Raw genomic sequence first — 56134 nt, forward strand, 5'->3', positions numbered from 1 at the left:
CCCCCCCCCCCCCCCCCCCCCCCCCCCCCCCCCCCCCCCCCCCCCCCCCCCCCACACCCCCCCCCCCCCCCCCCCCCCCCCCCCCCCCCCCCCCGGGCGGGCCCCCCCCCCCGCCCCCGGGCGGCGCCGCCGGCCGGCCGGGAAACCCGGTCCGACCGTCGGCGCTTGCCCGAATCAGTATTTCGCCCCTACAGTTCGTGGTTGTCATCCTCTCGTCGCTCGGAAGCCCCTATGTCCAATGCCTATAAACGCGTCCTCCTCAAACTCTCCGGCGAAGCGCTGATGGGCGACGATGCCTTCGGCATCAATCGCGCGACGATCGAACGGATGGTGGCCGATATCGCCGAAGTCGTGCGTCTCGGTACGCAGCTCGCGGTCGTGATCGGCGGCGGTAACATTTTCCGCGGTGTCGCGGGCGGTGCGGCCGGCATGGACCGCGCGACGGCCGACTACATGGGGATGCTGGCGACGATGATGAACGCGCTGGCGCTGCAGGATGCGATGCGCCACGCCGGCATCGTCGCGCGCGTGCAGTCCGCGCTGCGCATGGACCAGGTCGTCGAGCCGTACATCCGGCCCCGCGCGATCCGCCAGCTCGAGGAAGGCAAGGTCGTGATCTTCGCGGCCGGCACGGGCAACCCGTTCTTCACGACGGACACGGCCGCCGCGCTGCGCGGTTCGGAAGTGGGCGCCGAGGTCGTGCTGAAGGCGACCAAGGTCGATGGCGTATATTCTGCCGATCCGAAGAAGGATCCGTCGGCCACGCGCTACACGACGATCAGCTTCGACGAGGCGATCAGCCGCAATCTGCAGGTGATGGACGCGACGGCCTTCGCGCTGTGCCGCGACCAGAAGCTGCCGATTCGCGTGTTTTCGATCAACAAGCCGGGCGCGCTCAAGCGTATCGTGCTGGGCGAGGACGAAGGTACGCTCGTCCACGTGTAAACTCCCGCGGATGCGGGCAAGCGGCGTGGGTCGTCGGCCGCGGCGCGTGGCGCGCCGGGCGGGGCCCGCGTTCTTTGAAGGTTTGAAGGTTCGGAGGTTGAAATGAGTGTCGCTGATGTCAAGAAGGGCGTAGAGCAGAAGATGCAGCGCTCGATCGAAGCGTTCAAGAACGATCTGGCGAAGATCCGCACGGGCCGTGCGCATACCGGTCTGCTCGATCACGTGCAGGTCGACTACTACGGCTCGATGGTGCCGATCTCGCAGGTTGCGAACCTGACGCTCGTCGACGCACGCACGATCGGCGTGCAGCCGTGGGAAAAGAACATGGTCGCGAAGGTCGAGAAGGCCATCCGCGAAGCCGATCTCGGCCTGAACCCGGCAACGGCCGGCGACCTGATCCGCGTGCCGATGCCGGCGCTGACGGAAGAGCGCCGCCGCGAGCTGACCAAGGTGGTCAAGAGCGAAGGCGAAACGGCCAAGGTCGCGATCCGCAACCTGCGCCGCGACGCGAACGAAGCGCTGAAGAAGCTCGTGAAGGACAAGGAAATCTCGGAAGACGACGAGCGCCGTGCGAGCGACGAGGTGCAGAAGCTGACGGACAAGCACGTTGCCGAGGTCGACAAGCTCGTGCAGAGCAAGGAAGCCGAGATCATGACGGTCTGACGACCGTCCTCGCGCGCCGCCTTCTTCCCGCATTACTGTCTCAACGGCCATGACCTATACCAGCTCTACCGTTCGCGTGCCTGACGTCGGCGCCGTGCCGCGTCATATCGCGATCATCATGGACGGCAACGGCCGTTGGGCGACCGAACGCCGCTTGCCGCGCGTCGCGGGGCACACCCGCGGCGTGGATGCCGTGCGGGCAGTGGTCGAAGGTTGCGCGCGCGCCGGCGTCGAATACCTGACGCTGTTCGCGTTCAGTTCGGAAAACTGGCGCCGGCCGAACGACGAAGTGTCGTTCCTGATGCGGCTGTTCATCACCGCGCTCGAGCGCGAGATCGGCAAGCTGCATGCGAACGGAATCCGCCTGCGGGTGATCGGCGATCTCGAGCGCTTCGAGCCGCGCATCCGCGAACTGATCCGCCGCGCCGAAACCAAGACGGCGCGCAACACCCGCCTGACCCTGACGATCGCCGCGAACTACGGCGGCCGCTGGGACATCCTGCAGGCGACGAAGAAACTCGTCGAGCAGGCCGTGCGCGAGGGCCGCGAGGTCGACGTGACCGAAGACGCGTTCGCGCCGCACCTGGCGATGGCCTACGCGCCGGAGCCCGATCTGTTCATCCGCACCGGCGGCGAGCAGCGCGTCAGCAATTTCCTGCTGTGGCAGCTCGCGTACGCCGAATTCTATTTCACCGACAAATACTGGCCGGACTTCGACGGCGCGGCGCTGGCCGACGCGATCGCATCGTATACCGAGCGCGAGCGCCGTTTCGGGCGCACCAGCGCGCAGCTCGAGCCTCAATCGCAGAACGTCGATTCCCTTTCATGCTGAAGACCCGTGTGATCACGGCGGTCGCGATGCTGGCAGTGTTGCTGCCGGTGACGCTGTTCGCGCCGCTTGGCGGCTTCGGCGCGCTGATCGGCGTCGTGCTCGTGTTCGCCGCATGGGAATGGGCGCGCCTGCTGAAGCTCGGCACGGCCGGCTCCGTCGTCTATGCAATCGTCGCAGCGCTGGCGCTCGCGGCGACCGCGCCGCTCGGCATCGACGCAACTTCATCCCGCCCCCTTTTCATGGCGGCCGGCGTGTTCTGGCTGCTGGTCGGCCCGTTTTCGCTGCAGCGCAAGCCGGAACTCGCGGGCGGCGTATGGCGGCCGTTCCTGCTCGCGGCCGGGCTGGTGGTGTTCGCGGCCTGCTGGCACGCGGTCGTCGCGGCGCGTGCGCAGGGTGTTCCGTTCGTGCTGTCGCTGCTTCTGGTCGTCTGGCTGGCCGATATCGGCGCATACTTCGCGGGCAAGGCCTTCGGAAAGCGTAAACTGGCCATTACGATCAGCCCCGGCAAGAGCTGGGAAGGCGCGATCGGCGGCTGGCTCGCGGTGATGGCGGTCGCGGGTGTCGCGATGGCCGCGCACTGGTTCGAGCCGACCCTGTTTTCCGCATTCGCGACCCGCTACGGGATGCCCGGCGCGTGGGCCGCGCTGACGCTGCTGGTGGCCTACAGCGTGATCGGCGACCTGTTCGAGTCGCTGCTCAAGCGTCAGGCGGGCGTGAAGGATTCCAGCGGCCTGCTGCCCGGTCACGGTGGCGTGCTCGACCGCGTCGACGCGCTGCTGCCCGTGCTGCCGCTCGCAATGCTGCTGCTTGGTTAAACCACTATTTCTGTTATGCAAAAACGTCTGACACTGCTCGGTTCCACGGGCTCGATCGGAGACAGCACGCTCGACGTGGTCGCCCGCCATCCCGAGCGTTTCTCGGTCTACGCGTTGACCGCGCACCGCAACGGCGACAAGCTCGTCGAGCAGTGCCTGCGCTTCGCACCCGAAGTCGCGGTGGTCGGCGATGCGAACACGGCTGCACACGTCGAGGCCAAGCTGCGCGCGGCGGGCAGCAAGACCACGGTGCTGTACGGGCCGCAGGCGCTCGTCGACGTGTCGAAGAGCGACGGCTGCGACACGGTCGTCGCGGCGATCGTCGGCGCGGCCGGCCTCGCGCCGAGCCTCGCGGCCGCGCGCGCCGGCAAGCGCATCCTGCTCGCGAACAAGGAATCGCTCGTGATGTCGGGCGCGATCTTCATGGACGCCGTGCGCGACCATGGCGCGATCCTGCTGCCGGTCGACAGCGAACACAACGCGATCTTCCAGTGCATGCCGCGCGACGCGAACGAGCACGGCGGGATCTCGAAGATCATCCTGACCGCGTCGGGCGGCCCGTTCCGCACGCGCGAGCCGGCCACGCTCGTCGACGTGACGCCGGACGAGGCCTGCAAGCACCCGAACTGGGTGATGGGCCGCAAGATTTCCGTCGATTCCGCGACGATGATGAACAAGGGCCTCGAGGTGATCGAGGCGCACTGGATCTTCGGCTTGGCCGGCGACCGGATCGATGTGCTGATCCACCCGCAGAGCGTGATTCATTCGCTCGTGTCGTATCGCGATGGCTCGGTGCTCGCGCAGCTCGGCAACCCGGACATGCGCACGCCGATCGCGCACGCGCTGGCGTTCCCGGAGCGCGTCGACGCGGGTGTCGACCCGCTCGACCTCGCGCAGATCGCGCAGCTGTCGTTCGAGAAACCCGATTACACGCGTTTCCCGTGCCTCGCGCTCGCGCTGAAGGCGCTTGAAGAGGGCGGCATCGCGAGTGCGGCGTTGAACGCGGCGAACGAAATCGCGGTCGAAGCGTTTCTCGAGCGCCGGATCGGCTTCATGGCGATCGCGGCGACGGTCGATGCGGTGCTCAACGCACTGCCGAACCGCAACCCGAACGGGCTCGACGACGTCCTTGCGGCGGACGCCGAGGCACGCCGCCTCGCCGCCGAGATCATTGCGAAAGCGCCTGCGCCACGCGTGGAGCGCATTGTCTGAATGAGGTGCTCATGAACGTGCTGGTCGAACTGGTCGCGTTTGCGGTGGCGATCGGGGTGCTGGTCGTCGTGCATGAGTACGGACATTATCGCGTCGCGCGCTGGTGCGGCGTGAAGGTGCTGCGTTTCTCGATCGGCTTCGGCCAGCCCGTCGCACGCTGGGTCAGCCGCAGGACCGGCACCGAATGGACGCTCTCCGCGCTGCCGCTCGGCGGTTACGTGAAGATGCTCGACGAGCGCGAGCCGGGGCCGGGCGTGAAGCCCGAGGAGCTCGGCCAGGCGTTCAACCGGCAATCGGTGTTCAAGCGCATCGCGATCGTCGCCGCCGGCCCGATCGCGAACTTCCTGTTGGCAATCGTCCTGTTTTCCGCCGTATTCGCAACCGGCGTGACCGAACCGGTCGCGGTGCTCGCGCCGCCCGCCGCCGGCACGGTGGCGGCGCGCGCGGGCTTCGACGGCAGCGAGACGATCGTATCGATCCGCGACGTGCGCGCAGGCGATGATGCCGAGGGCGGCGAGGCCGTGCCGGTGCGCTCGTGGTCGGACCTGCGCTGGAAGCTGCTGTCCGCCGCGTTCGATCATCGCGAGGTCGTGCTCGGCGCGCGCGACGGCGGCGCGTCGACGTTCGACTTCCGCGTCGACCTGCGCAACGTGCCCGAAAGCGAGCTCGACGACGATTTCATGACGCGCCTGGGCTTCGAGACCGGCGGCGGCACGCTGTCGGTGGCGTCGGTGCAACCCGGCAGCGCGGCCGAGCAGGCCGGCCTGAAGGCCGGCGACAAGCTGCTCGCGCTCGACGGCAAGCCCATCGGCGGCGCATCGCGCTTCATCGACGCAGTGAAGCACCACGCAGGCCAGGCGCTCGATCTGCGGGTCGAGCGCGGTGGCGCCACGCAGACGGTGTCGATCGTGCCGCAGGCGCAGCGCGACGACGAAACGGGGCAGCAGGTCGGCCGTATCGGTGCGGCGCTGTCGATGCATACGCCGTCGGTCGACGTGCGCTACGGGCCGATCGAGAGCCTGCAGCTCGGTGCGCACCGCACATGGGACATCGCCGTGTATTCGCTGAGGATGTTCGGGCGGATGATCACGGGCAACGCGTCGCTGAAGAACCTGTCCGGCCCGGTGACGATCGCCGACTATGCGGGCAAGAGCGCGCGGCTTGGTCCGTCGGCCTTCCTGTCGTTCCTCGCCCTTGTCAGCATTAGCCTCGGGGTGCTGAACTTGCTGCCGATTCCCGTTTTGGACGGGGGGCATCTGTTATATTATCTGGTTGAAGCCGCGACCGGGAAAGCCGTCTCGGAGCGCTGGCAGCTGATTCTGCAAAGAGCCGGGTTGATCTGCATCGTCGCATTGTCGGCGATCGCGCTGTTCAACGACCTGGCTCGGTTAATCCATTTCTGAAGCGTCAGGCGGCGGCCAGTCGGCCGCCGCCTGATTTGATGCAGCTAAATATTGGGGATGCACGTTGTTCAAACCTCATCGCTTTGTACCTAAGACAGTTGCAGCGGCCGCGCTCGCCGCGCACGGCCTCGCGGCGCATGCAGCGGCACCGTTCGTGGTGCAAGACATCAAGATCGAGGGGTTGCAGCGCGTCGAAGCGGGTTCGGTGTTCGCCTACCTGCCGATCAAGCAGGGCGATACCTTCACCGACGACAAGGCATCCGAAGCAATCCGCGCGCTGTACGCGACGGGCTTCTTCAACGACGTGCGCATCGCCACCCAGGGCAACGTCGTGATCGTGCAGGTGCAGGAGCGTCCGGCCATCGCGTCGATCGACTTCACCGGCACGAAGGAATTCGACAAGGACAACCTGACGAAGGCGCTGCGCGCGGTCGGTCTGGCCGACGGCCGCTACTACGACAAGGCGCTCGTCGACAAGGCGGAGCAGGAGCTCAAGCGCCAGTACCTGACGCGCGGCTTCTACGCGGCCGAGGTCAAGACGACGATCACGCCGGTCGACGCGAACCGCGTGTCGATCCTGTTCGCGGTCGCCGAAGGCCCGAGCGCGAAGATCCGCCAGATCAACTTCATCGGCAACAAGGCGTTCAGCACCAGCACGCTGCGCGACGAGATGCAGCTGTCGACGCCGAACTGGTTCTCCTGGTACACGAAGAACGACCTGTACTCGAAGGAAAAGCTGACGGGCGACCTCGAGGCCGTGCGCTCGTACTACCTGAACCGCGGCTACCTCGAGTTCAACATCGAGTCGACCCAGGTGTCGATCTCGCCGGACAAGAAGGACATGTACCTGACGGTCACGCTGCACGAAGGCGAGCCGTACACGGTGTCGGGCATCAAGCTGTCGGGCAACCTGCTCGATCGCGAAGCCGAACTGAACAAGCTGATCAAGATCAAGCCGGGCGATCGCTTCTCGGCCGAAAAGCTGCAGCAAACGACCAAGTCGATCGTCGACAAGCTCGGCGAATACGGCTACGCATTCGCGACCGTCAACGCGCAGCCGGACATCGACCAGGCGAACCACAAGGTGAACCTGAACCTCGTCGTCGATCCGAGCCGCCGTGTGTACGTGCGCCGCATCAACGTGGTCGGCAACACGCGTACGCGCGACGAAGTCGTGCGCCGCGAAATGCGCCAGCTCGAAAGCTCGTGGTTCGATTCGAACCGCCTCGCGCTGTCGAAGGACCGCGTGAACCGTCTCGGCTACTTCACCAACGTCGACGTGACGACGGTGCCGGTCGAGGGCACGAACGACCAGGTCGACGTGAACGTGAAGGTCGACGAAAAGCCGACCGGCGCGATCACGCTGGGCGCGGGCTTCTCGTCGACGGACAAGGTGGTGCTGTCGGCCGGCGTGTCGCAGGACAACGTGTTCGGCTCGGGCACGAGCCTGTCGGTGAACGTCAACACCGCGAAGAGCTACCGCACGCTGACCGTCACGCAGGTCGACCCGTACTTCACGGTCGACGGCATCAAGCGGATCACGGACGTCTACTACCGCACGTACCAGCCGCTCTACTATTCGACGAGCTCGAGCTTCCGGATCATCAGCGCGGGCGGCAACCTGAAATTCGGCATTCCGTTCTCGGAAGTCGACACCGTCTACTTCGGCGCGGGCTTCGAGCAGAACCGTCTCGACGTCGACTCGAACACGCCGCAGAGCTACCAGGATTACGTGAACGAGTTCGGCCGCGTGTCGAACACGGTGCCGCTGACCGTCGCGTGGTCGCGCGACGCGCGTGACAGCGCGCTGATCCCGAGCCGCGGCTACTTCACGCAGGCGAACGTCGAATACGGCGTGCCGGTCGGCAAGATCCAGTACTACAAGGCCGACCTGCAGGCGCAGTACTACTATTCGTTCTCGCGCGGCTTCATCCTGGGCCTGAACCTGCAAGGCGGCTACGGTAACGGCATCGGCAACCCGTACCCGATCTTCAAGAACTACTACGCGGGCGGTATCGGCTCCGTGCGTGGCTACGAGCCGAGCTCGCTGGGCCCGCGCGACACGAAGACGAACGACCCGATCGGCGGTTCGAAGATGTTGGTCGGCAACATCGAGCTGACGTTCCCGCTGCCGGGTACCGGTTACGACCGCACGCTGCGCGTGTTCACCTTCCTCGACGGCGGTAACGTATGGGGCAACGCGCCGGGCGGCACGAGTACCGGCGCGAACGGCCTGCGTTACGGCTACGGTGTGGGTCTCGCGTGGATCTCGCCGATCGGCCCGCTGAAGCTGAGCCTCGGCTTCCCGCTGCAGAAGCATGAAGGCGACCAGTACCAGAAATTCCAGTTCCAGATCGGGACGGCGTTCTGACCGAACGCATGACAACAGCAACGAGAGGGTAATTTTGCTAACCGGTAAGTTTTCGAAACGAGTGATGTGTGCGCTGACCGTTGCGCTGGCCTTGGGCGCGGCGACGGCACATGCTCAGGACGTCGCCCGCATCGCGGCGGTCAATTCGGATCGGATCCTGCGCGAGTCGGCGCCTGCCAAGGTGGCGCAGACGAAGCTCGAAGCCGAGTTCGCGAAGCGCGACAAGGATCTGCAGGACCTCGCGGCGCGCCTGAAGTCGATGTCCGATTCGCTGGACAAGAACGGTGCGTCGCTGTCGGCGGCCGACCGCGCGCAGAAGCAGCGCGATCTCGCGCAGCTCGATACCGACTTCCAGCGCAAGCAGCGCGAGTTTCGCGAAGACCTGAACCAGCGCCGCAACGAGGAGCTCGCGGCAGTGCTGGAGCGTGCGAACAAGGTCATCAAGCAGATCGCCGAGCAGCAGAATTACGACCTGATCGTGCAGGAAGCCGTGTACGTCAGCCCGCGCATCGACATCACCGACAAGGTGCTCAAGGCGCTCGCGTCCGGCTCGACGAACTGAACGGAGCAGACGACGAATGGCATTGACGCTCGAGGCACTCGTAAAGCGGTTCGGCGGCGAGATCGCCGGCGACGCCCAGTGCAAGGTGAGCGGCCTCGCGCCGCTCGACCAGGCAGGCCCTCAGCAACTCGCGTTTCTCGCGAATCCGAAGTACCTGTCGCAGGTCGAGACGACCCGCGCCGGCGCGGTGCTGATCGCGCCGAAGGATCTCGAAAAGCTGGGCGCGGCCGCTAGTGGCCGGATGGCCGGCCCCCGCAACTTCATCGTGACGCCGAATCCGTACGCGTATTTCGCGCGCGTCGCGCAGATGTTCATCGATCTCGCCACGCCGCCGCGCGCGGCGGGCGTCCATCCGAGCGCGACGATCGATCCGGCCGCGCAGGTCGCCGCGAGCGCGGTGATCGGTCCGCACGTGACGGTCGAAGCCGGCGCGGTGATCGAGGACGGCGTGCAGCTCGACGCGAACGTGTTCGTCGGCCGCGGCACGACCATTGGCGCGGGTTCGCACCTGTATCCGAACGCATCGGTGTACCACGGCTGCAAGATCGGCCCGCGCGCGATCATCCACTCGGGCGCCGTGATCGGCTCCGACGGGTTCGGCTTCGCGCCGGATTTCGTCGGCGACGGCGATGCGCGCACCGGCAGCTGGGTCAAGATTCCGCAGGTCGGCGGCGTATCGGTCGGCCCGGACGTCGAGATCGGCGCGAACACGACGATCGATCGCGGCGCGATGGCGGACACCGTCATCGAGGAATGCGTGAAGATCGACAACCAGGTCCAGATCGGCCACAACTGCCGGATCGGCGCCTATACGGTGATCGCCGGCAGCGCGGGCATCGCGGGCAGCACGACGATCGGCCGCCACTGCATGATCGGCGGCGCGGCGGGCATCGCCGGCCACGTGACGCTCGGCGACTATGTCATCATCACCGCGAAGTCGGGCGTGTCGAAGTCGCTGCCGAAGGCCGGCATCTACACGAGTGCGTTCCCGGCCGTCGACCACGGCGAATGGAACCGGAGCGCCGCGCTCGTGCGCAACCTCGACAAGCTGCGCGACCGCATCAAGGCGCTCGAAACCGCGCTGGCCGCCCAGGGCGGCACGGACGCCTGACCGACACCATGCGAGACCACGAACCGGGCACGGCCAGCGCATCCGGCCCGGTTTGCCAGACTGGGCCGCGCGGCGGCCCGCTTCAGCCTTTGCATCACCACCGCGCAGCCTCTGCGTGAGACGAACCATCATGAGCACTGAAAAAATCAATCTCGACATCCACAAGATCCTCACGCTGCTGCCGCATCGCTACCCGATTCTGCTCGTCGATCGCGTGCTCGAACTCGAGCCCCACAAGGGAATCAAAGCGCTGAAGAACGTGTCGATCAACGAGCCGTTCTTCCAGGGGCACTTCCCGAAGCGGCCGGTGATGCCGGGCGTGCTGATCCTCGAGGCGCTCGCTCAGGCGGCCGCGCTGCTGACGTTCGCGGAAGAGCAGCCGAAGGATCCGGAAAACACGCTGTACTACTTCGTCGGGATCGACGGCGCGCGCTTCAAGCGCGTGGTCGAACCGGGCGACCAGCTGATTCTGAACGTGACGTTCGAACGCTACATCCGCGGCATCTGGAAGTTCAAGGCGGTGGCGGAAGTGGACGGCAAGGTGGCGGCGGAAGCCGAACTGATGTGCACGGTCAAGACGGCCGACGCGGCGCCCTGAGCGACGCGGCACGCATGGGTAACGTAACGCGAGCAACGCGACACATCACATCGAGAGGCAACGGCGCATGACCAGGATTCATCCTACCGCGATCGTCGAACCGGGCGCGCAGATCGACGAGTCCGTCGAGATCGGGCCGTACGCGATCGTCGGGCCGCACGTCACGATCGGCGCGCGTACGACGATCGGCTCGCACAGCGTGATCGAAGGTCACACGACGCTCGGCGAGGACAACCGCATCGGCCATTACGCGTCGGTCGGCGGTCGTCCGCAGGACATGAAGTACAAGGACGAGCCGACCCGGCTCGTGATCGGCAACCGCAATACGATCCGCGAATTCACGACGATCCACACCGGCACCGTGCAGGATGTCGGCGTGACGACGCTCGGCGACGACAACTGGATCATGGCCTATGTGCACATCGGTCATGACTGCCGTATCGGCAACAACGTGGTCCTGTCGAGCAACGCGCAGATGGCCGGTCACGTCGAGATCGGCGACTGGGCGATCGTCGGCGGGATGTCGGGCGTGCACCAGTTCGTGCGCATCGGCGCGCACTCGATGCTGGGCGGCGCCTCGGCACTCGTGCAGGACGTGCCGCCGTTCGTGATCGCGGCCGGCAACAAGGCCGAGCCGCACGGCATCAACGTCGAAGGCATGCGCCGGCGCGGTTTTTCACCCGACGCGATCTCGGCGCTGCGCAGCGCGTACCGCCTGCTGTACAAGAACGGCCTGTCGCTCGAGGAAGCGAAGGTGCAGTTGCGCGAGCTGGCGGCCGCGGGCGGTGAAGGCGACGCGGCGGTTACCGCGCTCGTCGAGTTCATCGACGCGTCCCAACGCGGCATCATCCGCTAAGCGATGTCGCTCCCGACCAATCAGCTCCGGCTCGCGATGGTGGCCGGCGAGCCGTCGGGCGATCTGCTCGCGGCGTCGCTGCTCGGCGGGCTTCAAGAGCGGTTGCCCGCGTCGACCCGGTATTACGGGATCGGCGGGCAGCGGATGCTCGCGCACGGCTTCGACTCGCACTGGCAGATGGACAAGCTGACGGTGCGCGGCTACGTCGAGGCGCTGGGCCAGATCCCCGAGATCCTGCGGATTCGCGGCGAGTTGAAGCGGCAGCTGCTCGCGGAGCGGCCCGACGCGTTCATCGGCGTCGACGCGCCCGATTTCAATTTCAACGTGGAGCAGGCCGCGCGCGACGCGGGCATCCCGTCGATCCACTTCGTGTGCCCGTCGATCTGGGCGTGGCGCGGCGGGCGGATCAAGAAGATCGCGAAGTCCGTCGACCACATGCTGTGCCTGTTCCCGTTCGAACCGGCGATCCTCGACAAGGCGGGCGTCGCGTCGACGTATGTCGGCCATCCGCTGGCCGACGAGATTCCGCTCGAGCCCGACACGCACGGCGCGCGCATCGCGCTCGGCCTGCCGGCAGACGGCCCGGTGATCGCGGTGCTGCCGGGCAGCCGGCGCTCGGAGATCGGGCTGATCGGCCCAACGTTCTTCGCGGCGATGGCGCTGATGCAGCAGCGCGAGCCCGGCGTGCGGTTCGTGATGCCGGCGGCGACGCCTGCGCTGCGCGAACTGCTGCGGCCGCTCGTCGAAGCGCATCCGCAACTGGCGCTGACGATCACCGACGGCCGCTCGCAGGTCGCGATGACGGCCGCCGACGCGATCCTCGTGAAGAGCGGCACCGTCACGCTGGAAGCCGCGCTGCTGAAGAAGCCGATGGTGATCTCGTACAAGGTGCCCTGGCTGACCGGGCAGATCATGCGCCGGCAGGGCTATCTGCCGTACGTCGGCTTGCCGAACATCCTGGCGGGGCGCTTCGTCGTGCCCGAGCTGCTGCAGCATTTCGCGACGCCCGAGGCGCTCGCCGATGCGACGCTCACGCAACTGCGCGACGACGCGAACCGCCGCACGCTGACCGAAGTCTTTACCGAAATGCATCTTTCGCTGCGGCAGAACACGGCCGCGAAGGCCGCCGAAGCGGTCGTGCGCGTACTCGAACAACGCAAGGGGCGCGCATGACGGCAGCCCGTGCACCACGCCGCCGCGCGTCGACCGACGTGCAGGACGGTTTCGACTTCAGCCGGCCCGACGAGATCGTCTGCGGCGTCGACGAAGCGGGCCGCGGCCCGCTCGCGGGGCCGGTCGTGGCAGCCGCGGTGATCCTCGATCCCGCGCAGCCGATCGACGGGCTCGACGATTCGAAGGTGCTGTCCGCGAAAAAGCGCGATGCGCTGTACGACCTGATCGTCGCGCGTTCGCGCGCGTATTGCGTCGCGTCGGCGAGCGTCGACGAGATCGACACGCTCAACATCCTGCACGCGACGATGCTCGCGATGAAGCGGGCCGTCGAAGGCCTGTCGGTGCTGCCGACGCTGGCGCAGATCGACGGCAACCGCTGTCCGAAACTGATGGTGCGTGCCGAGGCGATCGTCAGCGGCGACGCGCTCGTGCCGAGCATCTCGGCCGCGTCGATTCTCGCGAAGGTCACGCGCGACCGCATGCTGGTCGACCTGCATGAACGCTTCCCGGTGTACGGCTTCAACGTGCACGCGGGCTACGGCACCGCGAAACATCTTGCCGCGCTGCGCGAGCACGGCCCGTGCGAAGCGCATCGGCGCTCGTTTGCCCCCGTGCGCGCGGCGCTCGACCTGAGGGCCTGTTCCCGCTAATAACGGGCTTGCGCTGGCCGCCAGAAGGGCCGAGCGCAAGGAATGGGCCGCGGCGAATACCTGGCGTATTCGCAAGGAGCATGACGCCGCGATCGGCCCTTCTGGCGACCAGCCCCTGGAAAGGGATTTTTTAGTTTCGGGAACGTGTCTTGCCGGCCGCATTGCGGCGTCGCGCGTCACTTGTTTGGCTCGGCCAAACGGCGCTCCTTGCTTCTTGCACTGCGACCGGCAAGGCACGTTCGCAAGCCCGTTATTAGCGGGAACAGGCCCTTTGATGAAAAGCATTACTTCCCGCGACAACCCGCTGTACAAGCGCCTGAAGGCGCTCGCGGGCTCGACGTCCCAGCAGCGCCGCGGCGGCCAGGCGCTGCTCGAAGGTTTCCATCTCGCCAGCGCGTATCTCGATACGGGTGCGGTGCCCGAGCTGTGCGTCGCGACCGAAGGCGCGCTCGCGCATGCCGAAGCGCAGGCGATCATCACGCGCGTCGATTCGCAGCGGGTCGTCACGCTGCCCGACGCGCTGTTCGGGCAACTGTCGAACGTGGTCAGCGGCGTCGGTTTCCTGCTGCTCGTCGACCGTCCGGCGCAGCCGCTGCCCGAGCGCGTCACGCATACGTCGGTCGTGCTCGACGGCGTGCAGGACGCCGGCAACGTCGGCTCGATCCTGCGCAGCGCGGCGGCGGCCGGCGTGCGGCACGTGTTCTGCGCGCCGGGCACCGCCTATGCGTGGTCGTCGAAGGTGCTGCGTTCGGGGATGGGTGCGCATTTCCTGCTGGCGATTCACGAGGACGTTGACGCCGCCACGCTCGCCGAACGCCTCGACGTGCCGGTCGCGCTGACCGATTCGCACGGCGCGCAGGCGATCTACGACTGCGACCTGGCCGGGCCCGTCGCATGGGTGTTCGGCAACGAGGGCGCCGGCGTGTCGGCGTTCTGGCGCGACGCGGCCACGCATCGCGTGACGATCCCGCAGCCGGGTGGCATGGAGTCGCTGAACGTCGCGGCAGCGGCGGCGGTGTGTCTGTTCGAGCAGGTGCGGCAGCAGCGGCGCGCGTGACAGACTACGTGACGCACGGCGTCGACCGCGCGTCGTATCCCGCACCATGAAAAAAGGCCGCGTTCGACGCGGCCTTTTTGCTTCTGGCGGCGGCTTGGCGGCCGGCCCGGCGGGCAAATCGTCAGTACGACTGCCGGTCGAGTCGGATTTCCTGCAGGATCGTCGTCGCGATTTCCTCGATCGACTTGTGCGTCGACGACAGCCACTTGATCCCTTCGCGGCGCATCATCGCCTCGGCCTCGTTGATCTCGTAGCGGCAGTTCTCCGGCGCCGCGTACTTGCTGCCCGGGCGGCGCTCGTTGCGGATCTCCGACAGGCGCTGCGGGTCGATCGACAGCCCGAACAGCTTGTCGCGATGCGGCGACAGCGCCGACGGCAGCTTGCCGCGCTCGAAATCTTCCGGAATCAGCGGATAGTTGGCCGCCTTCACGCCGTACTGCATCGCGAGATACAGGCTCGTCGGCGTCTTGCCGCTGCGCGACACGCCGACCAGGATCACGTCGGCTTCCGACAGGTTGCGGTTGGACTGGCCGTCGTCGTGCGCGAGCGAGAAGTTGATCGCCTCGATCCGCGTCTTGTATTCCTCGGTATCGGCGTTCTGGTGGCCGCGGCCCATCGCATGGCTCGACTTCAGCTCCAGTTCCTGCTCGAGCGGCTCGACGAAGCGCTGGAACATGTCCAGCACGAGCGCGTTCGAGCGCTTGACGATGTCGTTCGACTCGCTGTCGACGAGCGTCGTGAACACGATCGCGCGGCGGCCGTCGTGCACCGCGGCCTCGTTGATTTTCTCGACGGTCGCAAAGGCCTTGTCGAGCGAGTCGACGAACGGCAGGCGCACGAGGCGGAACTTCTGGTCGAACTGGGAGAGGATCGAGTGCGCGAAGGTTTCGGCAGTGATCCCGGTGCCGTCGGAGACGATGAAAACGGTAGGCAGCATGAATCTGGGCGTCGAGCGTGAAGGGCGGTTGCGCGGGCGGCTGGAGGTTCGCCTCCAGACGCAGTGACAAGGTCGCGCCACATCCGGCAGCCGGCACGGTAGAATAGCGGCAACCTGTTGGATAAGCAATTGCGGGGGCAGGGGTGCGAACGGCATCCCGGGCTTGGCCGTTCGATCGAAAATTCCCGGCAAGTTCGGCGATTCGTCTGAATATATCGCCCTTCTGCCGGGATTTTTGCAAGTCGGGTCGGAAGATTTTCCGCCGCTGCGATTGTTTTTCCAACAGGTTGCGCAAGACGCGCCGCGCCTTTTTGCAAGCGCCCGCGTCCGAGCCCACTTGCGCAATCGAGCATTTTTTTCACACTTAGGGGCTTGTATGACTAACGCAGCAAACGTCGCAAAGGACCAGGCGTATGTAATCCCGTTCGAGCAGTTGCGGATGACCGATGTGGAGATCGTGGGCGGCAAGAATGCGTCGCTCGGCGAGATGATCAGCCAGCTTTCCGAAGCAGGCGTTCGCGTACCCACCGGTTTCGCCACGACCGCGCTCGCTTTCCGCGATTTCCTCAAGCACAACGATCTGACCGATCGCATCGCCAAGCGTCTCGAGTCGCTCGACATCGACGACGTGAAGGCGCTCGCCGAAGCCGGTGCCGAAATCCGCAAGTGGATCGTCGACGCGCCGATGCAGGCACGTCTCGAGGAGGAAATCCGTGCACAGTTCGAAATCCTGAAGAACGGCTCGCCGGGCGAACTGTCGTTCGCCGTGCGCTCGTCCGCGACCGCGGAAGACTTGCCCGATGCTTCGTTCGCCGGCCAGCAGGAGTCGTATCTGAACGTCGTCGGCATCGACGACGTGCTCGACCGCATGAAGCACGTGTTCGCGTCGCTGTACAACGACCGCGCGATCTCGTACCGCGTGCACAAGGGCTTCACGCACGCCGAGGTCGCGCTGTCGGCCGGCGTGCAGCGCATGGTCCGCTCGGACGTCGGCGCGGCCGGCGTGATGTTCACGATCGACACCGAATCGGGCTTCAAGGACGCCGTGTTCATCACGTCGAGCTACGGCCTGGGCGAAACCGTCGTGCAGGGCGCCGTGAACCCGGACGAGTTCTACGTGTTCAAGACGACGCTCGCGCAGGACAAGTACCCGATCATCCGCCGCTCGATCGGCTCGAAGCTGATCAAGATGGAATTCACGCAGCCGGGCGAGCCGGGCCGCGTGAAGACGGTCGACGTGCCGCACGAGCAGCGCAACCGCTACTCGATCACCGACGAAGACGTGATCGAGCTCGCGAAGTACGCGGTCATTATCGAGAAGCACTACCAGCGTCCGATGGACATCGAGTGGGGCAAGGACGGCCGCGACGGCAAGATCTTCATCCTGCAGGCACGTCCGGAAACGGTGAAGAGCCAGGCGAACGGCAAGGCCGAGCAGCGCTTCAAGCTGAAGGGCCAGTCGCAGGTGCTGGCGACGGGCCGTGCGATCGGCCAGAAGATCGGCGCGGGCCCCGTGCGCGTGATCCAGGATCCGTCGGAAATGGAACGCGTGCAGCCGGGCGACGTGCTGGTGGCGGACATGACCGACCCGAACTGGGAGCCGGTGATGAAGCGTGCGGCGGCGATCGTCACGAACCGTGGCGGCCGGACCTGCCACGCGGCGATCATCGCGCGTGAGCTCGGCGTGCCGGCAGTCGTCGGCTGCGGCGACGCGACCGACGTGCTGAAGGACGGCGCGCTCGTCACCGTGTCGTGCGCGGAAGGCGACGAAGGCAAGATCTACGACGGGCTGCTCGAGACGGAAGTCACGGAAGTGCAGCGCGGCGAGCTGCCGGAAATCCCGGTCAAGATCATGATGAACGTCGGCAACCCGCAGCTCGCGTTCGACTTCTCGCAACTGCCGAACGGCGGTGTTGGCCTCGCGCGTCTCGAGTTCATCATCAACAACAACATCGGCGTGCACCCGAAGGCGATCCTCGAGTACCCGAACATCGACCAGGACCTGAAGAAGGCGGTCGAGAGCGTCGCGCGCGGCCACGCGTCGCCGCGCCAGTTCTACGTCGACAAGCTGACGGAAGGCGTCGCGACGATCGCCGCGGCGTTCTATCCGAAGCCCGTGATCGTGCGCCTGTCCGACTTCAAGTCGAACGAGTACAAGAAGCTGATCGGCGGTTCGCGCTACGAGCCGGACGAGGAAAACCCGATGCTGGGCTTCCGCGGCGCGTCGCGCTACATCGCCGAAGACTTCGCGCAGGCGTTCGAGATGGAATGCCGCGCACTGAAGCGCGTGCGCGACGAGATGGGCCTGACCAACGTCGAGATCATGGTGCCGTTCGTGCGGACCGTGAAGCAGGCGGCGCGTGTCGTCGGCCTGCTCGAGAAGTTCGGCCTGAAGCGCGGCGAGAACGGCCTGCGCCTCGTGATGATGTGTGAAGTTCCGACCAACGCGATCCTGGCCGAAGAGTTCCTCGAGCACTTCGACGGTTTCTCGATCGGTTCGAACGACCTCACGCAGCTCACGCTCGGCCTCGACCGCGACTCGGGCATGGAACTGCTGGCCGTCGACTTCGACGAACGCGACCCGGCCGTCAAGTTCCTGCTCAAGCGCGCGATCGACACCTGCTGCAAGATGGGCAAGTATGTCGGCATCTGCGGCCAGGGCCCGTCCGATCACCCGGATTTCGCGCAATGGCTGGCCGACGAAGGCATCGTGTCGATCTCGCTGAACCCCGACACGATCATCGATACGTGGCAGGCGCTCGCCAACCGGAAGTAACGGCCGGTAATGCAACTTTGACGAAAGGGCGGCCCGCCGCTCTTTCGCTGAAGGCAAAATGCAAGGTTCATGCTATAAACACCCCGGTAGGCACCGGGGTGTTTTTGTTTGCAGGAGACCACAATGATGTCGGGGCATCTGTTCTGGTGGGTCGGGGTTGGCGTGCTGGTCGTGGCCGAATTGCTGACCGGCACGTTCTATCTGCTGATGATCGCGCTCGGCTTTCTCGCGGGCGCGCTGCTGCAGCTCGCGGGCTTTGCGCCGCACGTGCAGATCGGCGCGGCCGCCGCGGTCGCGATCACGGCGATGATCGTGCTGCGGCGCTCGGGGCTCGGGCGCAAGCAGAAGCGCGACACGTCGACGAATCCGGACGTCAATCTCGATATCGGCGCGACCGTCACGGTCGACGCGTGGCATGACGGCCGCGCACGCGTGCAGTATCGCGGCGCCGACTGGGACGTCGAGCTCGCGGCCGGCGAGCGCGACGATGCGCGCGTGTATCAGGTGAGAGCCGTGCGCGGCAACTGTCTGGTCGTCGTGGCGAAACCCGCTGGCTGATCGTCCACCGATAAAACAAGGAGGGAATACTTCATGGATTCGCTGATCATCTGGGTCGTCCTGCTCGTCATCGCCATCGTGATCGTATCGAAGACGGTGAAGATCGTGCCGCAGCAGCATGCGTGGGTGCTCGAGCGCTTCGGGCGCTATCACGCGACGCTGTCGCCCGGTCTCAATATCGTGCTGCCGTTCGTCGACCGGATCGCCTACCGGCACGTGCTGAAGGAAATTCCGCTCGACGTGCCGAGCCAGGTCTGCATCACGCGCGACAACACGCAGCTGCAGGTCGACGGCGTGCTGTACTTCCAGGTGACCGACCCGATGAAGGCGTCGTACGGGGCGAGCAACTTCGTGCTCGCGATCACGCAGCTTGCGCAGACGACGCTGCGCTCGGTGGTCGGCAAGCTCGAACTCGACAAGACCTTCGAGGAGCGCGACTTCATCAACCACAACATCGTGTCGGCGCTCGACCAGGCCGCCGCGAACTGGGGCGTGAAAGTGCTGCGTTACGAGATCAAGGACCTGACGCCGCCGAAGGAGATCCTGCATGCGATGCAGGCGCAGATCACCGCCGAGCGGGAAAAGCGCGCGCTGATCGCCGCGTCGGAAGGCCGCAAGCAGGAGCAGATCAACCTCGCGTCGGGCGCGCGCGAGGCCGCGATCCAGAAGTCCGAAGGCGAGCGGCAGGCCGCGATCAACCAGGCGCAGGGCGAGGCGGCCGCGATTCTCGCCGTGGCCGAAGCGAACGCGCAGGCGATCCAGAAGATCGCGAACGCGATCCAGTCGCAGGGCGGGATGGATGCCGTGAACCTGAAGGTCGCCGAACAGTATGTCGGCGCGTTCTCGAACCTCGCGAAACAGGGCAATACGCTGATCGTGCCGGCGAATCTGTCGGATCTCGGCACCGCGATTGCGTCGGCGCTGACGATCGTCAAGAACGCGGCGCCGGCCGCGGGCGGGAAGGGCTGAGCGAACGCGCGGTTGGCCGCGTCGGCGGCCGTTGCGTGCGCCCGGCATGCGGCGAATCGTCGCGCCACGGAATCGCGCCCCGTTTGCATCGCGACGGGCGGCGCAGGGTTTCATCCGGGACAGTGAGCGGCTGCTCGATCGGCGCTCGCGCAAATCAAGCTGTTTAAAGCGACACGGCCCGCTTCGAGCGGGCCGTGTCGTTTGCGATGCGGGGCGTGCGTGTCAGGTGCCGGCGCGCATGATGCGGGCCTTTTCGCGTTCCCAGTCGCGCTTCTTCTCGGTTTCACGCTTGTCGTGCAGCTTCTTGCCCTTCGCGAGCGCGATGTCGCATTTCACGCGACCGCCCTTGTAGTGGAAGTTCAGCGGCACGAGCGTGTAGCCGCGCTGCTCGACCTTGCCGATCAGTTTCTTGATTTCCTCGCGGTGCAGCAGCAGCTTGCGCGTGCGGACCGGATCGGGCTTGATGTGCGTCGAGGCTTCGGGCAGCGGGCTGATGTGGGTGCCGATCAGGAAGATCTCGGCGTTCTTGACCACGACATAGCCTTCCTTGATCTGGCCGCGCCCGGCGCGCAGCGCCTTGACTTCCCAGCCCTCAAGCACGAGCCCCGCCTCGTAGCGTTCCTCGATGTGATAATCGAAGTGCGCTTTCCTGTTGTCGATGATGCTCATGAAAGGATTGGGCCAACTCGTTTAAAATCACGATTTTAGCAAAGCGGGGCGGGAATCGCCCGGCTTGCGTTCTCACCTCGAGCGATGCCGCGCGATTTATGGCAGATGTCCAGAAAACCGTATTGATCCGTCATTCGGCGGAACAGATGTTCGACCTCGTCACCGACGTGGCCGACTACCCCAATTTCCTGCCCTGGTGCGGCGGCGTCGAGATTCGCCGTCAGGACGACAGCGGGATGGAAGCGCGCATCGACATCAACTTCAAGGGCATCAAGCAGCATTTCGCGACGCGCAACACGCAGCAGCGCCCGACGCGGATCGACATGGAGTTCGCGGACGGCCCGTTCAGGAAGTTCACGGGCTCGTGGCGCTTCATTGCGCTGCGCGCCGATGCGTGCAAGATCGAATTCGCGCTGCACTACGAGTTCTCGAGCATCCTGCTCGAGAAGATCATCGGGCCGGTGTTCAGCCATATCGCGAACACGTTCGTCGATTCGTTCGTCAAGCGCGCCGACCAGCGCTACGGGAAGGGGTGACGCCATGCTGTCGATCGAAGTCTGCTACGCGCTGCCGGATCGCCAGACGCTGATTCCGGTGTCGCTGCCCGAAGGCGCGACCGTGCGCTCGGCCATCGACGCGAGCGGCGTGCTTGCGCTGCACCCGGAGATCGATCTCGCGCAGGCGAAAACCGGGGTGTTCGGCAAGCTCGCGCCGCTCGACGCGGTGCTCGCCGATCACGACCGTGTCGAGATCTATCGTCCGTTGATCGTCGATCCGAAGCTCGCGCGCCAGCGGCGCGTCGACAAGACTCGCCGCGAAGGCTCCATCGAGGGCCGCAAGTGGATGCACAAGGACGCGCGCTGACGCGTCGCTCCAGCGCTTCCGGCCCGATTCGTCGGACCAGGCACAGCCGCGTTCAGTGAGTCGTGACGTTCGCGCTCGCGGCCGCGCTGCCGGGGGTATCGCCGCCCGCGTGCGTGTCGCCGTGCCGGCGCACCGCCCCGTAGACGCCCGCCAGCAGCAGCGCGAGCGCCGCGATCTCGAGCACGCGCGGCATCCGGTGGTCGTAGACGAACGCGTAGAGCATCGCGAACACGGTTTCGAACACGATCAGCTGGCCCGACAGCGTGAGCGGCAGCCGCTTCGACGCCGCATTCCACAGTCCGTTGCCGAGCCACGACGCGCCGATCGCGAGCACGAGGTTCAGCAGCCAGAACAGCTGCCAGCGCGATGCCGGGAGGGCCGCCTGCACCGTGCCGGCCGGCAGTGCGAGGATCGCGAGCCAGCAGAGCCCGCCGATTAGCCCCGTCACGACACCCCACAGCACCGACCACTCGTTGCCGCCGAAATGGTGGTGGCGCTGCAGGTAGCGCGCGTTCGCGACCGCGTACCAGGTCCAGTTGGCGAGCGCGCCGCTTGCGCAGGCGATGCCGGCCAGCTTCTGGCCGAGCGTCGTCGCATGCGCGGCTTCCGACGTGAAGAGGTCGACGTTGATGCAGACGATGCCGGCGATCACCAGTGCGAGCGGGGCGGCGAGGCGCCGCAGCGGCACTGCGCCGCGGTCGCCGAGGCCTGCGAGCGTGACGGTCACGGGCAGCACGCCGACGATCAGCGAGCTGGGCGCGATGCCGATCAGGTGCACGGCGCCCGACAGCAGCATGTAGTACGCGACGTTGCCGATCAGCGCGAGCTGCGCGAGCGCGACCAGGTCCTCGCGGGTCAGCCGCGCGAGCAGCGAGCGGGCGGCCGGCAGTGCCGCCGCCAGCGACACGAGGCCGTACATCGCGTAGCGGCCTGCGCTCAGCAGCAGCGGCGAGAAGTCGGACATCAGCCGCGGCACGAGAAAGACCATGCCCCACAACGCGCCTGCGAGGACGCCATACACCACACCGCGCTGCATCGACTGCTCCGGGCGAAAGACTGACGAGCGCGCATCTTAGCGACGGCGGCGCGACCGCGTCTTGTTCATTCCTGCACTCGGGAGCGGGCGGGATTCGGGATCGGCCGCGAGAGCCGCCGCGATCCGTTCCTGTTTACCGGGGATCGCGGCGGGCCGGACCGCCCTTCGACGATCAGCGGATCAGCTCTCGACCGGTTCGGCCGCCGCCGCACTGTCGCCCGCCGCGGCTGACCGCGCGGGGCGGCGCACGGCGCGCAGCTTGCCGCTGTTGCCGCCGCCGCAGTAGAACGTGTCGCGACCGTCGGACTCCAGCCCCGACACGCCGACGCCCGGCGGCATGTCGACCTGCTCGAGCACCTGCCCGGTGCGCGGGTCGATCCGCCGCAGTTCGCTCTCGTCCGCTTCCCAGGTGCCGTGCCACAGCTCGCCGTCGACCCACGTGACGCCGGTGACGAAGCGGTTCGATTCGATCGTGCGCAGCACGGCACCCGATTGAGGATCCACCTGATGAATCTTGCGCTCGCGGTACTGGCCGACCCACAGCGTGCCTTCGGCCCAGGCGAGCCCGGAATCGGCGCCGCCGCCTGGCGCGGGGATCGTCGCAAGCACGCGGCCCGATTCCGGATCGATCTTCTCGATGCGGTCCTCGACGATCTGGAACAGGTGCCGCCCGTCGAACGCGGTGCCCGCGTGCGCGGCGACGTCGAGTGTGCGCACGGTCGTGCCGCGTTCCGGGTCGAGCGCGTTCAGCTTGTCGCCGGATGCGAACCACACGTGCTGCCCGTCGAACGTGACGCCGTGCACGCCGTCGCCGCCCGGAAACGGGCCGTATTCGCGGAGGATGTCTGCGGTGGAGCGTTTCATGTCTGTCGCCTCGTGGTTGGTATCGCCATCCTAGTCGCCGGGCAGCGGCGCGGGGAGTAACAAGGTCGTCGCGAATCCGGGCAGCGGCGGCGTCATCCAGCGGCGCGCGCGGCCGCGGCCGAGCGCCTGCACCTTGGCCGCTTCGGCGAGCGCGTCGAGCGCCCGCTGCACGGTGCGCTGGCTCGCGCCGAGCGCGAGGGCCAGTGCGGAGCTCGACCATGCCTCGCCGTCCGCGAGCAGCGCGAGTACGGCCGCGTGACGGTCGTCGACGGGCCGCGCGAGCACGACGGTCTCGCGCGGGCCGAGCGGTTCGAGCGCGAAGCCGCGCGGCGTCGCGGTAATGTTCGCGAGCGGCCGCAGCATCGCGCGCAAGCGGCCGATCTCGACCCGCAGGCGGGCGCGATGCGATTCGTCCGCATGCTTCGCGCGAAACGCCGCGGCGACGAGCGCGTTTCTCGACACGTCGGCGGGCCAGGCCTCGCCGAGCATGCGGGCGAGCGCGAACAGCACCGGGCGGCGCGCGAGCGACACGGTCGTGCGCGCGTCGCGCACCGCGTGGCGGCACGCATCGACGACCAGCGTGTTCGATTCGAGCAGCGCCTCGACCTCGTCGAGCAGCACCAGCCGCGACGCACCGCGCGCGACGAGTCGCGCGGCCGGCGTATCGAGCACGCGCGCGGCCGTGTCGACTTCGGCCGTCAGCGCGGCGATGCCGGCGTCCTGCGCGGCCGCGCGCGCGCGGGCGACGGCCAGGCGCGCCGCATGCGGCCGGATGCGGCGCATTGCGATGCCGGCCGCGATCAGTTCGTGGGCCGCGCGCGATGCGGCCGGCAGCGGCGCGGGGTCGAGGCTTGCGAGCCGCCGCTCGGCGTCGTCGACGTGCCCGATCAGCAGCAGGCGGCGCACGCCGAGGTAGCGCGCATGCGCGGCGTTCGCGCGGTCGCCGTGCGCGTCGAGCGTCGCGCAGGCGGCGTCGAGTGCGCGCGACGGCCAGCCGAGGTCGCGTGACGCCAGCGCGATCTCGGCTTCCGCGACGACGCAGCGCGCCCGCGCGACGGCTTCCCTTGCGCCGAATGCGCGTGCCGCACCGCGCACGAGCGCCCGCGCGCGCTCGAAATCGCCGAGCTGCGCCATCGCGATGCCGCGCAACGCGAGCGCCGGTGCGTCGTCGCGCAGCGCGACGCGGTTCAGCGCGCCGAGCGGGTCGCCCGCCGCGAGCGCGCGTGCCGCGGCCGTGATCAGCGAATCCATCCGAATCCCGACACAGTTGTCACTCCCTCCGGTCCGATGCCCGGCCCTAATCTAGCACCACGCACACGGCAGAGGCGCCGTGCCCGGATCCCTGACGAAAGGAGGAACCCGCAATGACGAACCATCTCACTGGAACCCGCGACGAATGGCTGGCTGCGCGCCGCGCGCTGCTCGACGCGGAAAAGACGCTGACACGGCAGAGCGACGAACTCGCGCGGCGGCGCCAGGCGCTGCCGTGGGTGCGCGTCGACAAGGCCTACCGGTTCGATACCGAGGACGGTCCGGCGACGCTCGACGATCTGTTTGGCGGCCGCTCGCAGCTACTCGTCTATCACTTCATGTTCGGCCCCGACTACCAGGCCGGCTGCCCGTCGTGCTCGGCGCTCGCCGACGGCTTCGACGGCTTTGCGGTCCACCTCGCGAACCACGACGTGACGCTCGCGGCGGTGTCGCGCGCGCCGCTCGCGAAACTGCTCGCGTACCGGCAGCGGATGGGCTGGCACTTTCCGTGGGCGTCGTCGGACGGCGGCGCGTTCAATTTCGACTTCAACGTGTCGTTCACCGAAGCGCAGCAGCGCAGCGGCGACGTCGAATACAACTATGCGCGGGCCGGCCACGCGATGGACATGGACCCCCCGCCGGCCGCCGTCGCGCAGTTCGCGGCGACCTGCGGCACCGACGCCGCCACGTACGCGCGCGACCGGCCGGGGATGAGCGCGTTCGTGCGCGAGGACGGCGTCGTCTATCACACGTATTCGACCTATGCGCGCGGGCTCGACGGGCTGTGGGGGATGTACCAGTGGCTCGATCGCGCGCCGCTCGGGCGCAACGAGACGGGCGTGTGGTGGCGCCGTCATGACGAATACGCGCGCGGTTGAGTGCGGGCCGGCGATGAGCGTCGCGACGAAACCTGCCGCGACCGGCGCCGCGGGCGGCGGCCGGCGGGCGTTCGGCGCCGCGCTTGTCGCGGTGTTCGCCGCCGCCTTGTGGGCGACGCTCATGCAGCACGCATCGATGGACGCGATGGGCGGCATGCCGATGGCGGGCGGCTGGACGCTGTCGGCCGGATGGCTCGCGCCGTGCGGATGGCGGGCAGGGCGCGCGTTCGCCGCGTTCGCCGGCATGTGGGGCGCGATGACGGTGACGATGATGATGCCGGTGCTGGCGCCGGTGCTGTGGCGATATCGGCAGAGCCTCCGCCCGGTGGGCGGCGCGCGTGCGGCATGGGTCGTCGCGATTGCGGGCGCCGGGTATTTCTCGGTGTGGATGGCGGTCGGCGCGGCAGCGTTTCCCGCCGGCGGTGCGTTGGCGGCGGCCGCGACGCGGCTGCCCGCGCTCGCTGCCGCGATGCCGTTTGCCGCCGGCGCGGTCATGCTTGGCGCCGGCATGCTGCAGTTTTCCGGCTGGAAGATGCGCCGGCTTGCCTGCTGCCGGCACGCGCCGGACGACGAAGGTGCGCGGCGCTCGGGTGCCGGCGCCGCGTGGCGGCACGGCGCGCGGGCCGCCATGCGTTGCGGCGCCTGCTGCGGGAACCTGATGGCCATTGCATTGGCGGCCGGCGTGATGGATCTGCGGGTGATGGCCGTCGTGACGATGGCCATTGCCGCCGAGCGGCTGGTTCCGGCCGGCGAACGCGTCGCGCGGATCGTCGGGGGCGTCGCGATCGGCGCCGGCGCAGCGATGCTCGCGTGCGCCGCGGCCAGGCTGGCCTAGCGGCGCTCGAGGCTGCCGGCACGGATTGAACGGGGCCGGCGGAGGCGCCGCCGCCAGGTCCCGCATGGTACGGCAACGACGTGCGATCGGCCTGCTTCCGGCCGGCTGCGCGAACGGGGCGATGCCGGGGTGAAACGAAAGACGATCGAAAACGAACCGAACCGCGAACCGAACGATTCGGCCCCCGAACGCTTGAAAACGGCTAACCCGTTGTTCGTGTTGTGAAAATTCGCAGCGCTTCGCGTATAATTCGCTTTTGCGCCCATAGGATTTGCCATGCGTCTGATCCAAAAAGCACTCACTTTCGATGACGTGCTCCTCGTTCCCGCCTTCTCCGACGTTCTCCCGCGCGACACCAGCCTGAAGACCAAGCTGACCCGCAACATCTCCCTGAACATGCCGCTCGTGTCCGCCGCGATGGACACGGTCACCGAAGGTCGCCTCGCGATCGCGATGGCGCAGCAGGGTGGTGTGGGTATCGTCCACAAGAACCTCACGCCGGCCGAGCAGGCCCGCGAGGTCGCGAAGGTCAAGCGTTTCGAATCGGGCGTCGTGCGCGACCCGATCACGGTCCCGCCGCAGATGAAGGTGCGCGACGTGATCGCGCTGTCGCGCCAGCATGGCATCTCGGGCTTCCCGGTCGTCGAAGGCCCGCAGCTCGTCGGCATCGTCACGAACCGCGACCTGCGTTTCGAATCGCGTCTCGACGAACCGGTCAAGTCGATCATGACACCGCGCGAGCGCCTCGTCACGGTCAAGGAAGGCACGCCGCTCGCCGAAGCGAAGGCGCTGATGCACAGCCACCGCCTCGAGCGCGTGCTGGTCGTCAACGACGCGTTCGAACTGCGCGGCCTGATGACCGTCAAGGACATCACGAAGCAGACCGAGCACCCGGATGCATGCAAGGACGAACACGGCAAGCTGCGCGCAGGCGCGGCGGTCGGTGTCGGCCCCGACAACGAAGAGCGCGTCGAGCTGCTGGTGCAGGCCGGCGTCGACGTGATCGTCGTCGATACCGCGCACGGCCACAGCAAGGGCGTGCTCGAGCGCGTGCGCTGGGTCAAGCAGAACTTCCCGCACGTCGAGGTGATCGGCGGCAACATCGCGACCGCAGCCGCCGCGAAGGCGCTCGTCGAATACGGCGCGGACGCGGTCAAGGTCGGCATCGGCCCGGGCTCGATCTGCACGACGCGGATCGTCGCGGGCGTCGGCGTGCCGCAGATCAGCGCGATCGCGAACGTCGCGGAAGCGCTGAAGGGCACCGGCGTGCCGTGCATCGCCGACGGCGGCGTGCGTTTCTCGGGCGACGTGTCGAAGGCCCTCGCGGCCGGCGCGAACGCGGTGATGATGGGCAGCATGTTCGCGGGCACCGAAGAGTCGCCGGGCGACGTGTTCCTGTACCAGGGCCGCCAGTACAAGTCGTACCGCGGCATGGGTTCGGTCGGCGCGATGAAGGACGGCGCGGCGGACCGCTACTTCCAGGACAACTCCGCGAACATCGACAAACTCGTGCCGGAAGGCATCGAAGGTCGCGTCGCGTACAAGGGCTCGGTCAACGCGATCCTGTTCCAGCTGGTCGGCGGCGTGCGTGCGAGCATGGGCTACTGCGGCTGCCGCACGATCGACGAGCTGCACGACAAGGCCGAATTCGTCCAGATCACCGCGGCGGGCATGCGCGAGTCGCACGTGCACGACGTGCAGATCACGAAGGAAGCACCGAACTACCACGTGGACTGATCGCCGATGAAACCGCTGCTGCGAGCCGTGCTGATCGTCGACGCCGTGCTGTTGCTGGCGTTCGGCGTGCTGTTCGTGCTGACACCCTGGCAGGCGCTGTTCAATGCGCTGCAACTGGCGAACATCCAGCCGGCGATGCTCGGCCAGGCGTTCGGCATCGCGCTGCTCGGGCTCGCGTGGCTCGCGTTCCATGCGGCGGTCAACGGCGATCTCACGGCGCCCGTTGCACGTGCGGTCGGCCATGTGAACTGGCTGATCGGCGTGTTGGCGGTCGTGTGGTCGTTGGGCACCGGCAACGGTCCCGCGCTCGCGGCCGCCGGCCGGGTGCTGTCGGCGATGGCCGGGGTCGCGCTGATCGTGCTCGGTCTCGGTGGCGTGCGGCTTGCATCGGCCGTGCGGCGGCGCGAGAAGGCACAGGCGCTCGAGGCCCGGGACGTGCAGCGTCCGGCCGAACCGGCGCCGGCCTCCGCCACGCCGCAGCGGGTCGAGCCGGTCGTCGGCCGTCCGGCGGCGCCTTCGGCGCCGGCCGCGGCAGCCGCGCCGGCTGCATCTGATCGCGTGTCAGGCAGCGTCGCATTCGACGCGCGCCCGCCGTCGCAGGATTGACCGGCGTGCGTCGCGCGAGCCGCCTGCCGCCCGACGCCGTTGTCCATGCTATTGACGCAGCGCTTCATGCGCTGCTTTTCTTATTCTCTTCATCCCGTCCGCAGCCATGCACGACAAAATCCTGATTCTCGACTTCGGTTCGCAAGTCACCCAACTGATCGCGCGGCGCGTGCGCGAAGCGCACGTCTACTGCGAAATCCACCCGAACGACGTGTCCGACGACTTCGTCCGCGAGTTCGCGCCGAAGGCGGTGATCCTGTCGGGCAGCCACGCGAGCACGTACGAAGACCACCAGCTGCGCGCGCCGCAGGCCGTGTGGGATCTCGGCGTGCCGGTGCTCGGCATCTGCTACGGCATGCAGACGATGGCCGTGCAGCTCGGCGGCAAGGTCGAGTGGAGCGACCATCGCGAATTCGGCTACGCGGAAATGCGCGCGCACGGCCACACGCGCCTGCTCGACGGCATCGAGGATTTCAAGACGACCGAAGGCCACGGCATGCTGAAGGTCTGGATGAGCCACGGCGACAAGGTGGCCGAGCTGCCGCCAGGCTTCGCGCTGATGGCGTCGACGCCGAGCTGCCCGATCGCCGGCATGGCCGACGAGGCGCGCGGCTACTACGCGGTGCAGTTCCACCCGGAAGTCACGCACACGGTGAAGGGTCGCCAGATCATCGAACGCTTCGTGCTGCAGATCGCCGGCGCGAAGCCCGACTGGATCATGAGCAACCACATCGAGGAAGCCGTCGCGAAGATTCGCGAGCAGGTCGGTGACGAGGAAGTGATTCTCGGCCTGTCGGGCGGCGTCGATTCGAGCGTCGCGGCCGCGCTGATCCATCGCGCGATCGGCGACCAGCTGACCTGCGTGTTCGTCGACCACGGCCTGCTGCGCCTGAACGAAGGCAAGATGGTGCTCGACATGTTCGAGGGCCGCCTGCATGCGAAGGTCGTGCACGTGGACGCGTCCGAGCAGTTCCTCGGCCACCTGACCGGCGTGACCGATCCGGAAGCGAAGCGCAAGATCATCGGCCGCGAATTCGTCGAGGTGTTCCAGGCCGAAGCGAAGAAGCTGTCGAAGGCGAAGTGGCTCGCACAGGGCACGATCTATCCGGACGTGGTCGAGTCGGGCGGCACGAAGACGAAGAAGGCGACGACGATCAAGAGCCACCACAACGTCGGCGGCCTGCCGGAAACGCTCGGCCTGAAGCTGCTCGAGCCGCTGCGCGACCTGTTCAAGGACGAGGTGCGCGAACTGGGCGTCGCGCTCGGCCTGCCGCCGGAGATGGTGTATCGCCATCCGTTCCCGGGCCCGGGTCTCGGCGTGCGGATCCTCGGCGAAGTGAAGCGCGAATACGCGGACCTGCTGCGTCGCGCGGACGCGATCTTCATCGAGGAACTGCGCGGCACGACCGCTACCGCGCAGGACGCGGCAGCCGGCCTGTGCGGCGAGGCCGACGTCGGCAAGACCTGGTACGACCTGACGAGCCAGGCATTCGCGGTGTTCCTGCCGGTGAAGTCGGTGGGCGTGATGGGCGATGGCCGCACGTACGACTACGTGACGTCGCTGCGTGCGGTGCAGACCACCGACTTCATGACCGCGCACTGGGCACACCTGCCGTACGCGCTGCTCGGCCGCGCGTCGAACCGAATCATCAACGAGGTGCGCGGGATCAACCGTGTGGTGTACGACATCTCGGGCAAGCCGCCTGCGACGATCGAGTGGGAGTGATCCTGACTGCTCTCCGGTCGTTCCGGGAGTTTCGTTTTCCCCTGTTTTTCCGTTAAAAAACAGGGGTATTGTTCGCCGGAATCCTCTGCGATCCGCGCAATACCATGTGGAAATGTCGGTACCGTCGACGGTATCGATGTTTCCTCCTCGGACGGCATTGTCCGACACCGTCACGTCGGTTTGACGGTATCGGCCGGCACTGACCCGCTGATTACAATTTCGTCATCAAGCCGAGCCGCCCGCCCGCGAAGTCTTTCCCACGGCCGTTTTCCCGGTAACATCGCCGCATCTCCCAAACGAATGCGATGGAGCCAATCATGCGCATCCTGATAGTCGAAGACGAGCCGAAGACGGGCGCGTATCTGAAGAAGGGGCTCGAGGAATCCGGCTTCAGCGTCGATCTCGCGAAGGACGGCGCGGAAGGGCTGATGCTCGCGAAGGAAGAGCACTACGACGTGATCGTGCTCGACGTGATGCTGCCCGTGCTCGACGGCTGGGGCGTGCTCAAGCGCCTGCGCGACACGCATGCCACGCCCGTGCTGTTCCTGACCGCGCGCGACGATGTGCAGGACCGCGTGCACGGTCTTGAACTCGGCGCCGACGATTACCTCGTGAAGCCGTTCGCGTTCGTCGAACTCCTCGCTCGCATCCGCACGCTTGCCCGCCGCGGGCCCCCGCGCGAGACCGAGCGAATCGTGGTCGGTGATCTGGAAATCGACGTCGTGCGCCGCCGCGTGAAACGCGGTACGGTGCGGATCGACCTGACGCCGCGCGAATTCTCGTTGCTGCAACTGCTCGCACGCCGGCAAAGCGAGGTGCTGAGCCGCACGCAGATCGCCTCGTACGTGTGGGACATGAATTTCGACAGTGACACCAACGTCGTCGAAGTCGCGATCCGGCGGTTGCGCGCGAAGATCGACGACGCGTTTCCGATCAAGCTGATCCATACGGTGCGCGGCGTGGGCTACGTGCTCGAACCGAAGGGCGGTGCATGACGCCCGGTCGGTCGCTTGGCGCGACGCTCGCGCTTTCGTTTGGCGCGACCATGCTTGCGGTCTTCGCGCTCGTCGGTACGTACGTGTACACCGGCCTCGAGCGGCAGGTGAGCACGCAGGACGACCTGGACATCGTGCTTGCCGCACGACACACGCGCCGGCTTGCGGGCGAACTCGATTCGGTCGACGCCGTGCGCGCGCACGCGGACCGGCTGACGAGCCAGGTGCTCGGTAACACGGCCCTGTCGATGGCCGTGGTCGACGCTCGGGGCAATGTGCTCGCAAGGCACGACGTCGGGCGCAACGAGCGCGACGATCAGCCGGCGGTGGCATCGGGCACGGCGTCGCCGGCGCCATCCGTGTTGCCCGATGCCGACCTGTTTCCGCCTCATGCGATGCCCGTGCCGGCGGCCGAACGCATTACAGCTGATCGGATCTCGACATGGAGCGTCGACGGCGGCACGCCCGTACGTGGCGTCGTCACCGACGCCATGCTGCGCGACGGTACGCGGATCCGGATTGCGATCGCGCGCAATATGGGCGATCGCGCCGAGCTGCTCGACGGCTACCGCGACAAGCTGAAGATTGCCGGCGGGCTGGGTGCGCTCATCGCGATGCTGCTCAGCTACGGGCTGATCCGCACGGCACTGGTACCGCTGCGCGAGATCGTCGCGAACACCGGCCGGATCACCGTCGACAAGCTCGACGCGCGGCTCGACGCCGCACGCGCGCCGCGCGAGCTGCGCGCGCTCGTCGATGCGCAGAACGCGATGCTCGGCCGCCTGGAGCAAGCGTTCGGGCATCTGTCGCAATTCAGCGCCGATCTCGCGCACGACCTGCGCACGCCGCTGAACAACATGCGTGGCGCGACCGAGGTGGCACTTGCCCGACCGCGTTCGCCCGACGAATACCAGGCGCTGCTCGAGTCGAATCTCGAGGAATACGACCGTCTCGCGCGGATGATCGAGAACGTGCTGTTTCTCGCGCGTGCCGAACACCCGTCCTTCGTGACGCGGCAGCGCGCGTTCGACGTGCATGACGAGCTGGCGCGCATCGCCGAATACTTCGAAGGGCTCGCCGATGAAGCAGGCTCGACGCTGCGTGTCGAAGGGCATGGCCAGCTGACCGCCGATGTCGAGTTGTTCCGCCGCGCGGTCGGCAACCTGCTCGCGAATGCGTTGCGCTATACACCCGCGGGCGGCGTCATCGCACTGAGCGTCGCCGAATCGGCGGACACGGTACGCGTCGTCGTCGAGAATCCCGGTGAGCCGATCGATCCCGCGCTGCTGCCGCGCATTTTCGACCGGTTCGTGCGCGGCGATCCCGCGCGCAGCGGCGGCGTGCCGGGCGGCACGGCCGGGCTTGGCCTCGCGATCGTCCGCTCGGTGATGGAGCTGCACAGCGGCACCGCGCGCGTCGAAAGCGACGCGGCGAGCACGCGGTTCATTCTGACGTTCGTCAAGCCCCCTGCGTCCTGATCGCCGTGCCTGGCGCGGCGGCGCTCGCGGCGCTTTCCGCGCCCGCGTGCCAGCCGCCGCCCAGCGCCTTCAGCAGCCCGACCGAAGCCGCCATCCGGCGTGCGGCGATCTGGTCGGTCTGGCGCTGATTCGTCAGTGCGATCGTCTGCGCGGTCACCACGTCCAGATAGCTGACGGCGCCCGCGTTGAAGCGATTCGTCGTCAGCCGCAGTGACAGGTCGGCCGCGGCGGTCGCACGCTGCTGACTGGCGGCTTCGGACGCAAGCGCATCGAGCGTGGACAGTTGATCCTCGACTTGCTGGAAAGCGGCCAGCACGGTCTGACGATAGTCGGCGACGTCGCCATCGTACTGCGCGTGTGCGCCGCGCAGCGTCGCGCTGCGGCGCCCGCCATCGAACAGCGTGCCGACGAGTTGCGGACCGAGCGACCAGAACAGGCTCGGCGCGGTCAGCCACGGCGCGAAGAACCCGCTTTCCAGCCCCGCGCTCGCCGATAGCATGAGGTCGGGGAAAAACGCCGCGTGCGCTTCGCCGATCTGCGCGTTCGCGGCCGCGACACGGCGCTCGGCCGCCGCGATGTCGGGCCGTCGCTCGAGCAGTTGCGACGGCACGCCGGTTGGAATGGCAGGCACGTCGAACGCTTGATCGCGCGGAGGCAGTGTGAACGTCGATGCGCTTTCGCCGACGAGCGTCGCGATTGCATGCTGGAGCTGCGCACGCGACGCGTCGATGTCGGTGTCCTGCGTGCGGGTCGATTCCAGTTGGGTTTCGGCTTGCGCGACGGCGGATGCGTCGATCGCGCCAGCGGCGAGCTGCTGTTGCAGCAGTTTCAGCGCATCCGCGTACGCGTGCACCGTATCGTCGAGCAGCCGCTTTTGCGTATCGAGCGAGCGCAGCGCGAAATAGTCGGTCGCGAGTTCGGCCGTGACCGACAGCTTGACGGCCTGCAAGTCGGCCGCGCTCGCGTCGGCGTTCGCCTGCGCACCCGCCACCGCGTCGCGCACACGGCCGAACACGTCGGGTTCCCAACTCGCAGCCAGACCGACCTGATGGTCGGGTGTCGTCTTGCCCGCGAGCGACGCGCCGAGCTTGTTCCGCGACAGGCGCGAACGGCTTTGCGCCACCCCGGCCGTGACGGTCGGCAGGAGCCCCGCATGCTGGTAGCTGACCTGCGCGCGCGCCTGCTGCAGATCGGCGACGGCTTTCTTCACGGTCTGGTTCGACACGTCGACGCGCGCTTCGAGCGCGTTCAGATCCGCGTCGTCGAACACGGTCCACCACGCGCCGCGCGACGCGGCATCGGCCGGCACTGCGACATGCCAGCCCGGTTGCGCGGCCGGTGCGCCGGCATAGTGCGCGGGCACGGCGACAGCCGGCGGCGAATAGGGCGGCAGCGTCGAGCAAGCGGCCAACGCGGCGGCAACGCCGAGCGCGACGACGCGGCGGGCGAACGGGAGCAGGCGAAGGAGACGCATGGCGGGGATCTCGCGGGTAGGCATGGACGGGTCAGGTGCGGGCGTTCGCCGACGACGTAACGGGCGTCGAAGCGGGCATGGGCGGTGCCGTGCGTGACGCTGTCGGGATATCGGCTGCCGAATCCGGTTGCGCTGCCGGCATCGCACCGTGCTCGACCGACATGATCTTCACGGCTTCGCCGCTTGAGATCGAATCGCCCGGGTTGTCGATCACGCGATCGGTCGGGGCGAGTCCCGCGACGATCTCGACATGCGTGCCGAAATCACGCCCGATCCGCACGGTTTTCAGCGCCGTGCGGCCGTTCGCGCCGATCGTTGCGACGGTTACGCCGTTCGACCGGAACAGCAACGCACTGACCGGCAGCTCGAACGCCGGCGCCGTGCTCGCCACGAGCAGATGTGCCTGGGTGTACGCGCCGGGCAGCAACGCGCCATCGCGATTGTCGACGTCGATCTCGACACGCAGCGTGCGCGTCACCGGATCGATCGCGCCCGCACTGCGCGCGACGTGCGCGGCGAAGCGCCGCCCGGGATACTGCTGCGTGGTCAGGTAGACGGACGTGCCGGTCGATACGCCGGCCGCGCTGTCCTGAGGCACGTCGACGAACACGCGCAGCGTGTCGGTTTGCTCCAGATGGAACAGTTCGCCCGACAGCCCGGGGCTGCCGGGCGTGCCGCCGGCCGTCACGAGCGTGCCGACGTCGACGTTGCGCGCGGTAATGACGCCGTCGAACGGCGCGGTCACCGATTCGTACGACACGAGTTCGTTCAGATGCGCGGCATTGGCCTGCGCGGATGAGAGCATCGCGCGCTTCGCGTTCATGTCGGCGACCTTCGTGTCGGTGTCCTGCTGCGACACCGATTGCGTCTTCAGCATGTCCTGCCAGCGCTGCGCGGTCGATTTCGCATAGTCGTAGTTCGCCTGCGCGGTCGCCGCGTCCGCGCGCGCCTGGCGCAGCTGCGCGTCGAGGTCGGGTGCCGTGATCTGCGCGAGCGTTTGCCCGGCCTTCACATGCGTGCCGATGTCCGCGCCCCAGTGCTCGATGTAGCCGCTCGTGCGCGCGTAGATCGACGCTTCGGCATACGGCATCACCGCGCCTGGCAGCGTGAGCGTCTGGTCGGCCGGCGCGGTGCCGGGCTGGATCACGGTCACCGGCAGCGCCTGCTGCGCGGCCACCTGCTGGCGCTGCGCGGCGCGCGCGTCGACGCGCGGCACGATGCCGATCGCGAGCAGCGCGGCGGCGACCCCAAGCGCGGCGAGCGGGACCGCCAGCTTGCGGCCGTGCCGGGGCGGCGGCGTTTCCGGCGCCGCGCCATGCCCGGCAGGTGGCATCGTTTCCGGTTCGGCAGCCAGCGGCGGGGCGAGAGGTTCGGTCGTGTCGTTCATGATGGTTTCGAAGTCGGGCGAGTCGAGGGAAATCGGCATGCGTTCGCGATCAGGGCACCACCGGCATGTCCTGTGCGCGGCGGGCGGCGGCGGCCGCGCGGCGTCGGTCGAGCCACGCGTGAATGAATCCGAACAGGATGGGCACGAACAGCAGCGTCGACAGCGTGCCGAACGCCAGCCCGCCGATCACGGCACGGCCAAGCGGGGCGTTTTGCTCGCCGCCATCGCCGAGGCCGAGCGCCATCGGCAGCATGCCGATCAGCATCGCGAGCGCGGTCATCACGACGGGACGGAAGCGGCTGAATCCCGCGTCGAGCGCGGCCTGCCACGGCGGCGAACCGCCCGCGATCAGCTCGCGCGCCGCGTTGACGACGAGGATGCTGTTCGCGGTCGCGATGCCGATGCACAGGATCGTGCCGGTCAGCGCAGGTACCGACAGCGTGGTGCGCGTGACGAACAGCATCCATGCGATGCCGGCGAGCGACGCGGGCAGGCCGCCGACGATCGCGAGCGGGTCGAGCCATGACTGGAAATTGACGACCATCAGCAGATAGACGAGGGCGATCGCGAGGGCAAGTCCGCCGAGCAGGCCGGCAAACGATTCGTGCATCGCCTGAACCTGGCCGCGCAGCACGATCGACGAACCGGGCGGGAGTTGCGCACGCGCATCGTCGACGAGCTTGGTCACGTCGGCCGTGACGCCGCCGAGGTCGCGGCCCTGTACCGACGCGAAAATGTCGAGCACGGGCTGCACGTTGTAATGCGACACCACGGCCTGCTGCGTCGCGCGTGAGAATGCGCCCAATGCGCCCAGCAGGTTCTGTGCGGGCGTGCCTGCGGCCGGGCCGCCGACGGGCGTCCGCGGCGAGCGTGTGCCGTCCGTCGGCAGCGGTATGTTCGCAAGGGCCTGCAGCGAGTCGACCGAATACTGCGGTGCCTGCACGATCAACGGGTAGCTGACGCCGTTGCGCGGATCGAGCCAGAAGTTCGGCGTCGTCTGCGAACTGCCCGACAGCGCGATCAACAGGTTCTGTGCGATGTCGCGTTGTTCAAGGCCGGCCTGGATCGCTTTCGTGCGATCCACGTCGACGTTGATCGCAGGTTCGTCGCCGGGCTGCTGGATGCGCGTATCGACGAGGCCGCGTACGCCGCGCAGTTTTGCGAGCAGCGCGTTCGCCACCGCACGGTTCTGGTCCAGCTTGTTGCCGACGATCTGGATGTCGATCGGCGCGGGCAGCCCGAAATTGAGAATCTGGCTGACAATGTCGGCCGGCAGGAACGCGAACGTGACACCCGGGAACGACTGCGCGAGCACGTTGCGCAGCTTCGCGACATAGGCTGCCGTCGGCGCGTGGTTCGGCTTCAGCGAGATCATCACGTCCGCGTCCTCGGTGCCGATCGGGTCGGACGAGTCGTACGTGAGGTTGATCCCGCTCACCGGCACGCCGATGTTGTCGAGCATGCCCGCCAGTTCGTTCGCCGGAATCACGGTCCGGATGCGCGCTTCCACTTCGTCGGTGAGGCGTGCGGTTTCCTCGATCCGCGTGCCGGTCGGCGCGCGCAGATGCAGGCGGATCTCGCCCGTGTCGACCGACGGAAAGAAATCCTGGCCGGCGAACGCGAACAGGCCGGTCGATGCGGCGCACGCGAGCAGGAACGCGGCCGCAAAACGGCGACGGTGCGCGATCGCTGCCGACAGCAGCGCGCGATAGCGCAGCCGGACCGCCTCGAAGCGACCTTCGAACGCGGCCTGGAATCGTGCGATGCGCGCGAACGCGCCACGCGGCGGCCGGCCGTGACCCTTCGCGCGCATCAGTACCATTGCGAGCGTCGGTACCAGCGTGCGCGAGAAGAAATACGACGCGACCATCGCGAAGATCACGGCCTCGGCCATCGGCACGAACAGGTAGCGCGCGACGCCCGTCAGCATGAACATCGGCACGAACACGATGCAGATCGACAGCGTCGACACGAAGGTCGGCACGGCTATTTCACCCGCGCCGGTCAGGATGGCGTCTTCCAGGGGCGCACCTCGTTCCAGATGATGCGTGATGTTCTCGATCGCGACGGTCGCGTCGTCGACGAGTATCCCGACCGCGAGCGCGAGCCCGCCGAGCGTCATGATGTTGATGGTCTGGCCGAGCGCGCCCAGCGCGAGCAGCGACGTGAGCACGGCCAGCGGAATCGATACCGCGATGATCAGCGTCGCGCGCCAGCTGCCGAGGAACAACAGGATCATCAGCGCGGTCAGGCAGGCCGCGATCAGCGCCTCGCGCACGACACCCTGGATCGCCGCTTTCACGAACACCGACTGATCGCCGAGCGCGGAAATGTGCAGCGCTTTCGGCAAGCCGGCTGCAATCTTCGGCAGCATCGCCTTGACCTGGTCGATGATCGTCAGTGTCGACGCGCTGCCGGTCTTCTCGACGGTCAGCAGTGCCGCGCGCTTGCCGTTGATGCGCACGATGTTGGTCTGCGGTGCGTAGCCGTCGCGAACGTGCGCGACGTCGCGCACATAGACCACGTTGCCGTCGATCGTCTTGACGGGCAGATTGTTGAGCGCGGCGACCGTCTGCGTGCTGCCGTTCATCTGCACGTTGTACTCGCGCGTGCCGATCTTCGCGGTGCCGCCCGGCAGGATCAGGTTTTGCGCGTTGATCGCGTTCACCACGTCGATGGGCGCAAGGCCCTTCGCCTGCAGCGCGCGCGTGTCGAGGTCGACGACGATCTGGCGGATCTTGCCGCCGAACGGCAGCGGCACCGCCGCACCCTGCACGGTCGCGAGCTGCGTGCGGATGAAGCTGTTGCCGAGGTCGTACAGTTGCTGTTCGGCAAGCGTGTCGCTGGACAGTCCGAGTTGCAGGATCGGCACCGTCGATGCGTTGTACGTGATGATGTTCGGCGGCAGCGTGCCGGGCGGCAGGATCCGCAGGATCGACGCGGAATTGCTCGCGACTTCCGCGATCGCGCGATTGATGTCCGCGCCGGGGTGGAAGAAGATCTTCACGACCGAAACGCCGTTCAGCGATTGCGATTCGATGTGCTCGATGTCGTCGACATCCGACGTCAGCGCACGCTCGTAGTTCGACGTGATCCGCTTGGCCATGTCCTCGGCGGAGAAGCCGTTGTATGACCAGACGATGCTGACGACCGGAATGTCGATGTTCGGGAAGATATCGGTCGGCGTGCGCAGGATCGCGAGCGGCCCCGCGATGAAGATCAGCAGCGCGAGCACGACGAATGTATAAGGCCTGCGCAACGCCAGCCGGACGATCCACATGATGTTGTTCCTCGAAGCAGGGCATGGGTACCGCATTCGATGCGGCAGAGCATGCAGTCTGCTGGCGCGGCGCTGACCCGACTCTGACTCGAAGATTACGAAACTGTTATCGGTGCGCGGGACGAGGATTTCAAAATTGTCATCTACCGGTCAGCGTCGGGTACGGGCCGATCGCCAGAATGGAGGTGTCAGGCGGCGAATCGCGATTGCGGTCACGCCGGCGGCGCATCGACGATGCGTCTTTATCGAACCGTTCTCAGGAGTTTCATCATGAATCGCAAACTGATCGCAGCCGCACTGCTCGCCGTCGTCGTCGGAACGCCGGTTGCCGCTTTCGCACAAACGTCGTCGTCCGGCGTAACCCGCGCCGACGTGATCGCCGATCTCGTTCAGGCACAACGCGATGGCACCGTGCCCACGTCAAACTCTGACTATCCGCCGAGCGCGGCGACGGTCGCACGCAATCGCGAGCTCTACGCGATCGCGCACGGAGAACAGCGCACCGCCACGGCCGCTGCTACAACGTCCGTATCGACCGCGAGTGCGCAATGAAGCGGAGGCGCGCGATGAAGCTCCATTCCCGGCTGGGCGTCGCGGCGTTGCTCGCGGCGACGGCCGCGCTGGCCTTTGCGCGCGGGCAGCCGAACTTGCCGAGCGACGACGGCGGTCGTGCCAGTGTGCTCCGCGAGCTTCATCCGACGTGGGTGTCGGATGACTCGCGGTCGCGGACCGCATCGGCCTCGTCGAAGGACGTCGGCAAGACGGACAGGCGCGCCGCGACATGGCGAATCTGAGACTGGTCGTCACGGGTTGAATTGCCGATGTGTGGCCCGGATTGGATGCTTGGTTGACTTGCCACTCCGAATTGCGGATTGGGCGCGCTTGAGATCCTTTCAAAGTACGTATATCGGGGTCCGCGCGACCATAAGAAGGCTGTTGCTGCATGCGGACTGCGCTCGAGTGCGGCAACGGCGCCCCGTTATCGAACCATTTTTCAATGCGTTTATTAAATATTCTTTATCAATCCATACGCCAGATCGAACCATCTGAACCGTCGATGCTCAATTTCCCGGCAGAAGGCGCCACATCGCGTGGCGCTTTTTCCGCATGGATGCCGCTTACGCTGCTTTCCTCGCAGCAGATGTTGAATTCCTTCAAAATCCCTAATCGGGTCCGTAGGTTGTCGCTTCATCAATCTGATTCCCATTACATCTGATGGGAATCAGATTGTCCGTGTCGCACCCTCACGACAGACGGCAAATATCACTTTGAACGGCGCTTGCCGAGGCCCGGAAATTTCACGGCCATCAGCGTCGCGAACCTTGCTCTCCAAACCGTCTTGCGCATAGCGGCGCAGCCGTAGGTCAGTCACCAGTTTCCACGGTTTGGGTCTTTTGACAAATCAGTTCCGCCTTCCACTGCGCAACCGAAGCCCGATACTCGAGCTGGCCGCTACAAGTTGCAGCGTTACGTGTCAGTTCCCTGGCGACCGTTGTGCGCATGGCGGACCAGGCCGGACGCTTCCGGGCCGAGGTGTCCGTCGCGGGGCGGCCGCTGGACAGCCACTGGACAGCGACCGCGTGCCCATCACGCCGAATCGGCCTGACGCATGTCGGGCGCATCGTCGCCGGCAGCCGGACCTTCGCGCGCGCTTGTGCCGCGCGTGTCGATTTCCCGCTACGTCGTTCGTCGTATTGATATCGACCGGGCTGACCGGGCGCCCGCGCCCGCGCGCGGCCGGAGCCCGGTTTTCCCCATCGATGCCGGTACGACGCAGAGAAAGGAGATGCCAGATGCCTGATTCCCGCTATCGCTGGGTGATTGTCGCTGCCGGCGGCCTGATGGGCTGCATCGCGATCGGCGCGATGTTTTCGCTGCCCGTGTTCCTGCGGGCCATCGCACGCGACACCGGCTGGTCGATGACCGGCATTTCCGCCGCGATGACGCTCGGCTTCATTGCAATGGCGTTCGCGAGCATCGGCTGGGGCAGCCTGTCGGACCGCATCGGCACGCGCGCGGTGGTCGTGACGGGCGCCGTGCTGCTGTCGGCGAGCCTGGCGCTCGCGAGCCGTGCGCCGTCGCTGCTCGCGTTCCAGCTGATGTTCGGGCTGGCCGTCGGCGGCGCGACGGCCGCGGTGTTCGCGCCGATGATGGCATGCGTGACCGGCTGGTTCGACACGCACCGCAGCCTCGCGGTATCGCTGGTGTCGGCCGGCATGGGCATGGCGCCGATGACGATGTCGCCGCTCGCGGCCTGGCTCGTGTCGGGCCACGGCTGGCGCACGTCGATGCTGTTGATCGCCGCGCTGGCCGCCGTCGTGATGATTCCGGCGTCGCTGCTCGTGCGCCGTGCGCCGGCGCTCGACGGGCCGCACGTCGAGCCGGCGCCTGCAGGTGGGCCCGCGACCGCGCCGCTGTCGGTCGGCGGCGCGCTGCGTTCGCCGCAGTTCATCGTGCTGCTGCTGACCAACTTCTTCTGCTGCGCGACGCACTCCGGCCCGATCTTCCATACGGTCAGCTACGCGGTGACCTGCGGGATCCCGCTGATCGCGGCGGTGTCGATCTACAGCGTCGAGGGGCTCGCCGGCATGGGCGGGCGCATCGCGTTCGGACTGCTGGGCGATCGCCTCGGCGCGAAACGCATGCTGGTGGCGGGGCTGCTCGCGCAGGCGCTCGGCGCGCTCGGTTACTACTTCGTGCGCACGCTCGACGGGTTCTACGCGGTCGCGACGCTGTTCGGCTTCATCTATGCCGGCGTGATGCCGCTCTACGCGGTGCTTGCGCGCGAGAACTTCCCGCTGCGGATGATGGGCACCGTGATCGGCGGCTGCGCGATGGCCGGCAGCCTCGGGATGGCGGCGGGGCCGGTCGCCGGCGGCCTGATCGTCGATGCGCTGGGCAGCTACGGCTGGCTGTACCTCGGATCGTTCGCGATCGGCATCGGCGCGTTCCTCGTCGCGATGATGTTCCGGCCGTTTCCCAAGAAGGAGCGGTCGCAGCCGGTCGCCGCATGACCCGGCGGCGACGAAACGGCGATTTCGGCGAAACGACGTGCGCCGATCTGCCCGGACGAAAATAAAAAACGGGGTCGGACATCGCCCGTTCAAACCGCGCCAGATCCTCGCTGAGCCTGCTGCGGCGCAGCACAGCGGCAAGTCGCGGCGTTCGGCACGCATGCGCATCGATTCGGCCCCTAAAAAAACCGATGTCGAGCAACCCTTCGAAGGGCCTGTCATCCGCGCGTCACCCTGCTAGAATTCGGCTGCCGCATTGTTCCGATTGACTGATGAGACTGCTTGACGCACTGGTCGAACAACGAATTGCCGCCGCCGCCGCGCGGGGCGAGTTCGACGATTTGCCGGGTACCGGCGCGCCGCAAGCGCTGGATGACGACCTGCTCGTACCCGAGGAGGTGCGGGTGGCCAACCGTATCCTGAAGAATGCGGGCTTCGTGCCGCCGGCCGTCGAGCAACTGCGCGCGCTGCGCAACCTGCAGGACGAACTGCAGGCGGTCAGCGACCGCGCCGCACGCTGTCGGCTGCAGGCGAAGATCCTTGCCCTCGACATGGCGCTCGAATCGCTGCGCGGCGGCCCGATGGTGATGCCGCGCGACTATTGCCGGCGCATCGCGGAACGTCTGTGCGAGCGCGGGCTCGACGACGTGCCCGCCGAAGCGGGGCCGATGTGAGCACCGACGCGCTGCACGATGCGGCAGCCGAATCCGCTGCCGCTTCCGATGCTCCCGTTCCCGAAGCCGCGCCCGTGTCGGCGCGCGACCTGCACTTCATGCGTCTCGCGCAGGCCGCCGCCGAAGAGGCGCGCGCGGCCGGCGAAGTGCCGGTCGGCGCGGTGCTCGTGCGCGGCGACGAGGTGATCGCACGCGGCTTCAACCATCCGATCGGCGGGCACGACCCGTCGGCCCATGCGGAAATGGCGGCGCTGCGCATGGCCGCGCAGCATCTGCAGAATTACCGGATGCCCGGCTGCGAGCTGTACGTGACGCTGGAGCCGTGCCTGATGTGCGCGGGCGCGATCATGCACGCGCGCATCGCGCGGGTCGTCTACGGCGCCGCCGACCCGAAGACGGGCGCGTGCGGCAGCGTGATCGACGCGTTCGCGAATCCGCAGCTCAACCACCACACCGACGTGACCGGCGGCGTGCTCGCCGACGAGTGCGGCGCCGCGCTGAAGTCGTTCTTCGCGGCGCGCCGCCGCGCGTTGCGTGAAGCACGGCGCGCCCGCGACGCCGAATCCGGCGCGTCATAAGCGTTGCCGCCGCGCCCGTCGCCCGGAGCGGGGCGGCCCGCACGGTTCCGTGAACCGGAGACGGTTCGGACCCTCTAAGCAGGTTTGACGACCCCGATACCTTTCGCCATGTCCTTCCAGTCCGCCGCGTCGTACACCATCCGCCTGCTGGCACCGTCCGGTTATCCGCATGATCCCGATGCGATCAATCGTGCGCTTGAACGCCTGAGCGGCGCGCAGCATCGGATCGAGAACATCGAGGCGACGCAGCGCCGCTTTCAGCGTTTCGGCGGGACCGACGGCGAGCGGGCCGGCGACCTGAACCGCCTGGCGGATCCGGAGCGCGCGCTGCCGGACATCGCGCTCGCGGTGCGCGGCGGCTACGGCGCCGCGCGCATCCTGCACGGACTCGACTATCGCGGGCTCGAGCGCCGCCTGCGCGACCAGCCGATCGTGCTCGTGGGTCACAGCGACTTCACCGCGGTCCAGCTCGCGCTATACGCGAAGGCGCGCATCAAGACCTTCGGCGGCCCGATGCTGTCGGCCGACTTCGGCGCGGAAACGCCGAGCGACTTCACGATGCGGCACTTCTGGCAGACGCTGTCGCAGCCGACCACGACGATCATCGCCGAAGCGCCGCAGGTGCAGACCGTGAACGTGACGGGCACGCTGTGGGGCGGCAACCTCGCGATCCTCACGTCGCTCGTCGGCACGCCGTACATGCCCGATATCGAAGGCGGCATCCTGTTCGTCGAGGATGTGAACGAACAGCCGTTCCGGATCGAACGGATGATCTACCAGCTGCACCTGTCGGGGCTGCTCGCGCGCCAGCAGGCGCTCGTGCTCGGGCAGTTTACCGGCGCGCGGCCGTTCGAGTACGACAACGGCTACGACATGCAGGCGATGATCGACCAGGTGCGCTCGGTGGTCGGCATCCCGGTCGTCACGGGGCTGCAGTTCGGTCACGTGCCGGACCTGCTGACGCTGCCGTTCGGCGCGCAGGCGCAACTCGTCGCGAATGCGCACGGCTTCCGGCTGACGCTGTCGGACTATCCGCATCTCGGCTGAGCCGGGCAGGTACCATCGAAAGGCGGGGTTTCCCGCCTTTTTCTTCAAGTAAATGTGCAACTAACGGTCAGAAATTTTCGTCGGCATCAATCGGATGGCGTCGTCGCATGCCCCATTTTTGTCAACAAAATGACCGGGAGGGTATACACCGTGAGCCGCCTTGGATAAGCATGGGAGCCTTGATGTGCCTGGATTTCGTGCGCCGCGCACGGATCTGGTACGACGGGGTGCACACCAATTGTGCGCATTTCCGGAAAAGAATTGTTGACAATCTTTATGTCCATCCTAGGATGAGGACCATCACACGATGCAGATCATGAACGAGCCCGATTCCCATCCGTCCGGCACCGCCGGTCCCGAAGCGATCGCCGAGCGGATTCGCACCGCGATCCTCGAGCATCGGCTCGCGCCCGGCGCGAAGCTGACGGAGGCGCAGCTCTGCGACGTGTTCGGCGTGAAGCGCGGGACGATCCGGCAGGCGCTCGCGCAGCTCGCGGCCGACAAGCTGGTCGATCTCGAGCCGAACCGAGGTGCATTTGTCGCGAGTCCGACGCTGCAGGACGTGCACGAGGTGTTCGAGATGCGCAGGATCATCGAGCTGGCCGTCGTCGAGCGGCTCGCGACGGGACCGGGCGCGAAGCGGCTGAAGGGCGTCGCCGCGCTGATCGACAAGGAACGCAAGGCGTTCGAGCGGCACGACTTCGCAGCGTGGATCCGCCTGTCGGGCGAATTCCATACGGCGCTCGCGGCGCTGATGGGCAACGCGACGCTCTGCGAGTGCCTCGACGGGCTGGTCGCACGCTCGACGCTGATGTCGGCACTGTACGAATCGCACGGGCGCAGCCCGTGCTCGTTCGACGATCACGACGAGATCCTGACCGCGCTGGAGGCGGGGGATCCGAAGCGGGCGGCGGCGCTGATGGCGCACCACCTGCAGCATGTCGAATTGAAGATGCTGGACCGGCCCGCGCAAGGGCAGGTCGATTTGCGCGAAGTGTTCGGCGGCGCCTGAGCGGCGACGCGAACCGGCCCGCGCGCCATACGACGAGAGCAATGCAGGCCGGCGGTTCGCGCCGCCGGCCGCCAGTCCGACTCCGGGCAACGATCCGGAGCGATATCGATGGCGGTGGAGCGGCCGTTCGGCCGCGTCAAGGAGAAGTCATGGCTCAGTTCAGTGTGGCGCACGACAGCGCGTATCCGGCGGAAGAAGGCGGCGAGGGCGGCGGCCCCGCGATGCCTGACGGTTACAGTCAACGTTTGTATAACGAAGATTTGGCACCCCTGAAGAATCAGACATGGGGGGCGTACAACATCTTCGCGTTCTGGATGTCGGACGTGCACAGCGTCGGCGGCTACGTGTTCGCGGGCAGCCTGTTCGCGCTCGGGCTGACGAGCTGGCAGGTGCTGATCGCGCTGATCGTCGGCATCACGATCGTGAACCGGCTGTGCAACCTGATCGCGCGGCCGAGCCAGCAGATCGGCGTGCCGTATCCGGTCGCGTGCCGCGCGACGTTCGGCGTGCTCGGCGCGAACGTGCCGGCCGTGATCCGCGGGCTGATCGCGATCGCATGGTATGGCATCCAGACCTATCTCGCGTCCAGCGCGCTCGTGATCGTCGTGCTGAAATTCTTTCCGCAATGGCTGCCGTATGCGGACGTCCATCGCTACGGTTTCCTCGGGCTGTCGGCGGTCGGCTGGGCCGGCTTCATGCTGCTGTGGGTGCTGCAGGCGTTCGTGTTCTGGAACGGGATGGAGACGATCAAGAAGTTCATCGACTTCGCGGGCCCGGCCGTCTACGTCGTGATGTTCATCCTGGCCGGCTACATGGTGTGGCGCGCGGGCTGGCGCAATATCGGCCTCAACCTCGGCGGCGTCAAGTATCACGGCGCGGAAGTGATTCCGGTGATGATCACGGCCGTGTCGCTCGTCGTGTCGTACTTCTCCGGGCCGATGCTGAATTTCGGCGACTTCTCGCGCTACTGCCGCTCGTTCGGCGAGGTGAAGCGCGGCAACTTCTGGGGGCTGCCGGTCAACTTCCTCGCGTTCTCGCTCGTCACGGTGATCACGACGGCCGCGACGCTGCCGGTGTTCGGCGAACTCATCACCGACCCCGTCGAAACGGTTGGCCGCATCGACCATCCGACCGCGGTGATTCTCGGCGCGCTGACGTTCACGATCGCCACGATCGGCATCAATATCGTCGCGAACTTCGTGTCGCCCGCGTTCGACTTCTCGAACGTCGCGCCGCGGCTGATCAGCTGGCGCGCGGGCGGGATGCTCGCGGCCGTCGCGTCGATCTTCATCACGCCGTGGAACCTGTTCAACAACCCGGCCGTGATCCACTACACGCTCGACGTGCTCGGCGCATTCATCGGCCCGCTGTACGGCGTGCTGATCGCCGACTTCTACCTCGTCAAGCGCGGCCGGCTCGTGCGCGACGACCTGTATACGATGTCGGAGCGCGGCACCTACTGGTACACGGGCGGCGTGAACCGTCGGGCGCTCGCCGCGCTGCTGCCGGCCGCGGTGATCGCCGTCATCTGCGTGATGGTGCCGGGCTGGCAGGCCGCCGCGAACTTCTCGTGGTTCATCGGCGCGGGGCTCGGTTTCGTGTTCTACCGGCTGCTCGTGAGCACGAAGGCCTGAGGCGCGCGCGATGAAGATCAAGCTGATCAATCCGAACACGACGCAGCGGATGACCGATGCAATGGGCCGATGCGCGCGCGAAGTCGCGGCGGCAGGCACGGAGATCGTCGCGGTGAGCCCGCCGATGGGGCCGCCGTCGATCGAAGGCTATTACGACGAGGCGCTGGCGACGCCCGGCCTCTTGGCCGAGATCGCGCAGGGCGAGCGCGACGGTTGCGATGCGTACGTGATCGCGTGTTTCGGCGATCCGGGCCTCTATGCGGCGCGCGAGGTCGCGCGCGGGCCGGTGATCGGGATCGCCGAGGCGGCGATGCACGCGGCGAGCGTGCTCGCGCCGGGCTTCTCGGTCGTCACGACGCTCGCGCGCACCTGCGGGATGGCATGGCATCTCGCCGAGCGCTACGGGATGAAGCGGTTCTGCCGCAACGTGCGCGCGACCGACGTCGCGGTGCTCGAGCTCGACCGGCCAGGCTCGGCCGCGCGGCGGATCATCGTCGACGAATGCAGGCGCGCGCTCGACGAGGACGGCGCCGACGCGATCGTGCTCGGCTGTGCGGGGATGGCCGAATTCGCGCACGAGATCGAGCAGCAGATCGGCGCGCCGGTGGTGGAGGGCGTGACGGCGGCCGTCAAGTGGGCCGAGGCGCTCGTGGCGCTGCGCCTCGCGACCGCGAAGCGCGGCGACTATGCGCGGCCGCTGCCGAAGCGCTACGACGGCGAATTCGAGCGTTTCAGCCCGCCGGACGCCGCCTCGGCGGCCGTGCCGGGTGCCGCCACGGCGCGCAGCGGGATCGCCGCACCGGAACCGATCCCGAGTTTGCCGCAACCGCACATACACGCCGTCTGACATGCACTATCTGCGCGGCTGTATGGGCGCGTATGCACCTTTTCGCTACACTGGGCCGTCATCGCATCGGCCCGCGCGGCCGGCCTCCGGCACCCGCGCGGGCCGATGCGAACCCATTATCCCAGCAAGCTATCGCCGCACTTCGAACCCATGTCACTCGATCCCAACTATCCTCGCGACCTGATCGGCTATGGCCGCCATCCCGTGCAGGCGAACTGGCCCGGGCGTGCCCGCGTCGCCGTGCAATTCGTCCTGAACTACGAGGAGGGCGGCGAGAACTGCGTGCTGCACGGCGACCCGGGCTCCGAGCAGTTCCTGTCCGAAATCGTCGGCGCGGCCGCGTATCCGGACCGCCACATGAGCATGGAGTCGATCTACGAATACGGTTCGCGTGCCGGCGTGTGGCGCATCCTGCGCGAATTCGAGAAGCGCGGGCTGCCGCTGACGGTATTCGGCGTCGGCATGGCGATCGAGCGCCATCCGGAACTCGCGCGTGCGTTCGTCGAGCTCGGTCATGAGATCGCGTGCCATGGCTGGCGCTGGATCCACTACCAGAGCATGACGCCCGAGCTCGAGGCCGAGCACATGCGTCTCGGGATGGAGGCGATCGAGCGCGTGACGGGCGAGCGTCCGCTCGGCTGGTACACCGGCCGCGACAGCCCGAACACGCACCGTCTCGTCGCGGAATACGGCGGCTTCCTGTACGACTCGGACAACTATGGCGACGACCTGCCGTTCTGGATGGACGTCGAGGTGTCGGGCGGCGGCACGTCGCCGCAACTGATCGTCCCGTACACGCTCGATACGAACGACATGCGCTTCGCGACGCCGCAGGGCTTCAACACCGGCGATCACTTCTTCGATTACCTGCGCGACGCGTTCGACGTGCTGTACGCGGAGGGCGACGAGGCGCCGAAGATGCTGTCGATCGGCATGCACTGCCGTCTGCTCGGCCGTCCGGGACGTTTCCGCGGGCTGCAGCGGTTCCTCGACCACATCGAGAAGCACGATCGCGTATGGGTGACGCGCCGTGTCGATATCGCGCGTCATTGGCGTGAGCATCATCCGTATCAGCCCAATCATCGAAACGAAGGGAAAGCATGAAGGCGATGCGTTACACGTTGGATCAACTGAACACGATGGCGCCGAGCGCATTCGTCGCGGCGCTGTCGGGGATCTTCGAACATTCGCCGTGGGTGGCCGAGGTTGCCGCGGGCGAGCGGCCGTTCGCGAGCATCGACGCGCTGCACAAGACGATGTCGAATGCGGTCGAGACGGGCGGCGAAGTGCGCCAGCTCGCGCTGATCAACGCGCACCCGGAGCTGGCCGGCAAGGCCGCCGTGCGCGGCGAGCTGACGGCCGAGTCGACGCGCGAGCAGAGCGGCGCGGGTCTCGGCCAGTGCACGCAGGAAGAATTCGACAAGCTGCTGACGCTGAACCGCACGTATCGCGAGAAGTTCGGCTTCCCGTTCATCCTTGCGGTGCGCGGCTATGACCGGCACGGCATCATCGCGAACTTCGAGTCGCGCGTGAATCATTCGCGCACCGAGGAACTGCGCACGAGCCTCGACCAGATCTACCGGATCGCGCGCTTCCGCCTCGACGACCTGATCGACGCCTGACCCCGCAACACGGCCTGCTGCATCGCAGCGGCCCGATCGCTTTACTGAAACAAGGAAACATCATGGCTGTTCCGCTTCTCGATCCCGATGCACCCGATTTCACGCGGCGCTACGTGAACCTCGCCGACCCGCGTCTCGGTGCGCAGGCGCTCGAGGCCAGCGACGACTTCTTCGCGCCGAAGGACCGGATGCTGAACCCCGAGCCGGCCGTGTTCATCCCCGGCAAGTACGATGACCACGGCAAATGGATGGACGGCTGGGAGACGCGCCGCAAGCGCACGACGGGCTACGACTGGTGCATCGTCAAGCTCGCGCGGCCGGGCGTGATCAAGGGTTTCGACATCGACACGAGCCACTTCACCGGCAACTTCCCGCCGGCCGCGTCGATCGAGGCCGCGTTCGTGGCCGACGGCGCGCCGACGCATGCGACCGAGTGGGTCGAGATCGTGCCGTCGACTACACTGCAGGGCAACAGCCATCACTACGTCGCGGCGAGCGACGCCCGCGCGTTCACGCACCTGCGGGTGAACATCTATCCGGACGGCGGCATCGCGCGCCTGCGCGTGTACGGCCAGCCGCAGCTCGACTGGGCCGGCGCGAGCGCGACCGAGCAGTTCGACCTCGCGGCGATGGAGAGCGGCGGCTACGTGGTGGCCGCGAACAACCAGCACTTCGGCGTCGCGTCGAACCTGCTGCTGCCGGGCCGTGGCGTGAACATGGGCGACGGCTGGGAAACCCGCCGCCGCCGCGAACCGGGCAACGACTGGGCGATCATCGCGCTCGCGCAGCCGGGCGTGATCCGCAAGATCGAAGTCGACACCGCGTTCTTCAAGGGCAACTATCCGGACCGCTGCTCGATCCAGGCCGCGTACGTGTCGGGCGGCACCGACAGCTCGCTGATCACGCAGTCGATGTTCTGGCCGGTGCTGCTCGGCGAACAGAAGCTGCAGATGGACAAGCAGCACGACTTCGAACACGAAATCGCATCGCTGGGCCCGGTGACCCACGTGCGCCTGAACATCATTCCGGACGGCGGCGTATCGCGCCTGCGTCTGTGGGGGACGCTCGACAAATGAAGACGCTTGCCATCGAACCGCTGACCCGGGAAGCGTTCGCACCGTTCGGCGACGTGATCGAAACGGAAGGCGCGAAGCAGATTCCGATCAACCTCGGCACGACGATCCGCTTTCACGATCTCGCCAAAGTCGACGTGACGGACGAAGACGGCCGCACGCTCGTCAACCTGTTTCGCGGCCAGCCGCGCACGCTGCCGTTCGAGGTCAAGATGCTCGAGCGCCATCCGCTCGGCAGCCAGGCATTCGTGCCGCTGAACGACCAGCCGTATCTCGTCGTCGTCGCGCCGGCGGGCGATCTCGATCCGTCGAAGATCCGCGCGTTCGTGACGAGCGGGTGGCAGGGCGTCAACTATGCGAAGGGCGTGTGGCATCACCCGCTGATCGCGCTGGGCGGCGTCAGCGACTTCATCGTCGTCGATCGCGGCGGTGACGGCCTGAACCTGAACGAGCAGGACCTGCAGGAATCGCTGTGGCTCAGCGAGGACGCGCTGGATGCGCTGACGGCCTGAGCGTTCGGCTCGCGCAGTCATGACGGCGTTCGACGAAACCCGCGCACGGTGCGCGGGTTTTTTTATGCACCGCCGTGCCGGATGCGCGCACGACGCGTGCGCGCGCCGGACTTGCCGTGCATGTCGCCGCCGCTGCGGCGCCTGTCGGCGAGCGGCGCATGCTGCGCTGTCAGTTCGGCGATCCAGTCGATGAACACGCGCAGCTTCGCGCTGATGTGCCGGTTCGGCGGGTAAGCCACATACATCGGCATCGGATCGAGCCGCCAGTGCTCGAATAGCGGCACCAGCGCGCCATGCGCACGGTGCCGCTCGGCCATGTAGTCGGGCAGCCACAGGATGCCGAGACCGGCGAGGCCGGCCTCGAGGTACGCGTTGCCGTCGTCGACCGCCAGCACGTAGCGCCCGCGCACGTTGATCCGCTCGCCGTCGAGTTCCATCGCATACGGCAGCGCCTTGCCGGTGCGCGCCCACAGAAAGCCCACGATCCGGTGATGCGTGTCCTCGAGCTCCGCCGGGTGCGATGGCGTGCCCGCGCGCGCCAGATAGTCGGGCGATGCGTAGACGCCGAGCCGCAGGTCGCCGACGCGGCGCGCGACCAGTGCCTGGTCCGCCGGCTCGCCGCCGCGCACGACGCAGTCGACGTTCTCGCCGATCACGTCCACCACGCGGTCGCTGACGCCCATGTCGAGCTGGATGTCCGGATAGCGCGCGTGGAACGCGGGCAGCGCGGGAATCAGGATCAGCCGCGCGAACGGGCTCGGCACGTCGACGCGCAGCCGCCCGCGCGGCGACGCCGACGCGCCCGACAGGCTCGTCTCGGCGTCGTCCATGTCGGCGAGCAGCCGCACCACGCGCTCGTAGTAGGCGGCGCCGTCGGCCGTGACGACGACCTTGCGCGTCGTGCGGTTGAACAGCTTCACGCGCAGCCGCGCTTCCAGCTGCTGTACCAGCTGCGTGACGGTGGTCCGGCTCATGTGCAGCGTCCCGGCCGCCTTCGTGAAGCTGCCGGCCTCCACCACGCGGGCGAACGCCTGCATCGCGTCGAATCGATCCATCGGGTCTGCGCTCCGCGTCGCTCGGAAATTGTTTGGGTTTCGCAAACAGTGCTGGACACGGTTGCCTGTTTATCGATCAGGCAGCGGTCCTTAAAGTGCCTCCATCGTTGAGACCGGGGCGGTTTGCCCCATCGATGAATGGAGGATTGGCATGACGAAGCGTAGCGCAGTTTTCCCACCCGGGCGCCGGGCGCTGTACGAGCGTAACCGGTATTCACCGGCCGTGAAGTCGAACGGTTTCCTGTTCGTGTCCGGCCAGGTCGGCAGCCGCGACGACGGATCGCCGGAGCCGGAACTCGGCGCTCAGGTGCGGCGCGCGTTCGAGAACCTGAACGCGGTGCTGCGCGCGGCCGGCTGCACGTTTGACGATGTCGTCGACGTGACGGTATTCCTCGTCGATCCCGAAGCGACCTTCGAGCGGATCTGGCAGATCGTTCCCGAGTATTGGGGCGACGCACCGCATCCGACGCTGACCGCCGTCGGCGTGACCTGGCTGTACGGCTTCCAGTTCGAGATCAAGGTGATCGCCCGGCTGCCGGAGACGGTCGACGGGTGAGCCGGGCTCGACCGCGCGATTGCTTGCCGTGTCGGCGGCGCGCCGCGGCGCGACCGGCGGCTCCCGTTCGTCCGCGCGATGCAGCAGCGCGGCAAGCGACGTTGAATCGGACGGCGTCGGCGTGTCGAACCGGCGCACGGCGATCTCCGGCGTCCGCGTGTTCATCACGACGGCGCCGGCCATCACGCGTGCTATCGTGCCCGCATTGCCACCCGACGACGTCCATGCCGGGCGATTCCCGCCGATGAGCCAACCTGAAAACGACCTCGCGACCCTGTTGCGCACGATGCAGCCCGAGCTGCATCCGGGCGCGTATGCGTTCGTGTCGCTGCCGAACGGCACCGACGTATCGTTATCCGAAACGATCGCCACCTTCCAGGAAGCCGAAGGGCTGACGGTGATCGTCAGCGAGGAAACGGCCGCCCGCCGCGGCTGGCCCGTGCTGTTCCGCGCCGCGTGGATCACGCTGACCGTGCATTCCGACCTGCAGGCGGTCGGTCTGACGGCCGCGTTCGCGCAGGCGCTCGGCGCGGCCGGCATCAGCTGCAACGTGATGGCGGCCGCGTGCCACGACCACATCTTCGTCGCATTCGGCGACGGTGCGCGCGCGCTCGACGCGCTGATCGCGCTGCAGCGCGACGCGTCGCGCGGCTGACGCACGCTTCCGCCGCACGCAAAAAAACGGGCCCGTTTCCGGGCCCGCGAACGGAGAGGGGGCCGACGCGCCGGCACGCGGCAGCTTACTTCGTCGCGCCACCCTCGAACCACGCGGCGAGCTTCACGCGCTCGTCGTCGGTCATGTGCGTGACGTTGCCGATCGGCATCGCCTTCAGGCGCACGGCCTGTTCGTAGATACGCTGTGCGTTCTTCGACACTTCGTCCGGCGTGTCGAACATCACGCCGGCGGGCGCGCTGCCCATCAGCGTCGGCTTGGCCGAGTGGCACTCGACGCAGCGCTGCTGCAGGATCGGCATGATGTCGTTGATCACGATCTTCGGCGCGTTCGCCGCCTGCGCTTCCGGCGCGACCGGCTTCGGCATCGTCCATACCAGGGCGCCCGACAGCAGGGCGACGCCGCCGATCGGCAGGTACCACAGCTGCTTGCCGCGGTGGCGCATCACGAAGAACTGACGGATCAGCGCACCGGCCAGCATGATCAGCACGAGCACGACCCAGTTGAACTTGTTCGTGTACGTCATCGCATAGTGGTTCGACAGCATCGCGAACACGACGGGCAGCGTGAAGTACGTGTTGTGCACCGAGCGCTGCTTGCCGCGCTTGCCGTAGATCGGGTTCGGCTCTTCGCCCTTGAGCATCTTGTCGACCATCTTGCGCTGGCCGGGGATGATCACGAAGAACACGTTCGCCGACATGATCGTCGCGAGCATCGCGCCGACGATCAGGTATGCGGCACGACCGGCGAAGATGTGGCAGGCGAGGTAGGCGGCGGCGACGACGTAGAGGCCGACGCAGATGCCGAGCACGCGATCGTTGGTGCCGAGGAGGCGGCACAGCGAATCGTAGACGATCCAGCCGGCCGCGAGGAAGCCGAGCGCGGATGCGACGGCGACCACCGGGCCCATGTCGAGCACGCTCTTGTCGATCAGGTACGTGTTCGGTGCGAGCAGGTACAGCACGAAGAACAGCGAGAAGCCCGACAGCCAGGTCGTGTACGACGGCCACTTCGACCAGTGCAGGTCATCCGGCATTTCCGGCGGGGCGACCGTGTACTTCTGCATGTTGTAGAAACCGCCGCCGTGGACGTGCCACAGTTCGCCGAACACGCCGCGCTTGCGCTGGTTCGCGTCGGCAGGCGGTTTCAGGCTGTTGTCGAGCGCGACGAAATAGAAGGACTCGCCGATCCACGCAATGGCGACGATGACGTGCAGCCATCGCAGCGCGAGGTTCAGCCAGTCGGTGATGAAGCCTTCCATGAAACTCCTCCAGACTCAGATCGTTGTCTTGATGCGGGCAGCCGATACGGTGTCAGCTGCCGCGATAGGTGCTGTACGACCACGGCGACACGAGCAGCGGCACGTGGTAGTGCGATGCAGTGTCGGCGATGCCGAAGCGCAGCACGACGCGGTCGACGAAGCGGGGTTCGGGCACCTTCACGCCGAGCGACGCGAAGTAGTCGCCGGCATGGAACACGAGTTCGTATTCGCCGGCGGCGAGCGCGGCACCTTCGAGCAGCGGTTCGTCGCAGCGGCCGTCGCTATTGGTCAGCACGGTCTTGATCGCGCGGCGCGAATCGCCGTCCAGCGCGTAGAGGTCCACCTTGATGGACGCGCCGGGACGGCCGTGCGCCGTATCGAGTACGTGGGTAGTGAGCTTTCCCATTCGCAATTGTCCTTGTGTGAATGCGAGGTTCGGCGGCGACTCGATCCATTGACTGTGCGGCGGATCGAGGCTCCACGTCACGTGGCTACATACCCGTCGGCGAGATTGAAGCGAGCGCCGTGCAGGCATTGTAAAAAGGTTCCCCGCGCAAATACGGGCGCGATATCGAAGATAATGCGCCGCGCATGAGCCGCTGTCGACGGCGTGCCGGGAGCGGTCCGCCGCCCCGGATTCCCGCGCCCGGCGGGCCGCGGGCGGCGTACCATATCGAATCCGTGAAGCACGGTATTGCGGATCGCGCATTGTGCGCCGCGCGCGCTTGGGCGATGCTGCCGCCGTGCGCGTCGGCCTTCGAGCCCGCGCGTACCCCGAAGACGGCATTCACGCCGGGTAACCGGGCCAGCGCGTTCGAACGGACGCAGGCACCGGGGCGTGCCGCGCATCAGCGTTCGAACGGCCTTGTGAGCGTCTCCGGGAGCGGTTCCCGGGGGCAGAACGACGCGGAGAACGCATGAACCTCGAGCAGCACGCCGGCGCACGCGCGCCGCACCCATCCTCATCCCGCCCGAAAACCCTGCTGGTCAAGCACGCCGACGTGCTCGTGACCATGGACGACACGCGCCGCGAACTGCGCGACGCGGGGCTTTACGTCGAAGACAACCGGATCGTCGCCGTGGGACCGAGCGCCGAGCTGCCCGATACGGCCGACGAAGTGCTCGACCTGCGCGGCCACCTCGTGATCCCCGGGCTCGTGAACACGCACCATCACATGTACCAGAGCCTCACGCGCGCGGTGCCGGCCGCACAGAACGCCGAGCTGTTCGGCTGGCTCACGAACCTGTACCGGATCTGGGCGTACCTGACGCCGGAGATGATCGAGGTGTCGACGCTCACCGCGATGGCCGAGCTGCTGCACTCGGGGTGTACGACGTCGAGCGACCATCTGTACATCTACCCGAACGGCAGCCGGCTCGACGACAGCATCGGCGCCGCGCAGCGGATCGGCATGCGCTTTCACGCGAGCCGCGGCGCGATGAGCGTCGGCCAGCGCGACGGCGGGCTGCCGCCGGATTCGGTCGTCGAGCGCGAGCCCGACATCCTGCGCGACGCGCAGCGCCTGATCGAGACCTATCACGACGAAGGCCGCTACGCGATGCTGCGGGTGGTCGTTGCGCCGTGCTCGCCGTTCTCGGTAAGCCGCGGCCTGATGCGCGACGCGGCCGTGCTGGCGCGCGAGCATGGCGTGTCGCTGCACACGCACCTGGCCGAGAACGTCAACGACATCGCGTACAGCCGCGAGAAGTTCGGGATGACGCCCGCCGAATACGCGGAAGATCTCGGCTGGGTCGGTCACGACGTGTGGCACGCGCACTGCGTGCAGCTCGACGACGCGGGCATCGGCCTGTTCGCGCGCACCGGCACCGGCGTCGCGCACTGTCCGTGCTCGAACATGCGGCTCGCATCGGGCATCGCACCGGTGAAGAAGATGCGTCTCGCGGGTGTGCCGGTCGGCCTCGGCGTCGACGGTTCCGCGTCGAACGACGGCGCGCAGATGGTCGCGGAAGTAAGGCAGGCGCTGCTGCTGCAGCGGGTCGGCTTCGG

General features: G+C 67.2%; 54 protein-coding genes and 1 pseudogene (1 of these 55 cut by a window edge). 43 read left to right on the plus strand and 12 right to left on the minus strand.

Annotation, left to right across the window (positions count from 1 at the left end):
• The first annotated feature begins 231 nt into the window (after positions 1–231).
• From pyrH to DIE21_RS23910, 14 genes are all read left to right on the plus strand, one after another.
• A complete protein-coding gene (pyrH, locus tag DIE21_RS23845) occupies positions 232–945 on the plus strand; it encodes a UMP kinase (RefSeq protein WP_124500030.1) in 714 nt (237 codons plus the stop codon).
• 102 nt (positions 946–1047) lie between these two features.
• Positions 1048–1608 carry a ribosome recycling factor gene (frr, locus tag DIE21_RS23850; RefSeq protein ID WP_124500031.1) on the plus strand — a complete coding sequence of 187 codons (561 nt, stop codon included), beginning with the start codon at positions 1048–1050 and terminating at the stop codon, positions 1606–1608.
• 49 nt (positions 1609–1657) lie between these two features.
• Positions 1658–2440, plus strand: a complete 783-nt coding sequence (gene uppS, locus DIE21_RS23855) for a polyprenyl diphosphate synthase (protein ID WP_124500032.1) — start codon at positions 1658–1660, stop codon at positions 2438–2440.
• Positions 2434–3255: a phosphatidate cytidylyltransferase gene (locus tag DIE21_RS23860; RefSeq protein WP_124500033.1), complete on the plus strand. Its 822-nt coding sequence runs from the start codon at positions 2434–2436 to the stop codon at positions 3253–3255. The genes uppS and DIE21_RS23860 overlap by 7 nt, the downstream gene beginning before the upstream one ends.
• Positions 3256–3270: 15 nt before the next feature.
• Positions 3271–4467: a 1-deoxy-D-xylulose-5-phosphate reductoisomerase gene (locus DIE21_RS23865; protein WP_124500034.1), complete on the plus strand. Its 1197-nt coding sequence runs from the start codon at positions 3271–3273 to the stop codon at positions 4465–4467.
• Positions 4468–4478: 11 nt separating this feature from the next.
• Positions 4479–5870, plus strand: a complete 1392-nt coding sequence (gene rseP, locus DIE21_RS23870; RefSeq protein ID WP_124500035.1) for an RIP metalloprotease RseP — start codon at positions 4479–4481, stop codon at positions 5868–5870.
• Positions 5871–5934: 64 nt separating this feature from the next.
• Positions 5935–8241: an outer membrane protein assembly factor BamA gene (bamA, locus tag DIE21_RS23875; protein WP_059599928.1), complete on the plus strand. Its 2307-nt coding sequence runs from the start codon at positions 5935–5937 to the stop codon at positions 8239–8241.
• A gap of 64 nt (positions 8242–8305) precedes the next feature.
• A complete protein-coding gene (locus tag DIE21_RS23880; protein WP_185640656.1) occupies positions 8306–8803 on the plus strand; it encodes an OmpH family outer membrane protein in 498 nt (165 codons plus the stop codon).
• Positions 8804–8819: 16 nt separating this feature from the next.
• A complete protein-coding gene (lpxD, locus tag DIE21_RS23885) occupies positions 8820–9914 on the plus strand; it encodes a UDP-3-O-(3-hydroxymyristoyl)glucosamine N-acyltransferase (RefSeq protein WP_124500037.1) in 1095 nt (364 codons plus the stop codon).
• Positions 9915–10044: 130 nt separating this feature from the next.
• Positions 10045–10512, plus strand: coding sequence for a 3-hydroxyacyl-ACP dehydratase FabZ (gene fabZ / locus DIE21_RS23890; protein WP_006495559.1), 468 nt, complete (start codon positions 10045–10047; stop codon positions 10510–10512).
• A gap of 67 nt (positions 10513–10579) precedes the next feature.
• On the plus strand, positions 10580–11368 hold the full coding sequence (lpxA, locus tag DIE21_RS23895; protein ID WP_124500038.1) for an acyl-ACP--UDP-N-acetylglucosamine O-acyltransferase: 789 nt from the start codon (positions 10580–10582) through the stop codon (positions 11366–11368).
• 3 nt (positions 11369–11371) lie between these two features.
• Positions 11372–12541 carry a lipid-A-disaccharide synthase gene (gene lpxB, locus DIE21_RS23900; RefSeq protein ID WP_124500039.1) on the plus strand — a complete coding sequence of 390 codons (1170 nt, stop codon included), beginning with the start codon at positions 11372–11374 and terminating at the stop codon, positions 12539–12541.
• The gene (rnhB, locus tag DIE21_RS23905) at positions 12538–13191 is read left to right on the plus strand and encodes a ribonuclease HII (RefSeq protein WP_124500040.1); all 654 of its coding nucleotides are present in this window, start codon (positions 12538–12540) and stop codon (positions 13189–13191) included. The genes lpxB and rnhB overlap by 4 nt, the downstream gene beginning before the upstream one ends.
• Positions 13192–13465: 274 nt before the next feature.
• Positions 13466–14248 carry an RNA methyltransferase gene (locus tag DIE21_RS23910; protein WP_124500041.1) on the plus strand — a complete coding sequence of 261 codons (783 nt, stop codon included), beginning with the start codon at positions 13466–13468 and terminating at the stop codon, positions 14246–14248.
• A gap of 121 nt (positions 14249–14369) precedes the next feature.
• Here the strand turns inward: DIE21_RS23910 and DIE21_RS23915 are convergent, their stop codons facing one another.
• A complete protein-coding gene (locus tag DIE21_RS23915) occupies positions 14370–15185 on the minus strand; it encodes a pyruvate, water dikinase regulatory protein (RefSeq protein WP_059450011.1) in 816 nt (271 codons plus the stop codon).
• Positions 15186–15561: 376 nt separating this feature from the next.
• Here DIE21_RS23915 and ppsA point away from each other — a divergent pair, with 376 nt between their 5' ends.
• The 3 genes from ppsA to DIE21_RS23935 all read left to right on the plus strand — a co-directional run bounded on the left by ppsA (position 15562) and on the right by DIE21_RS23935 (position 19488).
• A complete protein-coding gene (gene ppsA, locus DIE21_RS23925; RefSeq protein WP_124500042.1) occupies positions 15562–17961 on the plus strand; it encodes a phosphoenolpyruvate synthase in 2400 nt (799 codons plus the stop codon).
• A 123-nt stretch (positions 17962–18084) separates the two neighbouring features.
• On the plus strand, positions 18085–18519 hold the full coding sequence (locus DIE21_RS23930) for an NfeD family protein (RefSeq protein ID WP_124500043.1): 435 nt from the start codon (positions 18085–18087) through the stop codon (positions 18517–18519).
• 33 nt (positions 18520–18552) lie between these two features.
• On the plus strand, positions 18553–19488 hold the full coding sequence (locus tag DIE21_RS23935; protein ID WP_124500044.1) for an SPFH domain-containing protein: 936 nt from the start codon (positions 18553–18555) through the stop codon (positions 19486–19488).
• Positions 19489–19710: 222 nt separating this feature from the next.
• Here the strand turns inward: DIE21_RS23935 and smpB are convergent, their stop codons facing one another.
• On the minus strand, positions 19711–20157 hold the full coding sequence (gene smpB / locus DIE21_RS23940; protein WP_006478511.1) for an SsrA-binding protein SmpB: 447 nt from the start codon (positions 20155–20157) through the stop codon (positions 19711–19713).
• Positions 20158–20255: 98 nt separating this feature from the next.
• Here smpB and DIE21_RS23950 point away from each other — a divergent pair, with 98 nt between their 5' ends.
• Both DIE21_RS23950 and DIE21_RS23955 read left to right on the plus strand, forming a co-directional pair.
• Positions 20256–20693, plus strand: a complete 438-nt coding sequence (locus tag DIE21_RS23950; RefSeq protein ID WP_124500045.1) for a type II toxin-antitoxin system RatA family toxin — start codon at positions 20256–20258, stop codon at positions 20691–20693.
• 4 nt (positions 20694–20697) lie between these two features.
• Positions 20698–21021 carry an RnfH family protein gene (locus DIE21_RS23955; RefSeq protein ID WP_124500046.1) on the plus strand — a complete coding sequence of 108 codons (324 nt, stop codon included), beginning with the start codon at positions 20698–20700 and terminating at the stop codon, positions 21019–21021.
• A gap of 52 nt (positions 21022–21073) precedes the next feature.
• On the opposite strand, the gene DIE21_RS23960 is transcribed toward DIE21_RS23955, so the two are convergent.
• From DIE21_RS23960 to DIE21_RS23970, 3 genes are all read right to left on the minus strand, one after another.
• A complete protein-coding gene (locus tag DIE21_RS23960; protein WP_124500047.1) occupies positions 21074–22057 on the minus strand; it encodes a DMT family transporter in 984 nt (327 codons plus the stop codon).
• Between the two features lie 180 nt (positions 22058–22237).
• The gene (locus DIE21_RS23965) at positions 22238–22921 is read right to left on the minus strand and encodes a glutaminyl-peptide cyclotransferase (protein ID WP_124500048.1); all 684 of its coding nucleotides are present in this window, start codon (positions 22919–22921) and stop codon (positions 22238–22240) included.
• A 30-nt stretch (positions 22922–22951) separates the two neighbouring features.
• Complete coding sequence (locus DIE21_RS23970; RefSeq protein ID WP_124500049.1) at positions 22952–24172, minus strand: helix-turn-helix domain-containing protein; 1221 nt, start codon at positions 24170–24172, stop codon at positions 22952–22954.
• A 113-nt stretch (positions 24173–24285) separates the two neighbouring features.
• Between DIE21_RS23970 and DIE21_RS23975 the strand changes: the two genes are divergently transcribed.
• From DIE21_RS23975 to DIE21_RS24005, 7 genes are all read left to right on the plus strand, one after another.
• Complete coding sequence (locus DIE21_RS23975) at positions 24286–25050, plus strand: DUF899 domain-containing protein (RefSeq protein WP_124500050.1); 765 nt, start codon at positions 24286–24288, stop codon at positions 25048–25050.
• A 13-nt stretch (positions 25051–25063) separates the two neighbouring features.
• A complete protein-coding gene (locus tag DIE21_RS23980) occupies positions 25064–25885 on the plus strand; it encodes a DUF2182 domain-containing protein (RefSeq protein WP_124500108.1) in 822 nt (273 codons plus the stop codon).
• 276 nt (positions 25886–26161) lie between these two features.
• On the plus strand, positions 26162–27622 hold the full coding sequence (gene guaB / locus DIE21_RS23985; protein ID WP_124500051.1) for an IMP dehydrogenase: 1461 nt from the start codon (positions 26162–26164) through the stop codon (positions 27620–27622).
• 6 nt (positions 27623–27628) lie between these two features.
• Positions 27629–28228: a hypothetical protein gene (locus DIE21_RS23990; protein WP_124500052.1), complete on the plus strand. Its 600-nt coding sequence runs from the start codon at positions 27629–27631 to the stop codon at positions 28226–28228.
• A 106-nt stretch (positions 28229–28334) separates the two neighbouring features.
• A complete protein-coding gene (gene guaA, locus DIE21_RS23995) occupies positions 28335–29954 on the plus strand; it encodes a glutamine-hydrolyzing GMP synthase (protein ID WP_124500053.1) in 1620 nt (539 codons plus the stop codon).
• A gap of 317 nt (positions 29955–30271) precedes the next feature.
• A complete protein-coding gene (locus tag DIE21_RS24000; RefSeq protein ID WP_124500054.1) occupies positions 30272–30949 on the plus strand; it encodes a heavy metal response regulator transcription factor in 678 nt (225 codons plus the stop codon).
• Positions 30946–32427, plus strand: coding sequence for a heavy metal sensor histidine kinase (locus DIE21_RS24005; RefSeq protein WP_124500055.1), 1482 nt, complete (start codon positions 30946–30948; stop codon positions 32425–32427). Before DIE21_RS24000 ends, DIE21_RS24005 begins: the two co-directional genes overlap by 4 nt.
• Here the strand turns inward: DIE21_RS24005 and DIE21_RS24010 are convergent.
• Genes DIE21_RS24010 through DIE21_RS24020 form a run of 3 tightly spaced genes read right to left on the minus strand, consistent with a single transcriptional unit; the run spans position 32408 to position 38568 of the window.
• The gene (locus DIE21_RS24010) at positions 32408–33901 is read right to left on the minus strand and encodes an efflux transporter outer membrane subunit (RefSeq protein ID WP_124500056.1); all 1494 of its coding nucleotides are present in this window, start codon (positions 33899–33901) and stop codon (positions 32408–32410) included. The two genes, DIE21_RS24005 and DIE21_RS24010, sit on opposite strands and share 20 nt — an antisense overlap.
• A 31-nt stretch (positions 33902–33932) precedes the next feature.
• Positions 33933–35288, minus strand: coding sequence for an efflux RND transporter periplasmic adaptor subunit (locus DIE21_RS24015; protein ID WP_124500109.1), 1356 nt, complete (start codon positions 35286–35288; stop codon positions 33933–33935).
• A gap of 49 nt (positions 35289–35337) precedes the next feature.
• Positions 35338–38568, minus strand: coding sequence for an efflux RND transporter permease subunit (locus DIE21_RS24020; protein ID WP_124500057.1), 3231 nt, complete (start codon positions 38566–38568; stop codon positions 35338–35340).
• Positions 38569–38838: 270 nt separating this feature from the next.
• Between DIE21_RS24020 and DIE21_RS24025 the strand changes: the two genes are divergently transcribed.
• From DIE21_RS24025 to DIE21_RS24035, 3 genes are all read left to right on the plus strand, one after another.
• A complete protein-coding gene (locus tag DIE21_RS24025) occupies positions 38839–39120 on the plus strand; it encodes a DUF4148 domain-containing protein (RefSeq protein WP_124500110.1) in 282 nt (93 codons plus the stop codon).
• Positions 39117–39362 carry a hypothetical protein gene (locus tag DIE21_RS24030; RefSeq protein ID WP_185642834.1) on the plus strand — a complete coding sequence of 82 codons (246 nt, stop codon included), beginning with the start codon at positions 39117–39119 and terminating at the stop codon, positions 39360–39362. Before DIE21_RS24025 ends, DIE21_RS24030 begins: the two co-directional genes overlap by 4 nt.
• Before the next feature lie 149 nt (positions 39363–39511).
• Positions 39512–39784: a hypothetical protein gene (locus DIE21_RS24035; RefSeq protein ID WP_124500058.1), complete on the plus strand. Its 273-nt coding sequence runs from the start codon at positions 39512–39514 to the stop codon at positions 39782–39784.
• Positions 39785–39835: 51 nt separating this feature from the next.
• Here the strand turns inward: DIE21_RS24035 and DIE21_RS24040 are convergent.
• A pseudogene (locus tag DIE21_RS24040) lies at positions 39836–40064 on the minus strand (IS30 family transposase); the annotation flags it as partial.
• A 297-nt stretch (positions 40065–40361) separates the two neighbouring features.
• Between DIE21_RS24040 and DIE21_RS24045 the strand changes: the two are divergent.
• The 11 genes from DIE21_RS24045 to DIE21_RS24095 all read left to right on the plus strand — a co-directional run bounded on the left by DIE21_RS24045 (position 40362) and on the right by DIE21_RS24095 (position 50581).
• On the plus strand, positions 40362–41582 hold the full coding sequence (locus DIE21_RS24045; RefSeq protein WP_124500059.1) for an MFS transporter: 1221 nt from the start codon (positions 40362–40364) through the stop codon (positions 41580–41582).
• 272 nt (positions 41583–41854) lie between these two features.
• Entirely contained in the window at positions 41855–42256 is a 402-nt protein-coding gene (locus DIE21_RS24050) for a DnaJ family domain-containing protein (RefSeq protein WP_057925390.1), read from the plus strand.
• On the plus strand, positions 42253–42834 hold the full coding sequence (tadA, locus tag DIE21_RS24055; RefSeq protein WP_124500060.1) for a tRNA adenosine(34) deaminase TadA: 582 nt from the start codon (positions 42253–42255) through the stop codon (positions 42832–42834). Before DIE21_RS24050 ends, tadA begins: the two co-directional genes overlap by 4 nt.
• Positions 42835–42942: 108 nt before the next feature.
• Positions 42943–43881: a muramoyltetrapeptide carboxypeptidase gene (gene ldcA, locus DIE21_RS24060; protein WP_124500061.1), complete on the plus strand. Its 939-nt coding sequence runs from the start codon at positions 42943–42945 to the stop codon at positions 43879–43881.
• Positions 43882–44188: 307 nt separating this feature from the next.
• Positions 44189–44893 (plus strand): GntR family transcriptional regulator, encoded by a 705-nt coding sequence (locus DIE21_RS24065; RefSeq protein ID WP_124500062.1) that lies wholly within the window; start codon positions 44189–44191, stop codon positions 44891–44893.
• 149 nt (positions 44894–45042) lie between these two features.
• Positions 45043–46527, plus strand: a complete 1485-nt coding sequence (locus DIE21_RS24070) for an NCS1 family nucleobase:cation symporter-1 (RefSeq protein WP_124500063.1) — start codon at positions 45043–45045, stop codon at positions 46525–46527.
• Between the two features lie 10 nt (positions 46528–46537).
• A complete protein-coding gene (locus DIE21_RS24075) occupies positions 46538–47374 on the plus strand; it encodes an aspartate/glutamate racemase family protein (RefSeq protein ID WP_124500064.1) in 837 nt (278 codons plus the stop codon).
• A 150-nt stretch (positions 47375–47524) separates the two neighbouring features.
• On the plus strand, positions 47525–48478 hold the full coding sequence (gene puuE / locus DIE21_RS24080) for an allantoinase PuuE (protein ID WP_121859001.1): 954 nt from the start codon (positions 47525–47527) through the stop codon (positions 48476–48478).
• Positions 48475–48996, plus strand: coding sequence for a 2-oxo-4-hydroxy-4-carboxy-5-ureidoimidazoline decarboxylase (gene uraD, locus DIE21_RS24085; protein WP_124500065.1), 522 nt, complete (start codon positions 48475–48477; stop codon positions 48994–48996). The genes puuE and uraD overlap by 4 nt, the downstream gene beginning before the upstream one ends.
• A 62-nt stretch (positions 48997–49058) precedes the next feature.
• Entirely contained in the window at positions 49059–50072 is a 1014-nt protein-coding gene (gene alc / locus DIE21_RS24090; RefSeq protein ID WP_124500066.1) for an allantoicase, read from the plus strand.
• On the plus strand, positions 50069–50581 hold the full coding sequence (locus tag DIE21_RS24095; protein WP_124500067.1) for an ureidoglycolate lyase: 513 nt from the start codon (positions 50069–50071) through the stop codon (positions 50579–50581). Before alc ends, DIE21_RS24095 begins: the two co-directional genes overlap by 4 nt.
• Before the next feature lie 62 nt (positions 50582–50643).
• Here DIE21_RS24095 and DIE21_RS24100 read toward each other — a convergent pair whose 3' ends face one another.
• Positions 50644–51636, minus strand: coding sequence for a LysR family transcriptional regulator (locus DIE21_RS24100; protein ID WP_124500068.1), 993 nt, complete (start codon positions 51634–51636; stop codon positions 50644–50646).
• 151 nt (positions 51637–51787) lie between these two features.
• Here DIE21_RS24100 and DIE21_RS24105 point away from each other — a divergent pair, with 151 nt between their 5' ends.
• Both DIE21_RS24105 and DIE21_RS24115 read left to right on the plus strand, forming a co-directional pair.
• On the plus strand, positions 51788–52192 hold the full coding sequence (locus DIE21_RS24105) for a RidA family protein (RefSeq protein WP_124500069.1): 405 nt from the start codon (positions 51788–51790) through the stop codon (positions 52190–52192).
• Between the two features lie 244 nt (positions 52193–52436).
• Positions 52437–52847 carry an ACT domain-containing protein gene (locus DIE21_RS24115; protein ID WP_124500070.1) on the plus strand — a complete coding sequence of 137 codons (411 nt, stop codon included), beginning with the start codon at positions 52437–52439 and terminating at the stop codon, positions 52845–52847.
• Positions 52848–52932: 85 nt separating this feature from the next.
• Here the strand turns inward: DIE21_RS24115 and DIE21_RS24120 are convergent, their stop codons facing one another.
• Together DIE21_RS24120 and uraH are read right to left on the minus strand one after the other, a co-directional pair.
• Complete coding sequence (locus DIE21_RS24120) at positions 52933–54126, minus strand: urate hydroxylase PuuD (RefSeq protein ID WP_124500071.1); 1194 nt, start codon at positions 54124–54126, stop codon at positions 52933–52935.
• A 52-nt stretch (positions 54127–54178) separates the two neighbouring features.
• Complete coding sequence (gene uraH, locus DIE21_RS24125; protein ID WP_124500072.1) at positions 54179–54532, minus strand: hydroxyisourate hydrolase; 354 nt, start codon at positions 54530–54532, stop codon at positions 54179–54181.
• 511 nt (positions 54533–55043) lie between these two features.
• On the opposite strand from uraH, the gene DIE21_RS24135 reads away from it, so the two are divergent.
• Positions 55044–56134: the 5' portion of an 8-oxoguanine deaminase gene (locus tag DIE21_RS24135; protein WP_124500074.1), read on the plus strand. 322 nt of this gene lie beyond the right edge of the window; the window shows 1091 of its 1413 coding nt (coding positions 1–1091); its start codon is at positions 55044–55046; its stop codon lies beyond the right edge, outside the window.

Source organism: Burkholderia sp. Bp9140 (genome assembly GCF_003853425.1).
In the GTDB taxonomy this organism is placed as follows: Bacteria; Pseudomonadota; Gammaproteobacteria; order Burkholderiales; family Burkholderiaceae; genus Burkholderia.

Bases quoted from the DNA above. Each gene is read 5' to 3' on its own strand.
- DIE21_RS23955 (WP_124500046.1), top strand. From the start codon at position 20,698: ATGCTGTCGATCGAAGTCTGCTACGCGCTGCCGGATCGCCAGACGCTG.
- DIE21_RS24035 (WP_124500058.1), top strand. From the start codon at position 39,512: ATGCGGACTGCGCTCGAGTGCGGCAACGGCGCCCCGTTATCGAACCAT.
- DIE21_RS24105 (WP_124500069.1), top strand. From the start codon at position 51,788: ATGACGAAGCGTAGCGCAGTTTTCCCACCCGGGCGCCGGGCGCTGTAC.
- DIE21_RS24005 (WP_124500055.1), top strand. From the start codon at position 30,946: ATGACGCCCGGTCGGTCGCTTGGCGCGACGCTCGCGCTTTCGTTTGGC.
- guaB (WP_124500051.1), top strand. From the start codon at position 26,162: ATGCGTCTGATCCAAAAAGCACTCACTTTCGATGACGTGCTCCTCGTT.
- DIE21_RS23950 (WP_124500045.1), top strand. From the start codon at position 20,256: ATGGCAGATGTCCAGAAAACCGTATTGATCCGTCATTCGGCGGAACAG.
- guaA (WP_124500053.1), top strand. From the start codon at position 28,335: ATGCACGACAAAATCCTGATTCTCGACTTCGGTTCGCAAGTCACCCAA.
- fabZ (WP_006495559.1), top strand. From the start codon at position 10,045: ATGAGCACTGAAAAAATCAATCTCGACATCCACAAGATCCTCACGCTG.
- ppsA (WP_124500042.1), top strand. From the start codon at position 15,562: ATGACTAACGCAGCAAACGTCGCAAAGGACCAGGCGTATGTAATCCCG.
- DIE21_RS24025 (WP_124500110.1), top strand. From the start codon at position 38,839: ATGAATCGCAAACTGATCGCAGCCGCACTGCTCGCCGTCGTCGTCGGA.
- pyrH (WP_124500030.1), top strand. From the start codon at position 232: ATGTCCAATGCCTATAAACGCGTCCTCCTCAAACTCTCCGGCGAAGCG.
- DIE21_RS24070 (WP_124500063.1), top strand. From the start codon at position 45,043: ATGGCTCAGTTCAGTGTGGCGCACGACAGCGCGTATCCGGCGGAAGAA.
- uraH (WP_124500072.1), bottom strand. From the start codon at position 54,532: ATGGGAAAGCTCACTACCCACGTACTCGATACGGCGCACGGCCGTCCC.
- DIE21_RS23860 (WP_124500033.1), top strand. From the start codon at position 2,434: ATGCTGAAGACCCGTGTGATCACGGCGGTCGCGATGCTGGCAGTGTTG.
- DIE21_RS23930 (WP_124500043.1), top strand. From the start codon at position 18,085: ATGATGTCGGGGCATCTGTTCTGGTGGGTCGGGGTTGGCGTGCTGGTC.
- DIE21_RS23980 (WP_124500108.1), top strand. From the start codon at position 25,064: ATGAGCGTCGCGACGAAACCTGCCGCGACCGGCGCCGCGGGCGGCGGC.
- DIE21_RS24075 (WP_124500064.1), top strand. From the start codon at position 46,538: ATGAAGATCAAGCTGATCAATCCGAACACGACGCAGCGGATGACCGAT.
- frr (WP_124500031.1), top strand. From the start codon at position 1,048: ATGAGTGTCGCTGATGTCAAGAAGGGCGTAGAGCAGAAGATGCAGCGC.
- DIE21_RS24010 (WP_124500056.1), bottom strand. From the start codon at position 33,901: ATGCGTCTCCTTCGCCTGCTCCCGTTCGCCCGCCGCGTCGTCGCGCTC.
- DIE21_RS24120 (WP_124500071.1), bottom strand. From the start codon at position 54,126: ATGGAAGGCTTCATCACCGACTGGCTGAACCTCGCGCTGCGATGGCTG.
- DIE21_RS24000 (WP_124500054.1), top strand. From the start codon at position 30,272: ATGCGCATCCTGATAGTCGAAGACGAGCCGAAGACGGGCGCGTATCTG.
- DIE21_RS23880 (WP_185640656.1), top strand. From the start codon at position 8,306: ATGTGTGCGCTGACCGTTGCGCTGGCCTTGGGCGCGGCGACGGCACAT.
- DIE21_RS24030 (WP_185642834.1), top strand. From the start codon at position 39,117: ATGAAGCGGAGGCGCGCGATGAAGCTCCATTCCCGGCTGGGCGTCGCG.
- rnhB (WP_124500040.1), top strand. From the start codon at position 12,538: ATGACGGCAGCCCGTGCACCACGCCGCCGCGCGTCGACCGACGTGCAG.
- DIE21_RS23910 (WP_124500041.1), top strand. From the start codon at position 13,466: ATGAAAAGCATTACTTCCCGCGACAACCCGCTGTACAAGCGCCTGAAG.
- DIE21_RS24045 (WP_124500059.1), top strand. From the start codon at position 40,362: ATGCCTGATTCCCGCTATCGCTGGGTGATTGTCGCTGCCGGCGGCCTG.
- ldcA (WP_124500061.1), top strand. From the start codon at position 42,943: ATGTCCTTCCAGTCCGCCGCGTCGTACACCATCCGCCTGCTGGCACCG.
- lpxA (WP_124500038.1), top strand. From the start codon at position 10,580: ATGACCAGGATTCATCCTACCGCGATCGTCGAACCGGGCGCGCAGATC.
- puuE (WP_121859001.1), top strand. From the start codon at position 47,525: ATGTCACTCGATCCCAACTATCCTCGCGACCTGATCGGCTATGGCCGC.
- lpxB (WP_124500039.1), top strand. From the start codon at position 11,372: ATGTCGCTCCCGACCAATCAGCTCCGGCTCGCGATGGTGGCCGGCGAG.
- DIE21_RS23915 (WP_059450011.1), bottom strand. From the start codon at position 15,185: ATGCTGCCTACCGTTTTCATCGTCTCCGACGGCACCGGGATCACTGCC.
- uppS (WP_124500032.1), top strand. From the start codon at position 1,658: ATGACCTATACCAGCTCTACCGTTCGCGTGCCTGACGTCGGCGCCGTG.
- DIE21_RS23935 (WP_124500044.1), top strand. From the start codon at position 18,553: ATGGATTCGCTGATCATCTGGGTCGTCCTGCTCGTCATCGCCATCGTG.
- DIE21_RS24100 (WP_124500068.1), bottom strand. From the start codon at position 51,636: ATGGATCGATTCGACGCGATGCAGGCGTTCGCCCGCGTGGTGGAGGCC.
- lpxD (WP_124500037.1), top strand. From the start codon at position 8,820: ATGGCATTGACGCTCGAGGCACTCGTAAAGCGGTTCGGCGGCGAGATC.
- DIE21_RS24065 (WP_124500062.1), top strand. From the start codon at position 44,189: ATGCAGATCATGAACGAGCCCGATTCCCATCCGTCCGGCACCGCCGGT.
- DIE21_RS23965 (WP_124500048.1), bottom strand. From the start codon at position 22,921: ATGAAACGCTCCACCGCAGACATCCTCCGCGAATACGGCCCGTTTCCG.
- DIE21_RS23970 (WP_124500049.1), bottom strand. From the start codon at position 24,172: ATGGATTCGCTGATCACGGCCGCGGCACGCGCGCTCGCGGCGGGCGAC.
- alc (WP_124500066.1), top strand. From the start codon at position 49,059: ATGGCTGTTCCGCTTCTCGATCCCGATGCACCCGATTTCACGCGGCGC.
- DIE21_RS23865 (WP_124500034.1), top strand. From the start codon at position 3,271: ATGCAAAAACGTCTGACACTGCTCGGTTCCACGGGCTCGATCGGAGAC.
- DIE21_RS24015 (WP_124500109.1), bottom strand. From the start codon at position 35,288: ATGAACGACACGACCGAACCTCTCGCCCCGCCGCTGGCTGCCGAACCG.
- DIE21_RS24050 (WP_057925390.1), top strand. From the start codon at position 41,855: ATGAGACTGCTTGACGCACTGGTCGAACAACGAATTGCCGCCGCCGCC.
- DIE21_RS24115 (WP_124500070.1), top strand. From the start codon at position 52,437: ATGAGCCAACCTGAAAACGACCTCGCGACCCTGTTGCGCACGATGCAG.
- DIE21_RS24095 (WP_124500067.1), top strand. From the start codon at position 50,069: ATGAAGACGCTTGCCATCGAACCGCTGACCCGGGAAGCGTTCGCACCG.
- DIE21_RS24020 (WP_124500057.1), bottom strand. From the start codon at position 38,568: ATGTGGATCGTCCGGCTGGCGTTGCGCAGGCCTTATACATTCGTCGTG.
- DIE21_RS23960 (WP_124500047.1), bottom strand. From the start codon at position 22,057: ATGCAGCGCGGTGTGGTGTATGGCGTCCTCGCAGGCGCGTTGTGGGGC.
- uraD (WP_124500065.1), top strand. From the start codon at position 48,475: ATGAAGGCGATGCGTTACACGTTGGATCAACTGAACACGATGGCGCCG.
- DIE21_RS23975 (WP_124500050.1), top strand. From the start codon at position 24,286: ATGACGAACCATCTCACTGGAACCCGCGACGAATGGCTGGCTGCGCGC.
- rseP (WP_124500035.1), top strand. From the start codon at position 4,479: ATGAACGTGCTGGTCGAACTGGTCGCGTTTGCGGTGGCGATCGGGGTG.
- smpB (WP_006478511.1), bottom strand. From the start codon at position 20,157: ATGAGCATCATCGACAACAGGAAAGCGCACTTCGATTATCACATCGAG.
- DIE21_RS23990 (WP_124500052.1), top strand. From the start codon at position 27,629: ATGAAACCGCTGCTGCGAGCCGTGCTGATCGTCGACGCCGTGCTGTTG.